Genomic DNA, 57,671 nt, shown 5'->3' on the forward strand with positions numbered 1-57,671 from the left:
GTAAATAAGTGAAATAAATGTTAATTATTTACATTTTACTCACTTTTCATCCCAGTAGACGGGCCTTACTGACGAATTAAGAGAGTGATTGATCTCGTATAATTAGCACATCGAAGTGAATTAAATATGAAATTTACTCACTTGGCAGAGCGATCGCGTCTTATGCCGTCTTTAGGTGATTTAATCCTCATAAATCAGGTTTCTATATGGCTTATTAACCTGATATTCAGTAGGTTATAGCCAACCTGAAAAATCCGTCAGTCATTCGGCGATACAAGCCGACAGGTTTTACATTTTATCTCTACATCGATGACTAACGTCATCAAATAAAAAGGGTGAAAGGAATAATTATGCGTATTGGTATACCAAGAGAACGGTTGACCAATGAAGCCCGTGTTGCAGCAACGCCAAAAACGGTGGAACAACTGCTGAAACTCGGCTTTACAGTCGCCATTGAGCAGGGCGCGGGCAAACTGGCCAGTTTTGACGATGCCGCGTATGAAGCCGTCGGAGCGACGGTAGAAGCGGGTGATGCCGTCTGGCAATCCGACATCGTCATGAAGGTGAATGCACCTTTAGACGCTGAAATCGACAAACTACGGGCAGGGTCAACCCTGGTAAGCTTTATCTGGCCAGCACAAAATCCTGAACTGATTCAAAAACTGGCCGACAGAAATGTTACCGCGCTGGCAATGGACTCTGTACCGCGTATTTCCCGCGCACAGTCGATGGATGCGCTGAGTTCGATGGCCAATATCGCCGGTTATCGTGCCATTGTTGAAGCCGCGCACGAATTTGGCCGCTTCTTCACCGGTCAAATCACCGCCGCAGGCAAAGTCCCCCCAGCTAAAGTGATGATCATCGGTGCCGGTGTCGCCGGTCTGGCAGCCATTGGCGCTGCGGGCAGCTTGGGGGCAATAGTTCGCGCCTTTGATACCCGTCCGGAAGTTAAAGAACAAGTGCAAAGTATGGGCGCTGAATTCCTTGAGCTGGACTTTGAGGAAGAGGCCGGCAGCGGCGATGGCTACGCTAAAGTGATGTCTGAAGCCTTTATCAAGGCCGAAATGGCGCTGTTTGCGGCTCAGGCAGAAGAAGTTGATATTATTGTCACTACGGCACTTATTCCGGGTCGACCTGCGCCGAAGCTTATCACCCGCGAAATGGTCGCTTCCATGAAACCGGGCAGCGTCATTGTCGATCTCGCGGCGCAAACCGGCGGGAACTGCGAGCTGACGGTGGCCGACACCATTACCGTTACGCCAAACGGCGTGAAAATTATCGGCTATACCGATTTGCCGAGCCGTTTACCGACCCAGTCTTCTCAGCTTTACGGCACCAACCTGCTTAACTTGTTGAAGCTGCTGTGCAAAGAGAAAAACGGTGAAATCGAGATCGACTTCGAAGATACCGTCGTGCGCGGTGTTACGGTAGTTAAAGCCGGTGAAATAACCTGGCCAGCGCCGCCGATTCAGGTCTCTGCCCAGCCTCAGGCGGCAAAAGTTGCAGCACCGGCACCTAAGGCCGAGGCTAAACCCACCTCAAAATGGACCAAATACATCATTATGGCCATCGCCATCGTGCTGTTTGGTTGGCTGGCAAACGTTGCGCCGAAAGAGTTTCTGTCTCACTTTACCGTTTTCGCACTGTCCTGCGTGGTGGGTTATTACGTAGTCTGGAACGTCAGTCACGCATTGCACACGCCGCTGATGGCGGTAACCAACGCGATTTCAGGGATTATCGTGGTCGGGGCATTACTGCAAATTGGTCACGGCGGATGGGTGAGTTTCCTCTCTTTTGTCGCGGTGCTGATTGCCAGTATCAATATTTTTGGCGGATTTACCGTCACTCAGCGCATGCTGAAAATGTTTCGCAAGAATTAAGGGATAGCCTATGTCTGGGGGTCTAGTTACAGCTGCATACATTGTTGCCGCTATTTTGTTTATTTGCAGCCTTGCGGGATTGTCGAAGCATGAGACATCCAAGCAGGGGAATATTTTTGGTATCACCGGAATGGCGATCGCATTAATCGTCACCATTCTCGGTCCCGACTCCGGCCACGTCGGCTGGATTATTGTGGCAATGGTTATCGGCGGTGCAATAGGTATCTACCTGGCGCGTAAAGTTGAAATGACCCAAATGCCTGAGCTGGTGGCTATTTTGCACAGCTTCGTGGGTCTGGCGGCGGTATTGGTCGGCTTTAACAGCTACCTTGACCACGGCAGTGTCGCGATGGAAGGGGTGATGGAGAATATCCATCTGACCGAAGTGTTCCTCGGCATCTTTATTGGTGCGGTTACCTTCACCGGTTCTATCGTTGCATTCGGCAAGCTGCGCGGTACTTTCTCTTCTAAACCGCTGGCTTTGCCGCATCGCCATAAGCTGAACCTGGCCGCGTTGGTGGTGTCTTTCGCACTGCTGATTATTTTTGTTCGCTCAGAAAGCGTCGGCACGCAGGTGTTTGCGCTGCTGATTATGACCCTGATTGCGCTGGCTTTTGGCTGGCATCTGGTGTCGTCTATCGGCGGTGCGGATATGCCGGTAGTGGTCTCAATGCTTAACTCGTACTCAGGTTGGGCGGCGGCGGCGGCGGGCTTTATGCTCAGCAACGACCTGTTGATCGTGACCGGTGCGCTGGTCGGTTCTTCAGGTGCCATCCTCTCCTACATCATGTGTAAGGCGATGAACCGCTCGTTTATTAGCGTGATTGCCGGTGGCTTTGGCACCGACAGCTCTTCAACGGGTGACGCCGAAGAAATGGGTGAATACCGCGAAGCCAGTGCGGAAGACGTGGCTGAGATGTTGAAAAACGCCAGTTCGGTCATCATCACTCCGGGCTACGGCATGGCGGTGGCACAGGCGCAGTATCCGGTCCAGGACATCACCGCCAGACTGCGAGCCAAGGGCATCAAAGTTCGCTTTGGTATTCATCCGGTCGCGGGACGTTTGCCTGGCCACATGAACGTGCTGTTGGCCGAGGCGAAGGTACCTTACGACATCGTGCTGGAAATGGACGAAATCAATGACGATTTCAGCGACACCGACGTGGTGTTAGTGATCGGCGCCAACGATACGGTGAACCCTGCAGCTCAGGAAGATCCACGCAGTCCTATTGCAGGAATGCCGGTATTGGAAGTGTGGAAAGCGCACAACGTCATTGTTTTTAAACGCTCGATGAGCACCGGCTATGCTGGCGTGCAAAACCCGCTGTTCTTCAAAGAAAATACGCAGATGCTGTTTGGCGACGCCAAAGAAAGCGTTGAGGCGATTCTGCGCGCGCTCTAGGATTCGCATTGGTGCTGTTAATAAAAGGCAGGCCTCTGAATTCCGAGTGATCCCAAGGTGTCTCTTAAATATAAAAAACCCCGGTTAATCGGGGTTTTTTACTTGATTATCAAAGCGGCGTTCGAACGTGGGGAATATCCAGTCGACGGGAGCTGTCACTTCTGAGAAATTCCAGGTAGACGTCATGCATGGCAAGAAAATCATTGAGCAGGCTACGCTAATACTGCCTAAAAATAAGCTGGGTCATTATGGCTGGCCTAAATTCTTGGCCGATGCTGTCAATCAGCAGATGTTTAACGTGCGGGTGAAAACCAAAAATGCGGCAACGGGAGAAATGACCGGAGAGCCGACCAATAGCCAATATGCCAACCGTTTCATGGTGGCAAATTCGCAATACACCGTGACCTATAAAAATATAAAATAATCTCAAAATCAAGAAGCAGTAAACGCGAAAACAGCGTGTTATCCGCGCTGCTCTGACAAAGATTCATCTGCGGTGCACCAAAAAGCAAAAGGACTCACGATCTCTCATGAGTCCTTTTTTTATGCCAGAGTGTCAGCTGAACGCTACTCGTCGTCGTGCTCTTCACTGTCTTCTGCCGTTAATGGGCAAACGAAATCATCAGGTTTGATGGCTAGCAGGTCGCATTTCAGATGGTCGATCACCTGTTCGGTAGTATTACCGAGAAACGCGGCAGAGAGACCGGTACGGCCAATAGCCCCCAGTACCACAACGCCGGCCTGAAGGTGCTCAGCAAGGTCTGGAATAACTTCTTCCGGCAGTCCTTTTTCCACGTGAGTGTATTTTTCGTCTAGATGAAATTTCTGTCGTAGCGCCTTCATGGCAATCAGATGCTGACCGCGAATGGCGTCGTTATAAACGCTCGGATCAAAGTCAGGCAGCTCAATGGCGATATTAATTGGCGTAACGGGGTAGGCACCGACCAGATGAACTTCCGTTTGGTTAACGTGTGAGGCCAGTTCTATGCTCTCTTTGACCAGTTTGATGTTGAGCGGATCGTGATACGGTTCTTCACTTGAAAGATTAACCGCCACCACCGCCTTGCCGCCCTCTGGCCAAGGTTGGTCTTTAACCATCCACACTGGGCAAGGGCATTTACGCAGCAAATTCCAGTCGGTAGGGGTGAAAATAACCGATTCGAGCCGGTCATGCTGGTGAGCCATCTTTAACAGTAAATCATGTCCACCATTGAGAACTTCATTAATGATCGCTTCAAACGGTTTGTTGTGCCAAACCACTTTGATATCAATTTCAATCCCTGCTTCAACGTAGTAATGACATTGTTCTGCAATCCATGCGGTACGCTCGCTTATCACGCCCTGACGCATCGCTGTGCGCTCTTCAGGAGAAAGCATGGTGGTCATTTCATAGGAAAAGTCATAGATAGACAGAAAGGCTTTAATCTTCCCGCCGTTGCGTTGAACCAGATACACCGCGCGGCGAAGCGCCGGCTGATCGTCCTGGTTAGGGTCTATAGCGACCAGAAGGTTCTGATACTTGGCCAAGGAAGCCTCCTTAATTCTGTGATTGAAAGCGCGTAGGGCGCCATTTTCTCAAGGAAAGTCAAAACCCTAACAATTCATTCAGTAAACACAAACTTAAGCCAAAACCTACTAAAAGAAAACTAAAAAGTGGTGTCGTGGAATAACGCACACGCTATAGATAGAGAATAAACCAGGATGGGGAAACAAGACAGGGCACATATTGAACCGGATCAATAAACTTAATCATTTATCGATCCAGTACAGCAGGCCGGAGAAAACCGGCAAAAAAGGGGCCGTCAGGAGGCTAAAGAAACAGGGTGACCGGCAAGCACCGACAGCGCGTTATGGTCTTCAATGGTAATGTATTTACCTTTAACGCTAAGCATGCCTGATTTTTGGAAGCGCCCAAGCAGGCGGCTAATCGTCTCAACCGTCAGTCCGAGATAGTTGCCGATATCACCACGGGTCATGGTCAGGCGAAACTCACGCTGTGAGAAACCCCGCTGGGCAAAACGACGGGCGAGATTATAAATGAAGGCCGACAAACGCTCTTCCGCATTCTTTTTCGACAGCAGCAGGATCATATCCTGATCGCCTTTGATCTCACCGCTCATCAAACGCATCATTTGTTGACGCAGTTTAGGCATTTTACCGGAAAGGTCGTCAACGGTTTCAAAAGGGATTTCACAAACCATTGACGTTTCGAGCGCCTGAGCAAAGCTTGGATGCTGCACTGTAGCAATGGCATCAAAGCCCACTAAATCACCCGCTAGGTGGAAACCAGTAATTTGCTCATCACCTTGTTCAGTGATGGTATAGCTTTTAATGGTACCTGAACGAATAGCATAAAGAGACTTAAGCTCGTCACCGGCTTTGAAAAGCGTTTGGCCTTTCTGAATCGGTTTCTTACGCTCAATAATGTTATCGAGTTGATCGAGTTCGTGTTCGTTTAAGGTGAAGGGAATACACAGTTGACTAATGCTGCAGTCTTGGCAGTGGATTGCACAACCACCAGATTGGATACGACGAATAATACGCTTTTCCGTGATCATAGGTTTCGCTCTCGCAATATTGATATGCGTCAATTTTAACATCTTTTACTGAAACTGATAAGCGGAAGATTTGTTTTGGCGCGGGTATTTACTTAAAAACCCCGATTTTCAAAGGGTTTTTTTTAATTATTTATTAATTTGACCGTTAATAAAACGCTGAAATGCGAATGAGAAGGGGTGAGATATATAAAACCAGTTTAATAACCTCCTTTTTTTTATCTCTGCTGAGCGAGGATTTAACCCGGCCAGATGCAAATTTATCGTTAAAAGAAGAATAATTTCAAAACGGATGCTTTATGTTTTAAGTTGATTAAAATCAATTGGTTAGCTTGTTATGTTTATTGGTTCAATATCTGTGCCAAAAGATGAGGGTTAGCTATATTTTTTGTGATAACAATCTTAATTGTTATCACAATGTTATTAATTACCGGCTAAAAATCAAGCTAAGAATTGACGTTAGGTAAATAAAGACAATGACATTCATCGGGTTGTGAGTGACTTTTTTATTCGAAAACGGTGTTTGTGACGTGTGCTTAAATTTATTTCATGAGTAAAAAACTGGACTAGAAAATAATGCCGACAAAAATGGGGGAATCGATGTGTACGAATAATCTGGAGCAATTAGCAGCTCACTGCCTCCCTGTGGTGAGCTGCCAGGTTATTAAACGTTGCCTTTATTATCTTCTTCGACTGCATCGTGCAGGCGTTCAAGCATATCAGGGAATGCAGACTGAACGCGGCTCCAGCTTGGAATAAACGGTTTTTCGCTCGGGGTATCAACAAAGGCCAGACCGGCCTCCATAATCGCGCCTGAGAACAGCTCTACCGCCGACTCTTCACTGTGGCGGTCAAATTTAAGTCCATTCATTTTGGCATCGTGCTCAAAACCATCGATCATATCCAACGCATTGCGGTAATAGGTCGCTTTCAGGACGCGGAAGGACTCGGCAGTGATCGGCACGCCCAAAATCGCCATTTTCCGATACAGCGCCTTGGTGATATCAATACTCATGCGCTGGAGGCCGTTGCTGGCATCTTCTTCCGACATCGGCTGATGTTTGTGGTCATAGTTATCGGCAATATCCACCTGACAAATACGCTTGGTGGCCGTATTACGGTGCAGCTCGGAGAGTACGCCGATTTCCAAACCCCAGTCGCTCGGGATGCGCAGATCGTTAAGCACGTGAGTACGCATGGCGAATTCGCCGGAAAGTGGATAGCGGAAGCTGCGTAAATACTCCAAAAATTCTGACTTTCCGTAAACAATTTGCAGCGATTTCAGCAGCGGGAACACCAGTAAGCGACCTACGCGGCCGTTAAATTTGCCGTCGGCCACGCGCGCGTAATACCCTTTGCAGAAGTCATAATGGAAGTTGGGGTTGGCTACCGGATACATCAGGCGTGCCAGCATTTCACGGGTATAAGTGACAATGTCACAGTCGTGCAAACCGACGACTGTCGTGCGCCGCGATGCGAGCGTGTAGCCCACACAGAACCACACATTGCGCCCCTTGCCGGGTTCCATTGGCGACAAATTCTCTTTTTTAAGCTCTTCGTCAAGCGCCTTGAGGCGCGGTCCGTCATTCCACAAAATACGATGACGCTGGGGAAGTCGAGAGAAGAATTCACGGGCAAACAAGAACTGATCGCGGTCGGCGCGATCCAGACCAATGACAATTTCCTCCAGATAAGGCACCTTGGTCAGCTCGTCGACAATCTTGCTCAGGGCCGGACCCTCAAGCTCAGAGAACAGCGACGGCAGTATAAGGCCCATCGAGCGGCGACCCGAGAACACTTGCAGGTCATATTCCAGTTCTTCTAATTTTCTTTTGGTCAAATTGTGAAAATTAGTGATGACGCCATCCTGATAAAAGTCGCTCATAGGAACCTCAATCTTGGTAATAATCAAAAAAGTTAAAAGAAAACTCAAAGACGAATCAAATGGTCTAAACCCTGCTTCCAACCTTCAGGACCGCGTTGCGTGGTGCGAAAAGCGCCGTTTTCCTTTTCAAGCGGCATGGCGTGAGTGTGGTGTCCAAGAATAACCACCGCATAATCTGTAGCATTAAGCATGCCAATATCATTAGGCCCATCGCCTAGGCCGATACTGACCACCGGTTTTCCTGACGGTTGCTGGTACTGTTGGCTTAGCCACTCAACCGCCGGACCTTTACCTGCCTCTTTACCCATCACATGCCAAAAGCGGCCGCCGCGGGTGAGTGCCAGGTTTTCCTCATGCAGATATTTTTCGAATCGTGCAAAATCGAGCTCATTACCAAACCAGATGAGCGGTTCGGATGCTTCACGCTGCATGGCCAGTTTGGCGTCTGCTAACTCGAGTCCGGTCCAGTCTACGACTTGCTGTGGGCTAACGTCACCAAAGCCTCTAAATTCAAAATCATACCTTTGACGGAGGGTAATCAGCGTGTGGCGAATCTCCTCATAAGAGGCGCCAATAATATGTCCGGTAGGAGACTCCTTTTTGCCGGGCCAGTCGGTCGGCAGGCTAATCATCGCGCCATTTTCTGCAATAAAAGGGTGTTGAGTGAGCATGAGTTGTTGCTGCAATTGAGCAACCTCAGCCGCCGTTTTACTGGTGGTCAAGATCACCGGAACGTGCGCCGCACTCAGACGATTGAGCCATTCCTGAGCGGGTTGCCAACTGTAGCTGTGGTGATCGAGCAGCGACCCGTCAAGGTCTGTGAATACAAGCAGATTGTCATCAAGGTACGGCATCGTTTCTCCTCAATTTGGATGGAAACAAAGAGGATTCTGAGTCTTAATCTCTCTGCTCCAACGGTTAAGTATATACCTAATTTAATAACCCACTTTTTTGAACATATAATAACAGGCCGAGTTACAGGGAGTTATGGTTAGCGGTTTGCCTGTGAGCACTGGAGTTGTGCCTGAAATATTGCAGCTGGCCGGTTTTTCTATACACTCAGTTTTATGACCACCGTTGCCGCGAACGCCCTTTAACGCGGGCTTAATGAATGTGGTGCTGTATTGTTTAAATAAAGCGATAAGTCGGGGAGGAAGCAATGAAAAATGATGACCAAAATGAGGATCTTCTTTTTTTTCAGGAAATGGCTGACGTACAGAAACTCTCAGATAATAATCAGGTTGTTTATTTAAAAAATCAGCATAAAACGGCCAAGGCGCAGGATCCTGAACTGACGCAGCCTGAAAATATTCTCACCACCGGCTTTTTAGATATTGTCGAATGCACCACTCCTCTTGAATACAAGCAGCCCGGCGTTCAGCAGGGCGTGCTCGACAAACTGCGGCAGGGTAAATATCCCCTTGAGGCCAGCCTTAATCTGTTACGCAAACCGGTAGAGACCTGTCGCCAAGAGTTGTTTAGCTTCTTTCTACAGGCACAGGCACACAGCCTGAGGACTTTGCTGGTGGTACACGGGCGTGGAAGACATGATCAAAGCCATGCCAATATCGTACGCAGCTACCTCGCTAAATGGCTGAAACAACTGGATCAGGTTCAGGCGTTTAGCGTGGCAATGGGCAAGGACGGCGGTGCGGGAGCCTGCTATATTGCTTTGAAAAAATCCGCCGAAGCCAAGCAGGAAAACTGGGAGCGGCATGCCAAACGCAGTCGTTAACTGTTTATTAAACGAAAGAAAAGTTAACGCAATACTGCGCTTGTTGTTAACGCCGGGTTTAGTTTGGGTTGTATAATGTGGGCCGATAAATTTTGGTATCACATTAACCCTGCGTTTTGCTAAGTGAGTTTTAATGTTGTTCACACGTCACCTTCTTTCTGCACCTGCCCTTCTAGGCTGCGCGATTTTACTCAGCGCCTGCGGTCCAGACAAAGACGCGGCAACGTCCGTGGTTATTTCAGGTAAAACCATGGGCACTTATTATCGAGTCAGCGTGGTGGGGTTGGATAAAAGTCGTGAGCCGGAGTTGCGCCAGCAGATTGAAGCCCAGCTTAAAGAAGACGACCACGAACTCTCGACCTATAAAGACGATTCCGTACTCTCACGCTTTAATCAATACACGGGTACGGAACCGCAGCCGATTAGCTCGGGAATGGCCGATGCGATTATTACTTCGCTGAGAGTCGGGCAGAAAACGGGAGGGGCGATGGATATTACCGTCGGTCCTCTGGTCAATCTCTGGGGATTTGGCCCGAATAAGGAGCCGATTAAGATGCCGACCCAGCAGCAAATTGATGCCGCTAAGGCCGAAATTGGCCTACAGCATCTTAAAGTGATTCAGCAGTACGACGGTGATTATCTGCAAAAAGATAAACCCGACATGTATGTCGATTTATCTACTGTAGGCGAAGGCTATGCCACGGACCACCTGGCGCGGCTGGTTGAGGCCAACGGGATTAGCAATTATCTGGTGTCAGTCGGCGGTGCAGTGGTTTCTCGCGGTAAAAACCCGGAAGGTAAAACGTGGCAGGTAGCGATTCAAAAGCCGACCGATAAAGAAGATGCGGTGCAGGCGATTGTCGATTTGCAGGGCATGGGCATCAGCACCTCGGGCAGCTATCGCAACTATTACGAACTCGACGGAAAACGCCTTTCGCACATCATCGATCCCGCCACTGGACGTCCTATCACGCATAAACTGGTGTCGGCCACCGTCATTGCCTCTACCGCGCTGGAAGCCGACGGTTGGGACACTGGCCTGATGGTGTTAGGGACTAAAAAGGCGTTGGCGCTGGCAGAGAAAGAGCATTTGGCGGTCTATTTAATCACCAAGGAAGGCGATGGATTTAAAACCACCATGACCCCTCAATTCAAGGCCTACCTGCGCAAGGCCGACTGATCGGCAGCATGATGTTCTAAGAACACTCTTAAAAAATAATCCGCAGTGCCTTTATCTGCGGGTTATTAGCGTAACAAACCGATTTTTTTACAATTTACCTTTTGGTGGGGTCAGACAAGTTGGGCAGTATCTGTTGTCAGGGGAGCATTTTTTTCTTGGCATATTCGTCCGTCACTGTTGTAAATTTGCTGTGAAAAAAGAGTTATCCCTACATTGTCTTCATCGATGCGGCCGTTTCTTTGCGTTGTTGAAGTCATAAACTCATCTTTAAACGTTTTATGGTCGTCATGTCATTTTTTTCCCGCGCTTTTCATTCAGGGTTTACCCGTCTCGCAGTTTCACTGTCTTTACTGTTGATCTGTTTCATTTCACTTAATGCCTCGGCTAAAACATTGCCGCGTATGCTTTCGCGTTCGGTGCTGGTTCTCAATGCATCCAACGGGCGGGTGCTTTACCAGAAAAATACCGCCCGAGCTTACCCTATGGCGTCACTGACTAAGCTGATGACCGCCATGGTGGTTCTCGACAGTAAACAATCGTTGAGTCAACTAATCACGGTGACTTCCGCCGATCGAGACCTGCTTAAGCACACCCACTCACGGCTGACTATAGGTTCCACTCTGTCGCGCAGAGACATGCTGCATATTGCGCTGATGTCGTCAGAGAATCGCGCCGCCGCCGCGCTGAGTCGTTATTACCCAGGCGGTCGCCGCGCGTTTGTGCGCCAGATGAACCGTAAGGCTAAAGCCTACGGCATGCGCAATACCCATTTTTACGATCCCACAGGCTTAACGCCGCGCAACACCTCGTCGGCGCATGACTTGGCGATTATGGCTAAACACGCTTATCGCTATGCGCTTATTCGTCAACTTTCAACCGACAAGCGCTATGTGGTGCATCCAGGGCGGGGTCAGCTGGTTTACCGCAGTTCGGACGGTCTGATAAACAATAAAACCTGGAATATTGTTTTGCAGAAGACCGGTTTCACCGATCAGGCTGGGCATTGTCTTATCGTTTATACGCGAATAAAAGGCCAGGACGTGCTGATGATTATTGCCGGTGGGCCGCGCCGCTATTCTCATTACCACGATGCGCTTGGGCTAAAGGCGTGGTTGATGCACGGCAATCTTTAAACGCCCGTTTAACAAACCGGGCGTTATCTGATGGGGGACGAGGGGTTACTTGGACAGACCGATCAGTTCAAATAGCACCACTGTGCGCGAGGGGCAGATGTATTCACGGCCAAAGTCAAAGTTGTGCTCGTTGATGTCGTCTGGCTGGAAGGTGTCAAGAATGTGCCGCCAACTTTCCCCATGTGCGACGCAGGGCAACGAAAAGACCACCTCCTCGTGCGCGGCATTAAACAGCAGCAAAATAGTGCTCAGCGAACCATAGCGAATCAATCCGGTAGGCTGAGCACGACCGTCAAGCAGCATACCAATGCTTTTTGCATGTGGATCGCCCCACGCCTTGCCGGTCATTTCGTCGCCGTTGGGCTGAAACCAGCTCACATCCCTTACCTCCAGCTTTTCATGCAGTTCGCCGGTGAGAAAGCGACCACGGTGCAGAATAGGAAATCGCCTGCGCAAAGCGATGAGTCGATAGGTGAATAAAATCAGTGATTTACCTTTGTCCTGAATGTTCCAGTTAACCCAGGCAATCGGCGTGTCCTGACAGTAGACATTATTGTTACCGTTTTGCGAACGGGCGAATTCATCGCCGGCGAGCAGCATCGGCGTTCCCTGCGAGAAGAACAGCGTGGCCAGCATGTTGCGCATTTGTCGCACCCGCAGTTCGTTAATCGTCGGATCGTCAGTTGGGCCTTCAACGCCGTAGTTGGCTGAAATATTGTTATCGGTGCCGTCCTTGCTGTCCTCGCCGTTTTGCTCATTGTGCTTGTCCTGATAAGAAACCAGGTCATTGAGGGTGAAGCCGTCGTGCGCAGTGATAAAGTTTACCGAGGCGTAAGGCTTGCGGCCACGATGGTTGAAGAGATCAGCCGACCCGGAGAGGCGGGTGGTAAAGTCTGCGAGCTGGCCTTCGTCACCGCGCCAGAATTTGCGCACCGAATCGCGAAAACGATCGTTCCATTCAACCCAACCGGGTGGGAATCCACCGACCTGATAGCCGCCGGGGCCACAGTCCCAGGGCTCTGCAATCAGTTTGCACTGGCTCAACACGGGGTCTTGACGGCAGGTGTCAAGAAAACCGCAGCCCTCGTCGAAACCATAGCTTTCGCGTCCCAGAATGGTGGCCAGGTCGAAGCGGAAGCCGTCAACCTGCATTTCTGTGGCCCAGTAGCGCAGAGAATCGGTCACCATTTGCAGCACGCGCGGATGGCTCAGGTTAAGCGTGTTGCCCGTGCCGGTGTCGTTAATGTAGTAACGCTTGTTTTCCGGCATCAGGCGATAATAACTCGCGTTATCAATGCCTTTAAATGAGAGTGTTGGACCCAGCTCATTACCTTCCGCAGTGTGGTTATACACCACATCGAGAATCACTTCGATTTCAGCCGCGTGCAGCGTGGCAATCATCTGCTTGAACTCATTCACCGTGTGAGTCGCCATATACTGCGGATGCGGCGCAAAAAAACTCAGGGTGTTGTAGCCCCAAAAGTTATGCAAACCCTTGTCTTGCAAATGACGGTCATCGGTAAAGGCGTGTATCGGCATCAGCTCTATCGACGTCACCCCCAACGACTTAATGTAATCCACTATTTGCGGCGTAGTCATTGCTGAAAAAGTGCCGCGAAGGTGTTCGGGAACCGCAGGGTGGCGCATGGTGTAGCCGCGCACATGGGTCTCATAAATAATGGTGTGTTCCCACGGAACCGGATTTTTTCGTGAGCGGGACCATGAAAAGGCAGGGTCGATAACGCGGCATTTCGGTAAAAACGCCGCGCTGTCGCGGTCATCAATATGCAGGTCTTTCTTGTCGCTTTCCATATCGTAGGCGAAGAGGGCATCGTCCCATTTTAAATCGCCGATGATTTGTTTCGCATATGGGTCCAACAGGAGCTTGGCGGGGTTAAAACGGTGGCCGTCGTGTGGCGCATACGGGCCGTGAACGCGGTAGCCGTAAAGCAAACCGGGTCGGGCATCGGGCAGATACCCGTGCCACACTTCATCAGTATATTCAGGAAGCTCAATACGGTCGTACTCTTCGCCCTGGTCGTTGAAAAGGCACAGCTCAACTTTAGTCGCATTGGCTGAAAACAGTGCAAAATTCACCCCCAGACCGTCCCAAGTGGCACCCAGCGGTACCGGTAATCCTTCGCGAACGCGGGTTTTATGGTCGCTGTCGAAATCCTTGACCCTTTCTCCATCACTGTAGGGATAAATTAGACGTACGCCCTGGTCTGAAACTTCAACGTCTACGGCTCTTTGGGGTTTACTTGCAGTCTCGACTGTTGCGGTTGGTTTAACCGATTTCTTAGGTGGGGCTTTGGCCATCGTCAGGTGATCTCCGAGAGAGGTTACGAACAATAATGTGCAAAGCGCATCTCTGGAGTGTAGACGATGTGGATTAAACGCACCTTGAAACAGATGTTCTCGCTGAAAAGCTGTACAAGTTGAAGTTGTTACATGATAGTAAATAGCCTGCTAGTTATCATTTTACAGGGCTGAAATCAGCCTTGTTTTGGCGCGGTTGCGTCTGTTTTTCACCTGAGGGGAGTCGTGATGAAAATAGCTTTGTTGTGCCATATTGAACCCGATACTGGCTATCCAGCACAGTTTGAGGCCGCAGGATTTACCCTTTATTACGCCACGACCGCCGACCAGCGTGCCAGTCTCGATCCTAAAATTGCGGCTGAAATTCGCGCGGTGCTCACCGTGGGCTCAATTGGATTATCGGCGGCAGAGATGGACAGCCTGCCGAATCTGGAGATTATCTGCGCGCAGGGGGTAGGTTTCGAGCTTATTGACACGGAGGCGGCTAAGGCGCGAAATATTCAGGTAACACATGGTCCAGGAACCAATAATTCGGCGGTGGCTGACCATACTTTGGCGCTAATGCTGGCCATCACCCGCAGCGTTTCCTATCTCGACCACCGCGTTCGCACCGGTAAATGGACGCAGTCCCGCATCACTCTGCCCGGCATGTTTGGCAAAAAACTGGGCATTATCGGCATGGGCAATATTGGTCATCAAATTGCGCAGCGCTGCGCCGGGGGTTTTAATATGCCGGTTGGCTATTTTAATCGCCGTCAGATGACTGACAGCCCGTGGCAATATTTCGAGAGCCGACAGGCACTGGCAAAATGGGCCGATTATCTGGTGGTCGCCACGCCCGGCGGTAAAGATACCTTAAAATTGGTTGATGCCGACGTGCTGCGCGAGCTGGGTCCTGACGGATATCTCATTAATATTGCGCGCGGGACGGTGGTAGACACGACGGCACTAATAGAAAGCCTAAGGACCGACAGCATTGCCGGTGCGGCACTCGACGTCATTGACGGCGAACCTGAAGTCCCCGTCGAAATGATTTCGATGATTAAAAACTTGGTCCTCACGCCGCATACGGCAGGGCGTTCACCGGAGGCGATGGACAATATGATGAAGCTGGTTTTAGCTAACCTTGCAGCACACTTTGGCGGTAAAGCTGTTTTAACACCGGTTAAGGCGTAGTCCAAAATAGGCGTTTTCGCATAACAAAAGTGCCCTTATTAGGAAAAAGCATAAGTAACGGTTTTTTCGTATTTGTCCTAAAGGTTACGAGAACGTAACAATAGGCATCATGGAAAACTAATAGGGGTGCACGGTGAATTTCCAACAGCTAAAAATTATACGGGAATCAGCGCGCTGCAATTACAACCTGACTGAAGTCTCAAACATGCTTTTTACTTCACAGTCAGGGGTCAGCCGCCATATTCGCGAGCTTGAAGACGAGCTCGGGGTTGAAATATTTATTCGTCGCGGTAAGCGGTTATTGGGACTTACCGAGCCGGGTAAAGAGCTGCTGTCCGTAGCCGAGCGAATCCTCAACGAAGCGCAAAATATCCGTCGTTTGGCCGACATTTTCTCGAAAGAGGATGCCGGTGTATTAACGATTGCTACCACTCATACCCAGGCTCGCTACAGTTTGCCTCGGGTTATTAAAGCGTTTCGCGCGGTTTATCCGGCCGTGCGACTTGAGCTGCATCAGGGTTCGCCACAGGAAGTGCTGGCGATGCTGCTTAGCGGGCAGGCTGACGTCGCGATAGCCAGTGAGAAGCTGATTAATGACCCTTCAGTGGCGTCATTCCCTTATTACCGTTGGCATCACGCCGTTTTGGTTCCAGACGGTCATCCGCTGCTTGAGCAGCAGCCGGTAACTTTGCAGCAGCTCAGCGAATACTCGCTGGTCACTTATCGTCAGGGCATTACCGGCCGTTCGCGTGTTGACAGCGCCTTTGAGCAAAACGGGCTTAATCCTGACATCGTACTCAGTGCGCAGGACTCGGACGTGATTAAAACTTACGTTGAGTTAGGGTTAGGGGTGGGGATTCTGGCGGATAAAGCCTTTGATGCCGACCGGGATCGTGGCCTACAGCTTATTAATGCAGAACATCTGTTTGAGTCAAATACCGTTTGGCTTGGCCTCAAACGCTCGCAGTTACAACGTAACTATGTTTGGCGTTTCATCGAGTTGTGTAATCAAAGCCTGTCGATTAATGAAATCAAAGAGAAGGTTTTCAAACAGCCGCAGAGTGATAGCGATGTGGTGATTGATTACCAAATCTAGATTTTTGATTGGGTTTTACTGGCAAATTTGAGTTTAAGGGCATGCGCTGCGCCTACTGGGCCACCACCCAGTGCGCAAAGCGTATACCTTTGATGTTAAAATTTTCCCCGTTTGCCTCAAACCCCACTTCGCATCACCACTCCGGTGAGGTATAGTCCGCTTTTTCTGGAGAAAACATGCTGACCAACTCATCTATTCGCCTTAACAAATATATCAGTGAGAGCGGCATCTGTTCTCGCCGTGACGCCGATCGTTACGTCGAACAGGGCAACGTTTTCATTAACGGTAAGCGTGCCGCAGTCGGTGATCAGGTTTTCCCAGGTGACGTTGTCAAAGTTAATGGGCAGCTTATCGAACCGCGTGATGAAGAAGATCTGGTGCTTATCGCCTTGAATAAGCCGGTGGGTATTATCACCACCATGGAAGAGGGCGAACGTGATAACATCAGTGATTATGTCAACCACAGCAAGCGCGTTTTCCCGATTGGACGTCTGGATAAAGACTCTCAAGGGCTGATTTTTCTCACCAATCACGGTGACTTGGTCAACAAAATTCTGCGCGCCGGTAACAATCACGAAAAAGAGTACTTGGTTACGGTAAATAAGCCGATTACTGACGAGTTCATTCAGGGCTTGAGCGCCGGTGTGCCCATGCTGGGAACCGTCACCAAAAAATGTAAAGTGAAGAAAGAAGCGCCAATGGTGTTTCGCATCACGCTGGTGCAGGGGCTTAACCGTCAGATTCGCCGTATGTGTAAACATTTTGGTTTTGAAGTGACCAAGCTTGAACGCACGCGCATCATGAACGTTAATCTCAAAGGGTTGCCGCTGGGAGAATGGCGCGACCTGACCGACGACGAACTGATAGAGTTGTTTAAGCTGATTGAAAACTCATCGTCCGAAGATAAACCGGCTAAAAAAGCGCCGGCCAAAACCGCTGCCGTTAAAAAAACCAGCATCAGCAAGCCAAAAACGGCTGAAAAGCCCGATGGCAACGCCTCATCCCGCAAACGTTTTGCCCAAGCTGGTCGTAAGAAAAAAGGGCGTTAATCCCCTTATCACAGGCTGTCACCTACCCTAAAAGGACAGAGGCCCCGAGCCGCTGTCCTCAGTCAGTGCAAAACAGTTATTAACGGTCCTCTTAACATCAATCGCCTACGGCGGCAGTTTTTGCTGCGCCCGTAAGACAGCTTGGCTGATTCTGGTGGAAATCCGATAACTTTCCCTTACCATTGTGCGTGCGATGTAGGGAGTCGATTTTTAAGCGCCACCTGCTCGCGTGCGGAAATTTTTTGACGCGTTAACGGGATCAGTTCACGTCCATATTCCGTGGCGTCGTTCAGTGGATCAAATCCGCGGATCAGGAATGTTTCGATCCCCAAATCGTAGTATTTCAGCAGTGCATCAGAGACTTGATCCGGCGTGCCGACTAACGCCGTCGAGTTGTAGCCTCCGCCCACCAGCGCGGCAATGCCGGTCCACAAATTGTCGTCGAGGCGGTCACCCTGTGCCACGGCCAGCTGTAACCGCTGAGCCCCTACACTTTGTGGCTTGGGTTTACCTAAACTGAAGGTACTTTGCGCCAGCTGGGCTTTGGTTTGCGCGCGAATAGCTTCGGCCTTTTCCCAGGCCTCGGCCTCAGTGCGGCCAAGAATAGGGCGAAAGGAGATGCTAAAACCTACCTCTCGCTGATAGCGTGCCGCCTCGGCCTTAACGGCTTTCACCGTTTCAGCCGCGCTTGCCAGCGGTTCGCCCCACAGAGCAAATACGTCAGCGTGCTTGCCTGCGACACGCATGGCGTCGTCTGACGAACCGCCAAAATAGACTGGCAAATATGCCTGATAAGGTTTGATGGCGGTAAAAGCGTTTTCAGCCTGATAAAATTCGCCGCGATGGTCGTATCCTTCGCTGGAGTACCAACTTTTTTTCACCACCTGTAAAAACTCTTCCGTGCGCGCATAGCGGCGAGACTTTTCGAGAAAATCACCGTCGCGACGTTGTTCTGCGTCGCTGCCACCGCTGATAATATGCACCGCCAGGCGACCGTCGAGCAGGTTATCCAGCGTTGCCAACTTGCGCGCGGCCAAGGTTGGTTCAACAAAGCCGGGGCGATGCGCCAACAAAAATTTAAGGGTAGAGGTGTGGGCACCCGCATGGGCGGCGACTAAAAAACCGTCTGGCTGATCGGACCAATATCCCACCAGAATCCGGTCAAATCCGGCCTTTTCATGAGCCTTGGCGAAATCTGCAATGTACTGTTTGTCGAATACCGGTCCGGTGGCAGGAATAATTTCCGAGGATAAACGATGGCCGATCATACCAATGAACTGGACGCTCATAGTTTGCACTCCTGCGGGGTAGAAGCCATCTGAACAACAGACGGCAGGCGTGATTTACCCTAATCAGCCCATCGGACGAAGAGAAATCAATAATTAACATTTGATTAGCGATAATATGAATTTTGCATCGTTTTCACCGATGCTAGCCTGCGTGTCACTGTGTCAATCCGAGCCTTAGACTTGTGGAGCCTCTTTCATGCCTGATTCTTTTAATTCTCTCCCTCTGCGCCACACGGCCGACCTTATAAAGGCGCTGCGTAATGGCCAAGAAGTCGCCCTGGTGGACCTGCGTGAAGAGGCTGATTTCGCCAGCGGGCATCCGCTATTTGCCGTGAATCTGCCGCTTTCTAAGCTTGAAATCGAGGTGTTGGACCGCATTCCGAGTCGCACAACGCCGATTACGCTGTATGACAACGGGCAGCGGTACAATCTGCGTACCGATGCGCGCCTGACCGACGTGGCCTATCAACGTCTTAAAGCGCTGGGCTACGTAGATGTCGCGCTGTTGGCGGGAGATCTTGACGGCTGGCAGGAAGCAGGCGGAGAAGTCTTTATTGGCATTAATGTGCCGAACAAGGCTTTCAAGGCTTGGAGCCAATACCGCGGGCAATACCCGTCGGCAGGCGAGCTGTTTGATTCGAAAAGCCTCAATCATGCCACGACTTTGGCCCAGCGCGCCGGCGTGCAAAATATCGATTTGCCACAGCTTATTCAGTGGCAGGCTGACAGTCAGCGCACGCTGTATCTGTTTGACGTTCGCACGCTTGAGGAATATCAGGCCGGTCATCTGCCGGGTGCGCGTCATGTCACTGGCGAACAACTGCTGCAACAAACTGAACACTATGCCAGCGTGCGCGGAGCAAGAATTGTGTTGCTTGACGACAACGGGCAGCGTGCAAATATCGTCGCCGCGTGGTTGGCGCAGCAGAACTGGCGCGTATTTGTGCTGGGCTTTGATGCTAAAAATGCTAATGCGGTGAGTGAGCTATTTACCGCAACCGGCAACGGCAGCGTCACATCAGCCCCCGTACCGGCCATTGAAAGCATTGATGGCGAACGGCTGGAGCAGTGGCTGGCGGAGGGCAACACCGGGATTATCGATTTAACACTCAGCGCCAATTTTCGCAACCGGCGTATTCCCAGCGCGGTGTTTACCGCCCGCAGTCAGTTGCCGCAGGCGTTAGCGCAGCAGCCTGCGCACAAACGCTGGGTTGTCACCTGCGGCAGCGGGTTTTTAGCCCGTTACGCTGTCACTGAAGTGGCGGAGTTAACCGGTGCGCCTGCCTATTTATTAGACGGCGGTACGCTGAAGTGGATTGCCGAAGACCGGCCTTTGGAGCACGGCGATTCGCCTTATCTTAATAATCCGCGCGATAAATATCTGCAACCTGAAGAAAACGCCGATGCCGGACATGAGGCGAAGCGAGGCATTACCGCGTGGGAAGACGGGCTGGTGGCACAGCTTGAGCGTGATAACACCCACGGATTTCACCAGCTAGCCGTGGATGAGGTGTAGAATACGCCATAAAAATGGGCAGCCGAGGCTGCCCATAAACACCTAAAGATAAATTTTAGCGACGACCGCGGGGATGCGTTCTGGCGGTCCAGTCATATGTTGCCGACGTGCTTGGCGTTGCGTTGGCTTTGGCTCGGCGCTTTTCAGCACGGGCTTTGCTAGCGACTTTTTCTTTCTCGGCCATCAGCGTATCAATATAATCGTCTTTGATACGGTTGTTCTCGGAGTTGGTCAGTTCACGTCCCTGAGCTTTTCTTGCCCGGTCTAACTGAGTCTTTAACTCGCGTTGTTCGCTTTCCGTCATGTCTTGCTGCGTCAATCTTTTCATTACTTTTGCGTCCCTCTGAGGAAAGTGTCCTCCAGTGTAGTCGTTAACGTCTAAAAAACTCAGAGATAACGCATTATTTAATTAAGTTGTCGGCGGTTTTTTCTTGGCTTTGACCGTCACGCCTGGAAATTGAATCAGCGGCAGGCGAGTTGACTGCCAGAAAGCCAGCAGGGCCAGAACCGCGCAAACGACAAGACCTACGTCAATCGCGTTCACCATGGCACTGCGAGCCAGCGGATAATATTGGGCGTACTGCGGATTGAGCGGCTGTAGCAGCACCTGCGGGTCCGAAAAATAGCGTTGCACCTCATCAGGCACGGTGACGTCATTGACCAGCAGCTTACTGCCCACGTGAACATGATAAAATTTAGTCACCCCAGCGCCGGTAAGCGCGGTGCCGAGCAGGCCGCCGACCAAACGCAGGGACTGGGTAAGTGCGGTTGCTATGCCGAGATACTCACGTGGGGCGAGCGTTTGGATAAAAATAGTGACGTTCAGCAAGATAAAACCAATGCCGATACCGGCCATCATCATTAATCCCATCAGCACGCCAAAGTGGCCGTGACTGCCCACCAGCGCTAAAATCGCGCAGGCAGTTGCCGCGACCAAAAATCCCATCTGCGGTAAACGCATCGGATTTTGCATACGGGTCACGATGCGGCCATTTATAATGGCGCTGATGGTGATACTCACACCCATAGGCGTCACCAGCCACGCGGCCTGCTTCGGTGAGTAGCCATAGCCTCCCTGGAACAGCAGTGGCATAAAATACAGCAGGGTGAACAACACCGCGCCAATCAGGACGGAAATAATAAACAACTGCTTAATCGGGCCGATGGCAAACAGCGGCGGCGGCAGAATGGGCGAATGCGCACGCCGTTGTTGAAAAATCAGCAGTGCCGCACTGAGACCGCAGGCCAGCATCAGGCCCAGTAGCGTAAAGGCTGAGCCGTTGCTCGGCAGAAACTCCGCCAAAAGCTGCATGCTGCCCAGCACGCACATAATCAGCAGCGCACCCAGCCAGTCGAGGCGAATCGCGGCCTTTTTCTCCGGTTTGAAGTAGGGCAGGTAAATCCACGACACTACCAGCGCTAACACACCCAGCGGTAAATTAAGATAGAACACTGAACGCCAGCCGTACTGCTCGGTTAAAATCCCGCCAAGCGTGGGTCCCAGGGCGTTAACAATACTGAAGGCGGTGCTGAATAAAATCTGCCAGCGCAGGCGCTGACGCGTATCGGGAAACAGTTCAGGAATACAGGCAAAGGCGGTGCCTACCAGCATACCGCCGCCAATACCCTGCACGGCGCGCCACAGAATTAGCATTTGCATGCTGCTGGCGAACGAGCACAGCGCCGAAGAGAGCGTGAACAGCACCGTGGCGGCGATAACAAAATATTTACGACCGTAGTAGTCGCCGAGGCGGCCAAAAATCGGCACGGTAATAATGGAGGTCAGCAGATAGCTGGTCGCTACCCAGGCATAGAGATTAAAGTCTCCCAAATCGGCAACGATATAGGGCATTGCGTTACCTATAACCGTTTGATCTAAAGCCGATAGCATCAACACTAGCGCCAGCCCAAGAACGGCCAGCAGCGAGCGACGGAAAGTCAACGGTGAGGAAACTACTGAATCAGTCATAAAGCATGCTCTGCGGCAAAAATAGGGAGGAAACAACATTCTGGGGCAGCATAAACCTGGTGATCCCTGGCACTAGCCTAGGGCAATATTACGTGAGGCGGCACGGCGAAATCCAAGAGGAGTTTCAAATAACATAATCACTTTTACTTATAGTTGTGCAAGCCTCGCACTGTCTCAAGGGCTTCTATCACTTTTTGCAGGCCTTTGTTTAGCGGCTTGTCTTGGCGTAATACCAACCCCAGCTGGCGCTGAAGCCTCGGCTCAAGAGGGCGAGACGTCAAGGTATTGGACGTCTCACCCGCCATCGCCAATTGCGGAACAATGCTGAACCCCAGACCCGCACTAACCATCTGTTTAATGGCCTCTATGCTGCCTAACTCCATGACAGGGTGCGGCTTTAAACCTTGCTGATGAAACCAGTTGTCGATTAGAAGTCGTGTGCTGCTGCCGCGCTCAAAGAGTATTAAAGGCAGCTTGGTCCAGGCCTCGTGCGTCATGTGTTGCACCGTTTGACACTGGTTTTTCGCGCCGATAAGCAGAAATTGTTCTTGATAAAGCGGCGTTACCGACAAATTTTTACCGCCCGCAGGCAGGGTGACCAATGCCAAATCAAGGCGATTTTCCTCTACTGCTTTCACCATTTCATCGGTATTTCCAATGCGTACAGTAACCCCCAAGCTCGGCCATTCAAGCTTGAGATGGCCAAGCAACGGCGGCAGTAGATGAATACAGGCGGTGGCACCGGTGCCTAATGTTACATTGCCGCTCACGCCCTGCGAGTGGATCGCCATAGCCTGGAGGGCGAGGTCGATGCTGTTATCAATATTCGGGATCTGTTCCAGCAGTGTGAGACCGGCAGCAGTAGGTTTCATTCTTTTGGCGATGCGCTCGAGCAGTTTTAGATTAAAAAAACGCTCCAGCTGGCGAATTTGCAGACTCACCGCCGGTTGTGTCAGTCCCAATACTTCGGCGGCGTCGGAAAAGCTGCCGTGACGTACCACCAGTTTGAAAGTGGCGAGCTGGTCCAGATTAATCGTTGGTGCAGTATTTCGAGTCATACCAAAGTTTTTCTTATGCTGATGATAAGTTCACAAAGCTACATTAAGTTAACTGTTTACTTTACTCTTTAAAACAACACAACCACCGATGTGAGAAATAGCCATGTTATTGGAGAGTTACGCTGAAAACGCCGTTGAGCTGGCGGACGCCAGTGAGTCCGATATGTCGGCAGTACAGCAAATTTATGCGCACCACGTTATTCATGGTCTGTCCAGCTTTGAAACAGAAGCGCCTACGCTTGCAGAGATGCAGCTACGTCGTAAAAACGTGCTGAGCAAAGGACTGCCGTATTTAGTGGCGCGGGTGCACGGTCAGGTGGTCGGTTATTGTTACCTGTCACCCTACAGGCCGCGCTATGCCTACCGTTTCACTGTGGAAGGTTCGGTCTATATCGCCGAAGGTCAGCAGGGTAAGGGCGTGGGTAAAAAGTTGATGGCAGAAGCGATTATGCGAGCCGAACGCGGCGGATGGCGACAAATGATGGCGGTGATTGGCAATAGTGAGAATATTGCCTCGCTGCGGTTGCATCAGGCGCTGGGTTTTCGGGTGATTGGTCAGTTGACTGGCGTAGGCTATAAACACGGCCGCTGGTTAAACACCATTATGATGCAAAGAACGCTGGGTGAGGGCGACACTGCGTCACCGCATGATTGCGAAATATAACGATAATCATTATCATCCAAGGCTTTGAAAATGACTTTTGAGGCCTTATGCGTTTTTCCAGTTGGGCAATGGCCGTCGCAATAGCGATTGGCGGCGGGACAGGGGGTTGCCAGGTACAGGCCAAAACGGTCACCGATATCTTTCAACGCCGCGTTGAGGTGCCTGATAATCCCCAGCGCATCGTGCTGGGCGAAAGCCGTATGCTTTACAGTTTGGCCTTGATTGAAAATGGCGACCCCTCAGCAAACGTGGTCGGCTGGCCGGGCGACATGGCCCATTATGACCCGCAAAGTTGGCAAATCTATCTTAAAGCCTTTCCGCATATTGCCACCATCCCACAGCTAGGAAACACCAGCTATGACCAGATGAGCGCGGAAAAAATTCTCGCGCTGCGTCCAGACCTGGTTATTCTGCCTCGCTATGCTAAAAAGCCGTCAGGCGAAGGATCGATTGAACAGCAGCTGCAAAAAGCGAATGTCCCTTTCATCTACGTCGATTTCCGCGTCGATCAGCTCAATAACACGATTCCCAGCCTCAAGTTACTGGGAGAGGTGTTAAATACCCAGCAAAAGGCGCAGCGATTTATCACCTTTTATCAGCAACATATGAACCACATTACGCAAACACTGGCGGCCTATCACGGGCCTAAGCCGACGGTGATGTTGCAGTTGCATTTAGGCAGAAGAGAGAGTTGTTGTACCACGGTGTCAAAAGGCAATCTGGCCGACCTGCTACAGTTTGCCGGTGGCGATAATATTGCCCGAAAAGCCTTTAAAGGGGTTTACGGGGAGATGAACCCCGAGTCGGTTATTGCCGCGAATCCGGATATTTACATGACTACCGGCATGTCCGGGCCGGAAAAGCCGGACGATTTACAGCTGGGTCCGTTAGTCAGCCAGCGGCAGGCGCAGGACAGCTTCAAAAAGCTGATGTCCCAGCAGCCTATTTTGTCGAGCCTACAGGCAGTACGCGAGGGCAAAGCCTATAGTCTGTGGCACAACTTTTACTTAAGTCCTTACCATCTGATTGACGTCGAAATATTTGCGAAAGTGTTTTATCCGCAACTGTTCGCTTCACTCAATCCTGACCAAACGCTAAACGATATCTATCAGCAATTTTTACCGATTCAACTGACCGGTACGTACTGGACTCACCTTTCGACCCAGCCTTAAAAAATGCCCTGCCGGCACACAGTGGCAGGGCATGGCGGTTAGAAGTCTACGCTGGCTGAAAGTACCAGATTACGCGTCTCGCCTTCTTCTACACGCAAATTACCGGCGCTCGAGGTGTAATACTCCTTATTGAAAATATTATTAATGTTAAGCCGCAGTTGAGTGTGTTTGCCCAGCAGCGCGTTATCCCAGGTGATGAAAGCATCTGCAACGGTATAGGCTGGCATAGTGAAGCTGTTTTCCGGATCACCCGCGCGCGACCCCACATAGCGTGCGCCACCGCCGAGGCGGAAATCGCCCTGAACTGGCACCCAACGTAGAGTGTGGCTGATATACAGGCTGCCCATATTGGTGGGCGCATTCACCAAACGGTTACCCACGTTGCTTTGCGACACGTTATCTTCAACGATCTCGGTTTTATCGTAGGCATAGTTGGCGCTGAGATCCCAATCTTTGGCAATCTCACCGTTCATCTCCAGCTCAATACCGCTTGAGCGTGCCTTTGGAATATTACGCGTGACGCCGTTAATGAATACCGACATGTCTTTTTCATCAATACGATACAGCGCCAAGGTGGCATCAAGGCGCGGCGTTATCTGCCATTTGCTGCCCACTTCATAGGTGGTGCCTAGCTCCGGCTGGGCGGTGTTGCCATCGTCATCGACGCTGGTTGACGGGGTAAACGACTTGCTGAAATTACCGTAAAACGACAGCGCTTCGTTGAGCTTATAAACCAGCCCAATCTGCGGCAGGAATTTGTTCGCGGTGTCGTTCTGCGTTTCGGTCGGTGTCACAAAGCCGTACGCGCTTTTTTGATTGTAATGCTGATAGCGCCCGCCAATCACCCCAATCCACTGGTCGGTAAAGTGGATGCTGTCCTTGGCATAAATCGAATGATTATAGAGCGTTGAACGCAGATTGCTGCTGCTGTCGAGATAGGTCGAGCTGTTGGTGATGGGGGAGACGCCATACACCGGATCGTACATATTAAAGTTTGAGTTGACCTTACCGCGATAGGAGTACTGTTTGTAGGTCTCAACTTTTTCATAATCGGCGCCAATCAGTAGGTCATGTTTCATGCCCAAAATCTGTGGGTCGCCTATCCAGTCCCACGACGTCAGGCTGGTTTGATGGTTAAATCCGCGGTTGGCGTCTGCACGGCGCGACACTGCACCGGTGGTGGTATTAATGGCGGTCGCGCGAACTTCGTTACTGTCGTAGCGGCGCTGCATCCAAGCATAGGTGAAACGCGTTTTCCACTCTGGCGTCAGCTCATATTCCCAGGTGGTGTTGAGGCGTTTGTTCTTGCCCCACGCATGATTGGCCAGTTCGTCCAGTCGGCGCTCGTAAGGAATGTTAAGTGGTTTGCCATTGATGAAAGCCGTGCCGCGATCGTAGGGAATATCGTATTTATATTCCTGATAGCTAATATTGAAACTGGCTTTTTCACCGAACCAGCTTAAGGAAGGGGCGATGAGGGTATGCTGGTCTTTGCCAAAGTTGCGCCAGTAGTCTTCAGACTGCCGTTCTGCTATCAGTCTGAAGGCGAAACCTTTGCCCAGCGGGCCGGTGATATCAATCGCACCTGAACCGCCGCCGGAGCCGCCAGTACGGCCGCTGACGCGTGTATTCCATTGATACTGCGGTTTTTTACTGATGATATTAATGACGCCGCCAGGGTTCTGGATGCCGTACAGCAGAGAGGCTGAACCTTTAAGCACTTCAACATGGTCGGTGGTGGCACCGAAACCCAGCCCCTGATTACTGCGCACGCCATCAAGCAGAATTGATCCGTCGCTGTTGGCACCAAATCCGCGTTTAACAAAGCCGTCCTCCGTGCCGCCGAGGGTGTTGCCCTGCGTAACGCCGCTGACAAACTTCATCGCCTCATCGAGCGAGGTGACTTGATAATCTTCAATCATCGACTGGGTTACGACGCTGACTGACTGCGGCGTTTCGTTAAGCGGGGTTGCGGTTTTGGTGGCCGTAGTGGCTTGGCCGGCACTGTATTCAATCGGATAAGCATCGGCTGCATCGGCGGTAATCGTCATTACCGATGCGTTATTGTCAGTCTCAGTAGAGGTAGCAGCCAGCGAAGGCGCGGCGTGCAGAATGGCCAGTGCCAGTACGCTTGGCTTGAAATAGCCCATTGATGGCAGGGCATTTTTACGCCCATAGGTTTTTTTACTTATGGTTTTTATAGAAATCGACAAAATAATAATCCCTGAAATGCAAATGATAACGCGTTGCATTCTAATTATCATTTTTGTCGATTTACACTATTTTTTACAAATGATTTAAATCAGTATTTCGCGTTAACGTTTAACGACTGAGTTGATAGATATCCTTTGACTCCAGCACCCTGTCTCCCTCACCGCGCCTTGCTGCATTGAGCATGGCCAAGCCGACGTTAACGGTAGTCAAAATCACACCCGGCATTAACGGTCTGGCGATAACGATAAAGGGCCAAAGGATCGGGTAGAGCAGGCGATAGGCTTTCGTTTTAGACTTCACGCCGTGTAGGGGTTGTATTATTCCAGGTCGGAAAAGATAAACGGCCTTAAAGGGCAGAGCCAGCAGGGCATTTTCAGTTTTTCCTTTGACACGTGCCCACATACTTTTGCCACGTTCAGTGCTGTCGGTGCCTGCACCACTGACATAGACAAATGTCATCATCGGATTAAGGCGCAGCAGCGTTTTCGCCACTGACAGCGTTAAGTCATAGCTAATGCGCGCATAATCAGCCTCACTCATGCCGTAAGAAGACACGCCGAGGCAGAAGAAGCACGCATCGAGGTTTTCAAGCTGCGATTCAATATCGGTGAGGTCAAAAAGATTGCCGTGAATAATTTCTTTCAGCTTATCATCGCTTTTCTCAATCGGCGTACGGCCCAGTACCACAGCTTCGCTAACGTCTTTCGCCAGCAAGGTCTCACGCAGCACACCTTGACCGACCATACCCGTTGCACCCAGAATTAAAATTCGCATGATGACACCTCAAAAGCCTGAAAAAGTGAAATGACACGCCACCGTATGATGGCGTGCAGACGCGCTAATTATTCAACGGGGTTATACTTTATATATTTATTCGTGCAGTTAAACAGGGCCATATATTTCAGCGTGCCGCCAGGGCCTTTAGCCTCAAACGGGACGTGATAAGTGCCTTTATCTTCTTTCACATTGTCGGAGATAAATGACAGGCTTGGGACCTGAGTACCGAGGTTATCTTTGTCATTCCCCCAGTTTGGCAGTTTATTTTCCATAAAATCACGGGTGACCAAATCCATAGCATTTTGCGGCGTTACGGTCGCGCAGGCCTCTGGAGAAGTGCGCTGCATCCACATTGGATAGACATACGTCATACCAATAGTCAGCACCACCATGGCGAACACGACACAAATCATGGCACCTAAAACCATTTTACCCGTCTTTCCAATCACAATAACTCCTGAGTCTTACTGACTGATATTAAAAATTTCACCCGCCAAGAGTACGATATAAGAGAGGTTTCTTAAATGGCAATGGGTGTTTTTATATTTATCCTTTCACCCATTTAGCGGACAGAGCGTGAGGCGGACAAACATCTTGCCTGTTGACGCAATGAAATTAAAAAGTTGGGGCAGAGGATTAGGATCATATCCCCTTACAGATGGCAGCTAAAATCCCCGCTCGTAAGTGCTAGCCTTTTTGGTAGATTAATAACATCTGAATTCAAAGCATAATTTCCGTAAACAAGGAGTAGGACATGAGTCAGCAACCCACCGTTGCAGTATTGGGATTAGGTGCCATGGGGCATGCATTTGCCGCTAATCTGGTCAAGAAAGGGTTTACTACTCGCGTATGGAACCGCACGACAGCGCGTGCTGAAGACCTGGTCAAGGCGGGCGCTGTGGCCGGTAAAACCCCTCGTGAAACTGTTGAAGGCGTAGATGTCGTGATCGCCATGCTTTCTGACGGTGAAACCACACTCTCCGTGTTCAACGGTGTAGATGGCCTGCTTGCCGGGCTTAAAGAAGGCGGAATTGTGGTGCAGATGGGTACCATCGGCGTGGATGCTACCGAAACGCTGATTGCGCTGCTGAAAAATCAGCGTCCCGACGCAGTATACATCGATGCACCCGTGTCAGGGACTAAGGGGCCGGCCGAGCAGGCGCAGATTGTGGTATTGGCCAGTGGTGACCGAGAAGCTGGTGCAGCAGTCGAACCGGTGTTTGCTGCTATTTCCAAAGGCGTTAAATGGTTGGGGGAGGCCGGACGTGCGTCAAAAATGAAGCTGGTTGTCAACGCCTGGCTTATCTCGATGGTTGAAGGGATTGCCGAAAGCTCACAGCTGGCCGAAGAACTTGGTTTTACCACCGACGAACTTTGGGGCGTGCTGGACGGCGGTCCACTGGCGGTGCCTTACATTAAAGGCAAAATGGATATGTTCAAGAACGATGACTACACCCCACAAATGCAGCTAACTTGGGCGTTGAAAGACATTAATCTAGCGATCAAAGCGGGCGGTTCACGCACGCTACCGTTGATGAACAATATCAGCCAGACCTGGCAAAAAGCCGTTGAGGCAGGATACGGCGACAGTGATCTATCAGTCGTTTATCGCTACCTTGGCGCTCAAAAAAAGAAGTAATAAGCATCCCGCTGCCATGACCTAGCGCATGGCAGCGCTCGTTCTCACATCTTCATCACACATTCCTCCTTTCATACTCAGTAATTACTCTGATTTTACTCATGCCGCCCCCCTTTACAGCACAGCAGAATCGTCATCCAGATTTAATAAAAACGTCATTTAACATCGTTAGCTTAAACCCTGCTTGATTTAGAAATTGTGAATTTTCATTCTCAACTGCGGGATGCAATGTGGATGTCTGCTATTGAAATTTCCCAACTCAATAAATCTTTTGGATCTCAAACTGTTCTTAATGACGTGTCGCTGCATATTCGGCACGGCGAGTTTGTGGCGGTATTAGGGCCATCCGGCTGCGGTAAAACCACACTGCTGCGCACTATCGCCGGATTTGAGCAGATCGATCGCGGAACCATCAGCATTGGCGGGCGCAAAGTTTCCTCCGATGAGGGGCATATTCCGCCTGAACAGCGCCAGTTAGCTATCGTGTTTCAAAACTACGCTCTCTGGCCGCATATGTCGGTTGAAGAAAACGTGGCCTATAGCCTTAAGGTTAACGGCGTGGGAACGGCAGAGCGTCGTCAGCGCACGGCTAATGCGTTGCAGATGGTCGGACTTGAGGCATTTGGGACGCGGCGTCCTGCCGATCTCTCCGGTGGCCAACGCCAACGAGTCGCCCTTGCGCGTTGCCTGGTTGCTCAGCCCTCCGTGGTGTTACTTGACGAACCGCTGGCCAATCTCGACGTGCATCTGCGTGCGGCAATGGAAGAGGAGTTTACTCAGTTTCATCGCCACACAGGTGCAACGCTTCTTTATATCACTCACGACCAGCAGGAGGCGATGGCGATTGCCGACCGCGTGGTGGTGATGGATGCCGGTAGAGTGATGCAGTTTGCCACCCCGGAAACCCTGTATCTCGAACCGGCCAATGAAATGGTCGCCCGGTTTATTGATGACGGCAGGGTGATAGACGTTGAAAATATTTGCCCGTGCGGACCAGGTTTGGCAGACGTCAGCCTGCTGGGCGTGGCGTATCGTTTGCGTGCCAGCCAGCAGCAGCGTCCTCAATCTAAAGGGAAAATTTGCCTGCACGCGGCCTCACTGCGCGAATCCGAAAACGATGAACCCGGTTTTGTCGTCACCCTCAAACGTATCACCTACCGCGGCGGCTACAGCCAACTGGACGTAGAACCAGACGGCGCTGAATCACAGCATCTGACTTATCACCTGAGCTATATTGGTGAGAGGCGCATTGGCGATAGAATTCGCCTCACGCTGGTCGATGGCTGGGTTATTCCTGAATGCAATGAATGAGTTAACAATATCTCTTTTACTTAAAGGACCAGGTTATGCACATCACATTTGCTACTACAGCCAAAAAAATGATCGCAAAAAGTTCAACTATCGCACTGTTGGTGACCAGCGCATTGGCGTTACCGCAGTGGGCGCACGCTGAAGACGCGCCAACCGGAAAGCTGGTTATCTATACTTCACAGGCGCCGGAAATAGCCCAACAGACGATCGACGCGTTTAAAGCGGCTTATCCTTCTTTGCAAGTAGAGTGGACGCGCAACGGCACCACTCAATTGATGAACGTGCTGCATACCGAGATGATGGCCGGAGAGGTTAAAGCCGATGTGCTGCTGGTGGCTGATTCAATCAACCTCGGTACCCTGAAGAAAGAGGGCAAGCTGATGTCTTATCCGCAGGCTCCGGTCGGAAATATTAGCCCAGGATTTTATGATAAAGATAAAACGTGGTTCGGGACCAAAATTATCGCCACGGTGATTGGCTACAATACTAAAAATGCCAAACCGGTTGACTCATGGATGGCGCTGACCACGGCCGATAACAAAGGTCAGGTGGCAGTGCCTAGCCCGCTGTATTCAGGTGCAGCGCTTTACAATCTGCATACTGCGATTAATACCCCGACAATTGGCTGGACGTTTTATCAAAAATTGGCGGAGAACGGCGTAACGCCTGAAGGAGGCAATGGACCGGCGCTTAAAGCTGTCGCCAGCGGGTTGGATAAATACGGCGTAATTACCGATGCCGATATCATTTTAGCCAAGCAAAAAGGGTCACCTATTGACCTGATTTATCCGAAAGAGGGGGTTTCGTTTGTGACTGAACCGGTGGCGATTTTGTCCTCTGCGCACAACGTGCCTGCCGCGAAAGCGTTTGTAGACTTCCTGCTCTCTAAAAAGGGTCAGGAGCTGGTGGTAAAACAGGGCAATCGCCCGATTGATGAGAGCGTCCCTGCACCTGCCGGTTTTACACCGATCGATAAAATTAAGCTGCTCACCCTCGACTCTGATAAAGCCGTTGAAGATGACAAGCAGGTGCGCGCTAAATTTACCCAGATTTTTGGCGGATAAGGCCATGAGTGTAATCGGTGAGATGACGCGAGCGGGGGCTTTTAGAAAACTTTCGGCGTGGCGCAGTGAGAGGGCCGCGCTGTGGTTTTTGGCCCTGATGATTGGCACCCTGTCTGTTGCTCCGTTGACTCGTCTCGTCTGGGCCGCCATTGCGCCGGAAGGAGTACCCGATGTGGCTCGCCTATTACACCTTATTGGCACGCAAAAAGTATTGCAGGCCACCTTCAACACGGTAGGCATTGCGCTGTCCGCCACGCTGCTGGCCATGCTGACCGGCACGCTGGCAGCGCTGCTGGTTGCGTTGACTAATCTACGCGGCAAGCAGCTTTGGGTGTTCACGTTTATTCTGCCGCTGATGATACCGCCGCAGGTAATCGCGCTGGCGTGGATCCAGGCATTGTCACCTTCCAGCCCGTTGTTGACAGGGATAGCCGGTATGTTTAATGGGTTGGGATTAACGCTACATTTGGGTAATCAGCAGCCTCTCTATTCGGCCACCGGCATTATCATACTGCTGGGTTTACACAATGCGCCGCTGGTTTTTCTGACCGTGCGTGCGGGGCTAAGACGTTTACCGGCTGATTTAGTTGAGGCCGCACGCATTACCGGCGCGTCGCCGCTGCGCGTGTTATTTACCGTGATTCTCCCTCTGGCGCGCCCGGCAATTTTTGCCGGTGCCGCGCTTTCGTTTGTCGCTGCCGCCGGTAATTTTGGTATTCAAGCGATGCTGGGCATTCCTGGGCGCGTTCCCACGCTGATCACTTTGGTGTATCAGCGTCTTAATAGCTATGGACCGTCTGCATTGCCCGATATGGCCGTGCTGTCTCTGTTAATTGCGCTCATAACCTTCGCTGGGTTAGCGTTAAGCCGCTATTTGGGCGGACGTCGCGACGTCCGCGTCTCTGGCGCTGCGCGTAATATCAGGCAGTCACTCGGCGGCTGGCGGCTGCCGGTCGAGGGTATGGCTTGGCTATGGATCCTGATAACGCTGCTGCTGCCCCTTTCTGCGCTGGTCACCACATCGTTAACTCGGGGCTTTGGGCAAGCGTTAAATTGGCAAACGCTGACCTTTGAAAATTATCTCAATGCCCTATGGCAATATCCGGCAATTCATCAGGCGTTCTTTACCAGTCTCGGATTAACGTTGCTGGCGGTGATTATCCTCACCGTTGCCTCACTGTTTTTGGCCTATTTTCTCAGTTGGCAGCGTAATCGTTTAGTCAGCGTGTTGCAGATGTCAACCGAGTTGGCCTATGCGCTACCCGGCATTGTGACCGGCATAGCCGCTATTCTGTTTTTCCTCAAGCCTTTACCGCTGATAAACGTCAGTATTTACGGCACGGTGTGGATTATCCTTGCGGCCTATCTGTCTAACTTTTTGGCGCTGGTACTGCGCCCGACGTTGGCCGGTTTTGCACAGATTGAACGTTCACTCGACGAAGCGGCGCAGATATCCGGTGCGAGTTTCATGCGCCGCATGCGGGACATTTTGATGCCGTTAGCGGCACCTTCGGCGATGGCGGGAGCCATTTTGGTGTTCCTCACCGCGTTGAATGAAATTCAGGTTTCAATTCTGTTGGTCACGTCCAGCACACAAACGCTGGGGCCGATGGTTATCTTCCTTGATGAAGGGGGATCTTCAACCTTGGCGGCAGCCGTGGGGTGTCTGATGATCCTGATTATCCTGCTGTTTATGCTGTTGGCATCACTGTTTGCCAAACGTCTGCCGGAAGGCGTATTGCCCTGGCGTGCCTAAGATCTTTCTGTCTTTTTCGACCCCAATTGCCGCTGTGCTACAGTTGTTATTAGCGGTGAGTCAGCAAGGATTACCCCATAACCGTTATAAAGGTGAAAGGAGAAAATATGACTAAGGTCGCAATCGTGGGTGCACACGGGCAAATTGGACAGTTTATTATCAAGCACTTACGTGCGCAGGGGCATGAAGCTCTTGGCATTGTGCGTAAAGAAGAGCAGGTGTCTACGTTGAGAAAACTGGGTGCCGAATGCCTGTTGCTTGACATCGAATCTGCCACCGTCGATCAGTTGGCCGCTGGACTCAAGGGCGTTGATGCCGTGATATTTGCCGCCGGAGCCGGCCCAGGTTCCTCGGCGGAGAGAAAACGCACTGTCGACTATGCCGGCTCTGTACTGCTGGCCGACGCCGCCAAGAAGGCAGGCATTGCGCGTTATGTGCAAATTTCTGCCATCGGCGTCGACAATCCGGTCAAACCTGAAACCGACCCTACCTGGAAAGCCTATGTCGAAGCCAAGCGCGATGCCGACATTTCTCTGCGTAAAAGCGGACTAGATTGGACGATTATACGTCCGGGTCCTCTGACCGATGACAAAGCCACTGGGCTTGTCACGCTGGAAGAACATGCGGGTAGAGGTGAAGTTTCCCGCGAAGACGTAGCACTGGTGGCCGTTGCCACGGTGGTAGAAGACGCCTCGATTGGCAAACAGTGGGAATTACGCAACGGCAACACGCCCATTCGTGATGCAGTCAGCCAGTAGGCGTTGATAAGGACGTTCAATAGAGGACGTCCTGTCCGAAAATTTGCCAGTTTTGTTATATTAGTTAATGTATAAACCCAGTAAGCCCCGAAGGCTTTGTGATTGAAAGTGATATTGTTATCAGCGTGGTTGACGTGCGTCGCTATTTTGAATCTACCCAACCCCGATAAAGAATAGTGCGATGGAGTCGGGTAGATATTTGACCTGCTCTACAATTACGCGAGTGCCAATTTACTGCAACTCATGCGCACGGCGGCCAGAAGGCAAAGCGAATAGCCAAACAGCTCGATGCCTTCTTCGACCAGATTTTTGACCAGACGAACGTTATCACCCGCGACTGCTGCCTGCCAGATGAAGTGAATACCCATCACGCGTGATAAAACCAGAATGATCACCAAGCCAAACATTAGGATGGGGAATGACTCGTTCGCAACCAGCGCATTAAGCCCGTTAAGGGTGGTTTTAGGTGTAAATGCTGCCCAGCAAAGGCTATAAATCGCCAACATGCTGGCAAAATAGACCCATGCACCCTGGTGAATCATATCAAACAGCGCATCCAGTTCGCGGAACAACATGCAGCAGAAAAATCCTGCCGCCAGAATAAAGCCACCGCGCTGGGATTTTTGCCGTCGTGATTGAATGAAAAAAAGTACCGCGGTAATGACTAGGAACGCCTCCTGAACAATCTCGGTGGTAGAGATTTCATTAACTTGATCTTTCAGTATTACAACGTCGAAAAACAGTATTCCGGCAGAAAAAGCAGCACAGGCCGCTAAAAGTACAAACAAGATGACTTGCTTTAGGAGTGAATTTTTCACAGTCGCTACCCGTAAACATACATTTGTGGGCATACTACGGGGCTGGAAAATTTAATACTGCGCAAAGTGTGCGACCCGCCACAGCGGCAATTGAAAGCAACATAGCCTCTTGCATCTGGCGCTCTGCTGCACATAGAATCGGTGACTGTAGGTGGTTTCGACATTGAGGAAACAATGAGCAATAACACTACTACGGCCAAACAACTGGAAGTAAAGCGCATTGTCGATGTACTCTCCAAGGCAATTGCTCAACATCGGCTGCGTCCGGGTTCACGCCTGATTGAGGCACAAATAGTTGAGGCGTTAAACGCCAACCGTAATCATGTACAGGTTGCTTTGCAGCGCTTGGCGATGCAGCGAATTGTGGATATAGAACCCAATCGCGGCGCGATGGTGTCGCAACCAACGGCGAAAGAGGCGAGGGAGGTGTTCGTGGCCCGCCGCGCCATTGAACGTGCGATTGTAGAAACGATAACGCCCGAGCTGATTCGCCGTCATCGTCACCGTATCGCAACCCATCTTCGCAATGAGCGTGAAGCCACTAATGACACCGATCGTCGTGCAATAGTGCGTGAGCTGAGCGAGTTTCACCTGATGCTGGGTGAAATCTGCGGCAATGAAGTTCTGAGCGAAGTGCTGGCAAACCTGATGGTGCGCAGCTCGCTCATCGTCGCGCTTTATCAGCGTAACGATGTGCCGTCATGCCAGTCTGACGAACACCAGGCTATTATTACCGCGCTTGAAGCCGGTGATAATGAGCAGGCTGTGGCGGTAATGATTGAGCATCTCGAAGAGCTGGAGTCACAGCTTGAGCTTGAAGAGCAGTCAACCAGCGAGGTGAACCTGCGTCAGGCGCTGGCCGATCTCTAAGCCTCTGTCCGCTGTGGTTAGGCGGCATCATGACCCGATTCTGGGGTGAATATTGTCGCCTCGGGTCGTTCAAAGGTTTTCTTCCCGGCTTTAAATCCCATCAGCGGCGGCGCTATTTCAGCCACTACAGCCGCGGCATTCACTGCGTTAAATACCACAAAATCTGCACGGCATCCCGGCGTCAGGCCGTAGTTTTTCAAACGCAACAGGAGAGCCGACTCGGTTGAAATCCACGCCAGACAACGCAGTAACTCAGCCTCGGTCGCCAACTGACTCACGTTGGCAAAAAGATTGGCCTGCCGCACCAGCGAAGCATCGCCGTAGGGAGTGAAAGGATTGGCAATATTGTTGCTCGACAGTGAACAGATCACGCCGCAATTATCGAGACAGGCCAAGGGAGCCAGTCCTCGCGGGCGATGATGAAAATGATCTCTCCCGGTGAGAAACAGATCCGTTGCAGGCAGTGAAGTGATGCTGACACCCGCCAACGCCATTTGTTTACCGAGCGCCACTACTTGCTCGCGCGGCAACGCCGAAAGTTTGGTCACGTGACCGACGGTAACGCGCCCCTGACGCCCAAATTTTTCTGTATATTCAATAACCTTGGGTAGCATCATGTTATCGGGGGAGAGGTCAAAATCGAGATGGAAATCAAGATTGCAGTCGTATTCCACCGCCATGTCGAACAGCCGCTCTATTTGCCCCAGCGGCGAGCTGTCAGTGTAAGGGCAGCCGCCTAACACCTCGGCGCCTTGATCAAGCGCCTGGCGTAACAACGCCTCGGTACCCGGATTATTCAACATACCCTCCTGGGGGAATACGCAAATCTCCAGCGTTATTGCCCACGCATAGTCTTTCTGCAGTCGCCGCACTGCGTTAAATCCTTGCAGGCCTATTTGCGGGTCCAGCTCGACGTGCGTGCGCATATGCGTGGTGCCCTGAACAATCGCTTTATCCAACACGCTGGCGCCGCGCTGATAAATATCCTGCTCGGTAAACGCCAACTTTGCCCGGCGGGTTTGCTCCACCGCCTCATGCACCGTACCTGCGTGCAACTCACAGCGCGACAGAATGCAGGCTTTATCGAGATGGATGTGCGTTTCAACCAGTCCGGGCAGCAGCAGTTTGCCCTGTAAATCGAGCGTAGCGGCATTTTTTTCTGCCTCAGCAGACAGTTCATCCACAAAGAAACCATTTTCAACCCGCAGGCTGAGTGGCTTAAGCGGCGAAGTCGGCAGACGGGCATTCACAATTTTCAGTGCTTGGGTGAAATTACGCATTTATTTCTCCATATTGCTAGCATTAGCATGTATTTTGCTAGCAATATGGATGCCATCTTGATCAGCGCCGTCGCGACAGGCCCGATGCTGAAAAAGGGCAATTTAATTGCACACTAAGCGTGCGCCCTTGCACCGCATGGAATCATTGACACGATAGTGGAAACCTCACTGGGAGAAAAAAGATGAAACAGGAAAATAGTGCCGTAGAAATTGTTAGCAATTTTTTGGCGGCGTCGATGGCGCCGGACCCAGTCAAGGCAGCGACCTACATGGCGGCAGACGTTGTCATTACTTTTACCGGAAAACGCGTGATGCCCGACGCACATCACATCACCGCGTTTAACAAGGCACGTTATGCCTGGGTGAAGAAGTCTATTGGCCAGTATGACTGGATGGACAAAGGTGATCACACGGTCGTGTATTCGAACGGCACGCTTTACGGGGAATGGCCGGACGGTCGGAAATTTGCCGGTAATCGTTATCTAGACCGCTATGAAATTCGCGACGGTAAAATCACGCATATGGACGTATGGAACGACAGCGCCGAGTGGATATTAGTGCCTGAGATTTCGCAGCGCTAACAGGTATTTTGCCGCCTTCACAGAGTAAAAGTCGAAGGCGGCGGGGGATGAGTTAAGTGCGTGGATTCAGTGGAAACGACGGCGTGAAAAGGCGGCTGCACGGCGGGTGCTGGAAGCTTCTTTCAGGATAAGTGCGCATCAGCTTTTCAAACTGCCGCTGGGCCTGATAATGAAGCTGGTCAAGGTCAACCCGATGCTTGACTAATTGCCGGTCCCATACCACTTTTTCACCGGCAATAATCACTCCGCGCACGTCACGACCATTACCGTTGATCACCACCGCCGTAATGGGGTCAAAAATCTGCCCCATCGCCGGTTCGTCTAGCGAAATAATCGTGATATCAGCCTGCGCGCCCGGGCATAGTCGGCCAATATCCTCACGGCCTAGGGCTTTTGCTCCGCCTAGCGTGGCCATGCGGTAATAGTCGGCGGCGCTGGCAGCCTGCACATTTTGCGTCACCACCCGGCTTAACACGGTGCCAAGATGCATGTTGGTCAGCATATCCGGTGGGAAAGTGTCGGTGCCTAATCCCATATTCACACCGGCTTCACGCAGGGGGAGGTACTGCTCAAGATACTTGGCGTGACGACCTGATACCAGCGGACAGAGCACCAGATTGGCGGCTGAGTCGGCCAGCAGCCTGATATCACGCGTAATACTTGCCTGCGTCGGCGACTTTCCGCCGAGGAATTGACCGTGCGGAAGCAGCATTTTCTTATGCAACAGCCCTGCGTCAGCCAGCACCTGAAGCGATGAGCGCCCTTGAAACCGGCGATCAACTTCATTGACTTCAAGCTCACTCTGACAGCAGTGCAGCCGAACGCTGCATTCCTGACGCTGCACCGCTTCGCTCAGCGCGGCAAGCAGAGCGGGCGTACAGCCTTCGATGCGATCGGGTGCCAAAAAGCCGCGCAGGATTGGAGAATCACGCATCCTGATTTCTTCGATAAAACGCTCAGCGTCCTCCAGACCCGCCAGTCCGCGCGCCTCATCAAAACGCATGCCAATTTGGCCGTCGGCTTCAACCACGTTGTGACCCGCCATGAACGCCGGACCCAGCCACGCGCGCAGTCCGAGAGACTCCGCCACGTCAGCCGCGTGGCGATATTCGTCGATATCCTCAGCCCATTGTCGATACAAAATGGAGGTGATAGGGACTGCACTGGTTACCCCATTGAGCAACAGATGGGTATAGGCATACAGCTTGTTAAAATTGAGTTCCTCGCGGGAATAAAGGTCGCGCCGTTGCCAGTCTGCCGCCACCACGCGGCCCTTTTGCCAGCCGGGCTGATTGTCAAAACCGAGCACGGTGGTATCGAGGTCACCCAGTGCGTCCAAGTCAATAAATCCGGGGCCAACCAGCGCATTCCCGGCGTTTATCTCCTCATCTACCGCGCCGGTATAACGCTCACCGACAAACAACACTCGCTCGCCCTGATAAACCACTTCTCCCGGCGAATAGAGCCGATGGTCGTTGTCTTTATATCCCACTACCCAGGTGGCACTGAGGCGGATAATTTTTTGCGCCGCCATCAAAACAGGCACTCACCGTTGGCCGCTACCACTTTACCGTGCTTGATAACCGTGCGCGGCATCGGTTGGGCGACGATAGCTTCGGCCACCACGCGGGCGGGTAAAAGCACTAAATCGGCGCGACATCCTACTTCAATGCCATAGTTTTCACGCTTCATCACTCGTGCGCCGCCATAGGTAATAGCGTCTAACGCATTTAGCATTTCGCTGTCTTTACGCCAGCGGTAACGCAGCCCTACCATCATGGCGCGATGCAGCATGTCACCGTTGCCATAAGGACTCCAGGTGTCGCGTATTCCGTCGTTACCGGCACAAACGTCAACGCCATGTTCTCGCAGCAACAGGTAAGGCGGCACTGCCACGTCAACCGGCGCGGTGGTGGCGATGGAAATACCCAGCTCTGCAAGCTGTTCGGCAAACCATTTTTGCCGGTCTGCTTCGACCATCCCCAAGCAAAATGCGTGACTGATGGTGACCTTACCGCTCAGACCGAATTCGCGGGTTTTATCCAAAATGCGTTCCACGCTAAACGCACCGACTTCACCACGTTCATGCAAATGAATATCCACGCCTTTATCGTATTTCGCCGCCAGGCGGAAAATAATATTTAAATGTGCGATCGGATCTTTCTCATAGGTGCAAGGGTCCAGCCCGCCAATGTAATCAGCTCCTAGGATCAGCGCCTGTTCAAGGTGTTTCTCCGCACCTGGATTTTCCAAAATCCCGCTTTGCGGAAATGCCACCGTTTCAATATCAATGGCGTGCGCCAGCTTCTCTTTGGTGGCCAGCACGCCTTCTATATGACTGACGCCGATTTCATTATCCACATCAATATGTGTGCGGATAAACGAGGTACCTCGGCTGATGCAGTGTCGCGCAATGCGTTCAGACTGGAGCTGAGAGTCGGGATGATGTTCCCGACGATAGGCGCGTTCATTGGCAATAATGGCAGGCAGGTTGCGCGGCACGTCGTTTTCATACCACTCTCGGCCCCACAGGCTTTTATCGATGTGTGCATGGCCGTCAATAAAACCGGGCAACAGCAGCTGATTATTGCCCTCAATAACCTCGGATTGAGCCACCGCCGCAGAGAGATCGGGTGCAATCTCGACAATTACGCCGTCGTGAATTAATACGTCCAACGTATTTACGCCAGTAAAAGGACGGACCTGTTTTAAAAGTAATGACGAGCTCATCGTATTTCTCCTGTGATCGCTTGCAAAGAAGGGCGCGCCGCGGCGACCGGATGGTGGCATTCGATTTGGTGAAGCGCAGACATGGCGTGGACCGGCGGTGCCGTTAGACGGCAAATGTCAGTCGCCAGCGGGCAGCGCGGATGAAACGCACAACCGGCGGGCGGCGACAGCGCGCTGGGCATCTCGCCGGAAATTGCGGCCCGCGCCTGATTAGGTTGGTCAATTTTGGGAATGGCGTCGAGCAGCATCCGGGTATAAGGATGGCCAGGCTGACGGAAAATTTCATCCACCGGACCCAGCTCGACAATACGGCCGAGATACATCACGCCGACGCGGTCAGAAATATGCGCAATGACCGACATATTATGACTGATAAAGAAGTAAGTCAGGCCCAGCGTTTCCTGCAAATCGCTCATCAGATTCAGAACCTGCGCCTGCACCGATACGTCCAGCGCTGAGGTCGGTTCGTCGCAAATCAAAAAGTCTGGCTGGGTCGCGAGTGCGCGTGCAATCGAAATACGTTGGCGCTGGCCGCCGGAGAACTCGTGCGGGAATTTAAACATGTCACCCTCCGCCAGTCCGACCTGACGCAGCAGCGTCGCCACCTGACTCCGTGCTTGACGCGTCGTGCCGACCCGATTTTGCAGGCGCAGCGGTTCAGCAATAATGCGCTCTACGCGCCAGCGTGGATTAAGGCTGGCGTAAGGGTCTTGAAAAATCATCTGAATCCCACGGCCGGGTGAGGTATCGCCCGGCGTCAGTGTTCGGCCCGCGTGAGAAATTTTTCCCTTGGTGGGTGTGTAAAGTCCTGCCAGCGCACGGGCAACGGTGGATTTTCCGCAGCCAGATTCGCCGACCAAGCTAAAGGTTTCACCCTGTTGCACACTAAAGCTTATTCCTCTCACCGCTTGGAGTTGTTGTTTCGGCTGGCGTTTAAACAGGCTGCCCATGCCGCCGCTGCCGACTTCAAAGCTGATATGCAAGTCCTCAACCTGCATAATAGTATGCGCCTGCGGGTTCCGTGCGCCGGCCTCTTCATTGTCTACAGGGGTCAGTGGAACTGTCTGTTTCATCGTATTCATGGTGTCTCCTTAAAGATTCAGACAGGCGACGCGCGTCTCGCCCCGTGTTTGCAGCGTGGGCGAATGCAGACTGCACTGTTCAAGACGCTGCGTGCAGCGCGGATGAAAAGAACAGCCGCTGGGAAGTTGATTAAGCCGCGGCATTGAGCCGTCGATTTGCGCCAGACGTGGGCGGCGCTCGGTCAGGCTGGGGATCGAGGCCATCAGCCCGCGCGTGTAGGGATGCCGTGGCTGCTGCAGTACCTGTTGTACTGGCCCGGTTTCAATCAGCTGTCCGGCATACATTACCGCCACACGGTCGCAAATTTCGGCGATCACTCCCATATCGTGAGTGATAATCATCACCGCCGTGCCGTGCTGTTTGCACAGGCGTTTTATCAATCCGAGCACCTGCGCCTGCACCGAAACGTCCAGGGCAGTAGTCGGTTCGTCGGCGATCACCAGTTCCGGTTCCACGCACAGCGCCAGTGCGATAATAATGCGTTGGCGCATGCCGCCGGAAAATTGATGAGGATACTGTTCAAGCCGCTGTTCGGCACTGCTGATACCGACTTCTCCCATTAGTTCAATGGCGCGACTGCGGCTCTGTTCGGCATTCAGCGGCAGGTGAGTGCGAATGGTTTCAATCAGCTGTTCGCCGATGGTCAGCACGGGGTTAAGGCTGGTCAACGGGTCTTGGAAAATACAGCTAATTTTTCTGCCCCGCAGCAGGCGTCTTTCCGCTTCGTTAAGATTGTCGATGCGCTGGCCGTTAAATAATATTTTGCCGCCACTGATGCGGCCGGGGGACTCAAGCAGGCCCGAGATAGCGGAACCGGTAAGTGATTTACCCGCCCCTGACTCGCCAACGACGCCAAGAATTTCACCGGCGTTGAGTGAAAAAGAGACATCGCGGATCGCCAGCAGAGCGCCTTTACGGTGCATAAACTCAACGCTGAGTCCTTCGACCTCCAGTAACGGAGCCTGAGGAGGGCAAGAAAGCGGGCTGCTGTTCATGGTCTTCTCCTAACGTAATTTAGGGTTGAGAATATCCCGCAGCCAGTCGCCGAGGATGTTAAATGCCAGTGACAATGTCACTAATACCAAGGCGGGAAACAGCACCACCCACCACTGGCCGGAAAACAGATACTGATTGCCTTCATTGATAAGCGTGCCCAGCGACGGCTGGTCTGGCGGCATGCCTACGCCAAGAAACGACAGGGTCGCTTCGGTGAGGATAGCCAGGCCAAGATGCAGCGTCGCCAACACGGAAACCGGACTCAGCACGTTAGGCAGAATATGGGCAAACATAATGTGCAGGCTACGGCCCCCGCTAACTTTGGAGGCCAGCACATACTCTTTATGCTTTTCGAGGATCGTTAGGCTGCGGATTGTGCGGGCGTACTGCATCCAGCCGGTCAAGGCAATAGAGGCGACGATAATCGGCATCGCCATTTCCCCCTGTAGCGCCTTGGGCAAAATACCGCGCGCCACGCCGCTTATCAGCAGCGAAAACATAATCGTTGGAATGCTCAGCATGGCGTCAGCGAAGCGCATAATCACCGTATCGACCAGCCCGCCGAGATAGCCACTCAACACCCCAAGCAGCACGCCGATCAGCAGAGAAAGCCCCACGCTGATTAAGCCGACAATCAGTGAAATATGCAGTCCATAAAGCATCAGCGACAGCAGGTCACGCCCCTGAACGTCGGTGCCGAGCCAGAAGTGCGCATCACCCCCGGTTAACCAAGAAGGCGGAAGCTCCGAGTTCATCAGGTCAAAGCTTGAGGCGTCGAAAATTGAATAGGGCGCTAGCCAGCCGCTGAAAATACCGGAAATTAACAGCGCTACGGTCCAAAAGAAGGCCATAACGGTGATTTTTGATTTCCAAAAGTAGTAGAGGAAATCGCTGTCTATAAAAGCGGTCAGGTTTTGTTTAATTAACTGCAACCGGGTGGGCGCAGCGACTGCGTTAAATTCAGCGGGTTGCCGGGAGTCTTGATTCATCATAGTTGTCTCACTCAGGACTTTTTCATACGCGGGTCAATCAGGTAATAAAGCAGATCGACCAAGGTATTAATGACAATGAAAATTAATGCGATAAATATCAGGTAAGCCGAAATAACCGGAATATCGACATTATTAATCGCCTGAATAAAAAGCAGTCCCATGCCCGGCCATTGGAATACAGTCTCAGTGACAATCGCAAAAGCAATTAGACCACCAATTTGTAATCCCACAATCGTTACCACCGGTAATAACGCGTTACGCAGAGCATGGCGATAATAGATGCTCGCCTTATGCAGGCCGCGCGCTTTGGCGAACTTAATATAGTCTGTGCGCATAACCTCCAGCATTTCCGAGCGCACCAAACGCATAATCAGCGTTATCATAAACAGCGAAAGAGAGAGCGCAGGCAGCACAATGGATTTCCATCCGCTCACGCTGAGCAGTCCGGTGCTCCACAGGCCAAAATGGGTCGTTACGCCACGTCCGCTAGAGGGGAAAATTCCTAGATAAACCGAGAAGACAATAATCAGCAAAATACCAATCAGGAAGCTGGGCAGCGAGACGCCTATCAATGATAAAAATTGCACTAATCCCAGCAGCAATCGGTTTTTACTTATCGCCGACCACACTCCGAGCGGGAATCCCACCAGCAATGAGATAACCACAGCCACCAACACCAGCTCCAGCGTGGCGGGAAGACGCTCCATAATTAAATGAAAAACGTCTACCTGGTTGTAATAGGAAATACCAAAGTCGCCGTGGCAAATGCGCACCACAAAGCGCGCAAACTGGGTCAGCATAGGGTCGCTGAGGCCTAATTTGATGCGCAAATCGGTGCGCTCCTGCTGCGTTGCGCTTTCCGGTAGCATGTTATTGACTGGGTCACCCAAATACTGAAACATGCTGAATGAAATAAACGCCACCGCCAGCATCAGGCCAATCATTTGCAACAGCCGTTTAATGATATAACTCACCATTGTGCGCTCTCTCTGTTGTTAATTAGCATTGACCCGGGCATACCACAGGCGCACGACGTTATCGGGACTCTGCTTGAGGGTCAGGTTTTTATTTTCAACCCAGACAACCGGTTCATAGTGCATCGGCATATAAGGCAAGTCGGCTTGGGCGAGGTTTATTTCCTGGCGCAGCATGTCGGTGCGTTTTTTGTCGTCAAGTTCTGGAATAGAGGCCTCAATGAGCTGGTCAACCTGCTGGTTGGAATAACGCGGAATATTAAACATCCCAAAGCCGCTATTATCATTTGTGTGCAGCAACTGCACAGAGATACTGTAGGCATCCATAATAGGCAGGTTAGCCCAGCCTAAAACCGCAATATCCGTTTTTCCATTGTCGGTTATCTGGTTATAAACACTGTTGGTGTGCATCGTCAGAGTGGCCGTTACGCCTATTTTGGCCCAATAACTTTGGACTGCCTGACACCACTGAGGGGCGTTCATATAGGAGCCTTCCACGCAGTCAAAAGCCAGCTTGAAGCCTTTTTCATAACCCGCCTCCGCCAGCAGCGCTTTGGCTTTTACGGGGTCGTATCCCAACTTTATTGCATTGGCCGTGTCATAACCCGGGATTTGCGGGGCGAGGTAGGTGTTGGCCACCTGCGTCATGCCGCGCATGATTTTTTGCGTGATAGCTTCACGGTTCACCGCCATCATCAACGCTTGCCGCACGCGTAAATCTTTGAGGGGATTCTTACCCTCTACGTTGCCGGCGTTGAGGGTGTCGCGTAGGTTAAAGGTAAGGAAATCAACGCGAAGCGAGGGGCTTACTAACGTTTGAATCGTAGTGTCTTTGCGCAATCTGTCGATATCTTGCAGCGGCACACTGGTCACCAAGTCGTATTCTTTCGCCAAAATACCCGACAGGCGCGTTGCATCAGAGGTGATAGGTTTGAAGATTATTTGGTCCACGTTGCCAACCGAGTTGTCTTTATTCCACCAGGTCGGATTCTTCTTTAATACCATTTGCGATTCCCGCTGGCGGCTCACCAACATAAACGGCCCGGTGCCGTTGGTATTATTGGTGGCATAGCCTTCGGTGCCCTGGCTCATGCTGGTCGGTTTGAGGGCGTTATGCTGCTCCATCCACTCTTTGTCCATCATCATCACGCCGCTGAGTTCGTTAAGCGCAATGCCGCTTTTTTGCTTGAGATGAATATCCACAGTGTATTGATCCACCGCCACCGCATCTTTAATCGTGGATGCGTTAGCGCGTATTCCTGAGTCCGGGTCGGTGACGCGCGCAATGGAAGCCACCACGTCGGCGGAGTCAAAAACGTCGCCGTTTTGGAATTTCACTCCCTGACGCAGATAAAAACGCAGCGTGGTGTCATTGATAAATTCCCAACGCGTAGCCAGCGTGGGCTGAAGCTTCAAATCGTTATCGCGTTGAAGCAGGGCCTCATAAATGTGATTTTGAAAGGTCAGCGCGGTGGTGGAGGCAAAGGCATCAGGGTCAAGCGTAGGAATATCGGCGGCAACCGCCCAGCGAACTATATTCTCGGCTTCAGCGGCCTGAGTCGCCATGCAGGTCAGTAAAAGCGGCAGCACGTACTTTTTCATCCGATCTTCCTTCACACAATGGTAGGGGGTGATTTTACTAGCCACATTGCTAGCAATTATTAAAAGCAACCATCGTGCCAAGCAAGTTGTAAAATGAAAATAATCTTCTTTTCGAGTTATTTCAAAGAGTAATCAGAGGTGAGCCATTGCTAGATGACCAGCGGTGGTGGGGGGGAAGTGGTGTTTGCGCACGTAATGGGCAACTCTGCATTGCCGTGGTGCAGATTGCTAGCAATGAAAAGCCGCCCTAAATCTTAACTTGATTTAGCCTGGCGGCTTAGTTTCATTATGTTTCAACGTTATGAAGGGGAAGGGTTAATGTCCCGCGGTTTTCGACAGCAGATTAATCATTAATACGCCGGCGATAATCAGCACCATACCGCCGATGGCATAGGCATCGAGCTTTTGCCCGAAGAATATAAAACCGGCGCAGGCAACCAACACAATGCCCATTCCAGCCCAAATGGCGTAGGCGATACCTACCGGCATTGATTTCAAAACCAACGATAACAGAATGAAAGAGATGATGTAGCCCACAACCACCGCCACGGAAGGATAGAAACGGGTAAAGCCTTCAGAAGCTTTTAAAGAGCTGGTGGCAATAACTTCAGAGATAATGGCAATAAAAAGATAAATGTAGGTCATAGGGTCAGGCCGTAGCGGCGTTCAATCGCCTGCTCGGTGAGGTCTCCGGTTGAGTTTCAAGAAAAATCGTTATTAGAAAAGGCGAGTAGCATACCATTTCTACGCACGAAAATATTGACCCTGTACCGGTTTGTTATTTTAAAACCCACGGGGGGCATTATCAATTAATGTCTTATTAAGCCATTATCCCTAAGTGAATCGTTATATATTTAAAAATAAAATCACTTCAAGTGTCCTTATAAAAGAGGGACGGCAGCCTATTTTTAAAAACGTTAACAAAATGATGATTTTCACTGTGGCGTAGTGGATGCGTTTCCATAAGCTTTCCATTGTTTCTATTTTAATGCGTAGACGGGCATAACTGATTGATGCAAAGAGAGAGGAAACGGCACGAGTGTGACATCTGCGTGCCGTAGAGAAGGGGAGTTAGCGAACCGTATAACCCCCATCAACAGGCAAAGCGTGGCCAATAACAAAGCTCGATGCAGGGCTGCATAGCCACATAACGGCATCGGCAACTTCTTCTGCGCGGCCCAGACGACGCATGGGCACTTCTTTCATCAATTCGGCCATCGCTTCAGGTTGGCTTTCAAGCATGCCAGAAACCATTGGAGTCTCAATAATTCCAGGGCAGACGGCGTTAATACGGATACCTTTGTGTGCATACTCCAGACCCGCGCTTTTGGTCAGACCTACAACGCCGTGTTTAGATGCGTGATAAATACCGCGCTCGGCGATACCCACCAGCCCTCCAAGCGATGAGTTGTTGACGATGGCACCACTGCCCTGTTTGCGCATCTGGATAAGCTCAAACTTCATGCAGTTCCAGATACCGCGCAGATTAACGTCCATCACAAAGTCGTAATCCTTGGGATCGGCGTCGGCAGTTTCAGCAACCGGGCTTTGTACACCGGCATTGTTAAAGGCGAAATCTAGCCGGCCAAAGGTGGAAACGGTTTGTTCGATCATTGATTCAACCTGACCGATATCCGCCACGTTACACTCAATGCCGATGGCTTCATAACCTGCGGCCACCAGCTTTTCAGCCGCTTTCTTAACGGCCTCGCCATTAACGTCTGCCAACGATACACTGGCGCCCGCCTCGGCAAAGGCTTTTGCTGCGGCAAAGCCCATTCCGGAAGCAGCACCGGTTACCAAAGCAACCTGATTTTCAAAATTTAAAGTCATACTTTATTCCTGGAAATAGTTTTCACATCTTTTAAGTTTAATAAAAAATGCGTTTTAGTTTGTGATGTCATTAAGCATGTCAAAAATAACCGGCGTGAATAAAAATATTACCTTCACACCGCCAGCTTAAAGGGTCGGTATTCATGAGTGGAATTATAAGCCCACCTCGTGAATGCCTATGGGCATATTTTTACCGCGATTTTAATAAACATATTTAACGTTGATAACGCAACGCATCAATGACAATTTTCATTGCTTTAGAGGATTGGCGACGGCTTGAATAAAAAATGTGTAAACCTTCACAATAAGGTGTCCATTCATCAAGAACCTGTGACAACTGGCCTTTTTGAATATAATCACTCACCAGATCTTCAGGTACCTGCGCTATACCAAAGCCGTCTATTGCCGCCTCTATCACCTGCATAACCGTGTTAAAGACTACCTGACCATCGACACGGGCTTTGACCTCTTTCCCGTCGTATTGGAATTCCCAGACGTAAAATCCTCCATGGCTCGGCAGGCGAAGATTTATGCAGCGATGTTTAGCCAGTTGATAAGGCGTTTCAGGGATACCCTTCGCCTTCAAATACTCAGGGGAGGCGACCGCGACAAATCTAATATCGGGACCAATACGCATGGATATCATGCCGTTAGTCACTTGTTCTCCCAATCTGACACCTGCGTCATATCGATGAGCAACAATGTCGGTTAACCCATAGTCGTTGATCATCTCGACATTGATTTCGGGATACTCTTTGAGGATTTTAGACAGTTTTGGCCACAGAACAGTCTGAATTGAGTAGTCCGTTGCTGAAATCCTAATCGTTCCGGCGGGCTTATCCAATGCATCGCCTATAGACGCAATTTCACTGCTTATTTCTTCAAAACGGGGTGCCAGGTTATCCAGCAGTCGCTGACCCACTTCTGTCGGTGAAACGCTGCGGGTGGTTCGGGTAAGAAGTCGTACGCCCAGACTCGCTTCAAGACCACGGATAGTATGACTCAACGCAGATTGAGAGACGCCAAGCTGCGCGGCGGCGCGAGTGAAGCTTTTTTCCCGAGCGACCGTGACGAAAGCGACATAATCATTCAGGTTATCGCGTGATTTCATCTGTATCCTCAATCTTTCGTATAGCGTGGTAGTAAACTCTTATTATTGAAGCATAGATTAGCTTCCTAAAGGTTTAGGCGTTTCGCGACTCAAAGACCTGCTTGAATATTGGCAACGCTGAAAACACATTTGGCCAGCCAGCATAGAAGGCTAACTGGGTCAGCGCTTCCCCCGCCTGAGATTGAGTCAGGCCATTGTCCATGGCTTTGTTCAAATGAAACGTCACCTGGGCGACCTGTCCGTTGGAGACCAGTGCGCTAACCGTGACCAGGCTGCGGTCGCGAGGTGCCAGGTCAGGACGCAGCCACAGGTCGTTAAATACCGCGTCGGTTGTGAACTGCACAACGCCCGGTGAGACATCGGCGAAATGGCTGCTCACGTGCTGGGCGCGCTGGTCTTCGGCTTGCTGATTAATCGGCAGGGGAACGATATTACTTCCCGGTAACTCACTGATATTAATGCTTCTGGCATTAAATACCTGCTGAGCAGCGCGCGCAGCAGAGGTCGCATTACCCCAGCCAGAATAAAAAGCCAGATGAGTAATGATTTCTGCAATCTCGTCCGGTTTTACCCCGTTATCTAACGCCTGATTTAAGGTGTTAAGCTGTTCTTCGACCTGATGACGGGAAACTATCGTCGCCAGTGTGATGATGCTTCTGTCGCGTGGTGACAGCGCTGTTCTGTTCCACAGATCGTTTAATAAAGTATTTTCGGTGTACATTACCAAAGAAGGCAACGTTAGCGGAGTAACCGCTGAATCGTTGTTTGCCACTGTATTATCCACGATATGCGCCTCATTGATTAAGTCAGAGCTTAATTCTACCTGTCCGATTTAATAACTTTAATGCATGAATATTGAATACACTTATGTGTAAATTTCATCAATCACTAAATTTGGATTTATTGGTCTATAAATCAGCTTGTTAGCTGTAATTGATGAATATTTCTCATCTCTTTAATCGCGATGCGCTATTAATCAATTAATCCCTGAATGCCACTATTTAAGCGTTAAATATATTAGCCAGCGAGGTTTTGATACTGATCTTTCGTGTAATCAGTTGGCTGATTTTTTCATTGAAACGTGAGAGGAATGACGATGAATTATAAAAATCTAGGCCGCAGCGGGCTTAAGGTTTCACCTTTGTGCTTGGGTGCAATGATGTTTGGTGGTGAAACCGACCTTGAAACGTCTAGGCGTATCATAATTAAAGCGGGTGAGCAGGGAATTAACTTTATTGATACCGCTGACGTTTACCATGGCGGTAAATCTGAACATGCAGGCTGGCATAGCCGCTAGAGGTAACATTTTGATTGCCGTACTGCGGGTGAATCAGTCTGAGATTGGATGCCACGCCGTATTGATATGCCGAAGCGTTGGTTTTGGCGCACTGTCCAGACGTCGTTAAATAAGGCCGTAGCGTTTTCCATTTCCATCGGGATAATATTTTAAAAAATAGCAGTATTTAGCAGTGCGGCCTTTACTCGCGCTGGTCAAATGTCGTTCTTGCCTGTTCCACCGCCTGCAAATTTTCACTGGCCCACACCCACACGCCGCAAAAAGCAGCTCCCAAGGTCATCCCTAAGCTCGTTAATTGGTATTCAACTTTCGGTGGCACGACCGGATACACCGTTCGACTCACCAGTCCGCTGCGCTCCATCGCCCGCAGGGTCTGGGTCAGCATCTTCTGACTGATGCCGCCAACGGCTTCGGCCAAGCGACTAAATCGCAGTGTGCCGTGTTCGGCCAACGCCTCGAGGATAAGCATTGTCCACTTGTCAGCGACTCGGCCTATTAACTCGGTGACCAAATCTTTTATTCGCGGATCGATTTCGATAGGTGGCGTTGTGTTCGCGTAGCGCTTTGCATCGGCTATCTGTTGATCGGTGAAATTAGCAATGCCCATAATCGACACTCTCTTTTAGGTGTGTATGGCACATTTAGGTGCCTTATTTCTATTAGAGAGAATAGGCGTTACGCTGTATTTCCACAACATCCTTTGAAGGCAGCGCGATGAAATTATGCACACGAACGATTTTGATTACCGGCGGCAGCAGCGGGATCGGTTTGGAATTAGCCGGGCAGTTGATTGCAGCTGGCAATACTGTACTTATCACAGGGCGAAGTGAACAGGCACTGCAACGCGCAAAAGGGCGCTTTCCTGAACTGCACATATTCCAAAGCGATGTCAGCAAAGCCGAGGATATTCGCAGCCTCCACGAGCAGGTAGCCGCGCATTATCCCAAGCTCGATACGTTGATTAACAATGCGGGGGTGATGAAAATTGTGCCGCTACAGGATCCGAGAACTCTAGAAGCGCTAACCCAAGAGGTCGATATCAATTTGAAGGGGGCGATGCGTATGGTGCAGCAGTTCTTGCCTCTGCTTAAATCGCAGTCCGATGCTCTAATAGTTAACGTTTCATCCGGATTAGCGTTCGTGCCGTTTGCAGTATCGCCTGTTTACTCTGCCGCCAAAGCGGGTATGCATGCCTACACGCGCTGCCTTCGTGCTCAGCTGCTGGGTACGAAAATCAGGGTGGCAGAATTGGCCCCTCCGTTGACGGAAACGCCGCTTTTTTCTGCAGAATTTAAAGGCAAGATGAAAGGCGAGAAAGGCATGCCGGTAGACGTGCTGGTTCGCAAAGCGCTGGCCGCCATTGAGGCCGGAAAGTGCGAAATTTGTCCTGGGCAGAGTAACATTCTTAGAATCGCGAGCCGGCTTGCTCCGGGATTTATTTTCCGCCAGTTGAGCAAAGTAGTATAAACCCCGGCCGCGAAAAATTAGCGTTGAACTGCGGGTTTCTTCATCAGCGGAACCAAAATAACCGTCAGTAGAAAACAGACCATCAGCAGATAAAAGGTGTCGGAGAATGCCATTGTCGTTGCTTCATTCATTACCATCGAAGATAAGGAGTGCAGCGAAATAGACTGCGCATGCTCAGAAGAGTAACCCAGCCCAATATTGTGCTGTGCGCTGCTATTGACAAGCGCGTTTACCGCGGGGTCTGTCGGTGAAAGATGGTCGGCAAGGCGGCTATAGTGCATGTTGGTGCGGTTATTGATCATTGTGCCACAGAGCGCAATGCCGATAGCGCCGCCCAAGTTTCGCATCAGATTAAAAAGGCCTGAGGCCAATTTCATACGCTGAGGGAGAATGCTGCCCAGCGTTAACGTTACCGCCGGTGCTACCGCAAACTGTTGCGCAATGCCCCGCAGCGCCTGAGGCAACAGCAGCTGATCTACGCCCCAGTCGTGGGTGATCGGGGTGAAAAAATACATTGAAAAAGCAAATCCAGCCAGGCCAACCATGAGCAACCAGCGTAAATCTACCCGATTAGCCAACCAAGAATAGAAAGGAATCGAGAGGATTTGGAAAATGCCGGTCGAGAAGATAGCCAGACCGATATCCAGGGCGCTGAAACCACGGACCGTGCCGAGGAACAGTGGGGTCATATAGATAGTTGAAAAGATCCCCAATCCGGCCATAAAAGAGAAGAAGCAGCCTAGCGCAAAAGTGCGATCTTTTAGGGCATACAGGTCCATCACTGGCTGTGGGTGATAAAGGGTGCGCAGAATAAAAAACAGGCCGCAGAAAAACGCAGTACAGCCGGTCAGCATAATGGTGGCATCGTCAAACCAGCCCCAGCGCGGTCCTTCTTCGAGCGTATATTCCAGGCACCCCAACGAGAGAGCCAGCAGTGCAATGCTGAGATAGTCGGCACCTTTTAACAGACTAAGATCGGGTTTATCAATTCTGACCAATGCGGGGACGGCAATGGTGATGTAAAGCCCCGGCAGCAGGTTGATAAAAAACAGCCAGTGCCAGCTAAAGTTGTCTGTTATCCAACCGCCCACCGTCGGGCCAAGCGTCGGGGCCAGTGACGCAATACCGCCGATGGTAGCGGCTGCAATTACCCGCTGTTTGCCCTGATAAAAGGCAAACGCGGTGGTGAATACCAGGGGGATCATCGAACCGCCGAAAAAACCCTGCAACGCGCGAAACGCGATCATGCTCTGAATGTCCCACGCCCATCCGCACAGCAAACTCATCACGGTGAAGCCTGCCGCCGACACGCAAAATAGCCAGTGCGTGGACAACACCCGCGCCAGCCAGCCGGAGAGGGGAATGATAATAATTTCGGCAATCAGATAGCTGGTCTGCACCCAGACCGTTTCATCCTGACCGGCTGAAAGTCCGCCGCCGATGTCCTTTAGCGAAGCGGAAACTATCTGAATATCAATCAGGGCGATAAACATACCCAGACACAGGGTGGCAAAGGCGATGATCTTTTGGCGCGATGGCATGGTGTCCGGAGAACGTGAAATCGTCGTCATCGTGGCACTCATGGTTTGCCGCTCTCATCGACGGTGGCTTCAACCGACAGGCCGGGGCGCAACAGTCCTAATTCGGCATCTTGATTGTCAAGTTCAATGCGAACGGGCACGCGCTGAACGATTTTAGTGAAGTTTCCGGTGGCATTTTCCGCAGGAAGAATACTGAACTGTGAGCCGGTAGCAGGAGAAAGACTGCTCACTCGGCCGTGGAAAGTGCGACCAGAAAGGACGTCGGCGATGATTTTCACCGGCTGACCTGGTTGCATGCGCGCCAATTGATTCTCTTTAAAATTGGCGTCAACCCACAGACCTGAGGAAGAGACCAGCGATAGAAGCTGTGTGCCGCTTCCCACATAAGAACCCATCCAGATATGGCGATTGCCGACCACACCGTCAAAGGGCGCTTTGATCTGGGTATAAGAAAGATTGAGTTTATCCTGATTGGCGCTGGCGTGTGCCTGGGCCAAAGACGCCTGAGTTTGTTTCTCTTGTGCATCGAGCACCGCCAATTGCCGCTGTGCCGCCATATAATCTGCACGAGCCTGGGCTTCATCGGCCTGAGCCTTGTGATAATCAGCGCGCGCATTGTCTTTAATCTGCTGAGAGATTGCCGCCGAGTTGGCAAGAGAATCATAGCGGCGGCTGTCGCCAGCTGCCTTTGAGGTCACGGCCAGTGCGGCATCAACTGCCGCTTTTGCTCCACTAATAGTGGCAAGTTGCAGTTGTCGAGAGGCCGCGATGTTCTCCAACGCGGCTTCCTGAGCGGCTATTTCTGCCTGCGATTTATCAAGTGCGGCGCGATAATCACGGTCATCGATGCGAATAAGCAAATCGCCTTTCTTGACTCTGGCGTTGTCGTTTACCGCAATTTCACTGATGTAGCCTGCTACCTTGGTTGAAACAACACTCATATTTCCGCCGACGTAGGCATCGTCGGTGGTTTGCATAAACCGGCCGCTTTGCCACCAGTAAAAGCCATATCCGCCGATCGCCAGTACTGAGGCGCAGAGCGCCAGCACAATAACCGGGCGCTGCAAAAATTTACCCGAGCTTCGGACGTGAGGGGCAACATTCGTCACACTCATTGCGCTTGAACCTGTTTTTCTGGCGGGGTGAATTTCAGGGCGTCAACGCCGGCCTTTTTTTGTTTCAGGTAGTCGTGACGGTAGCGAATAATCGGGTCAGCGGCCGGGCCGGGCATCATCGAGTAAGCCTCGGAGGTTATGAGATTGCCGGTTTCACTGTCAACCAACACAGCCTGCACCGCACGACGGGTGTCCGTTTCGACCAGTTGCAGCTGTGTTCCTTCCGGAGAGAAATGCTGGGTTCCCCATGCCGCCAGCGCGAGCAGTACCGGACGGAAATCGCGGCCTTTTTGCGTAAGCTGATACTCATAGCGAGGTGGGGAGGTGGTGTACTTAACTTTTTCAACCAACCCGTCGTCAATCAAGTCTTTTAGCCTGCGCGACAGGATATTTGGCGCAATGCCACAACTTTTTTGAAATTCATCAAAGCGGGTAAAACCGGCAGTAATATCACGCAGGATCATCACCGACCAACTGTCCCCAATGCGCCCGAGACTGCGGGCTATGGGGCAGGAAGTTTCATAAAGCGGAGTGTTTTTCATCTTGATGTCTCACCAAAGGAGTTCATTGATCCATCTTTCCACTGTAACTTGCATTTTGCAAGTAATAAGACTTTCAAAATGAAAGTTACAGCACGAAGGGTACAGTTACCGCAATTGCACAGCGAAACTAATACTGAGCTTATGAATGATGACTACAATGCCCTGTAAATTAACTTATGTTCGTTGTGGACTAACACCGGGAGTCAGTCAGTGCAGATTCGGCAATGAGAAAAAGAGATCGGTACCGCTCTTTTCATCCGTTCAAAAAGAAGTGTGGAATTAAGTGAAGCTGGGAAGTTTTTCTTGGTCGAAGCTCAAGCAACAATCGATCAGGCGCAGCGGGCAATTGAGGTGGCAAAACGCGCTGGGCGGGGTGAGTTAGGTGAAATACGTATTGGCTATGTCAGTTCCGCGCTGTATTCAGGTGTGCTTAGCGAGGGCGTCTCAATTGTGCCTAATATATTGACCCGTAAAGTATTTTTACATGAGGTAACCTATCCCTCTATTTCTGCGCCTGAAATAACATCAGAGATAAATTTAATCTATCGTAAGTGGGAGAAGTCCCCTTTAATAAAGAAATTTATTGGGGACGTGAAAGAGCGGTGATCTGTTTAAAAATAATGGTCAGGGTAACGTCGGCGTTTATTTCAGCTCACTGGCCAGCGCTTTTATAAATGCAGAGACCAAAGGTAACCCTTTAGCTAACACCTCTTTGTTGTTGGCAAAACCGATACGCAAATAGCCCTCCATTCTCATCACTTCGCCGGGGGTAAACATTACGCCGTAACGTTTGATTAATTGAATACAAAAATCGCGTGAACCTATCGGCAAGTCGTATTTGAGCAGGGCGGTTGTTCCCGCCAGCGGTTTGGTGTAACTAATGAGTGGCTCATTGTCGACCCACTGATCCAACGTTTGCAGGTTGTCTCGCAGCATTGCCTGATTGCGTTGCAAAATTTTATCGCGGTTTTCCAACGCTAAACAGGCGAAGTAGTCGTCCAGCACGCCGACGCTGATGGTGTTGTAATCGCGATGTACTTCAATGGCTTTGAGTAAATCATGGGGTGCCGCAATCCATCCCAGACGCAGTCCGGCCAGAGAATATGCCTTGGACATGCTGGCGGTACTGATGCCTTTTTCATACAGATCAGCCATCGCGACACTATAACCGTCCCCCTGCTGATTGGTTCCACGGTAGACCTCGTCACAAAGAACCCAAGCGTCAACGCTGCGGGCAATCTCGATGATTTGATGCAATAATTTTTCATCCATCAGCGCGCCGGTGGGATTATTTGGGTTATTCAGGGCAATGACTTTGGTCTTGTTATCCACCAACGTTTTCAGCTCTTCCGGGTCAGGCAGGAAGGCATTTTCTTCGCGCAGCGGCAGAATTTTCACCTCTGCACCGTAGCTGGCCGGAATGGAATAGTGCTGCTGATAGGTCGGTAAAACAGAAATTACCCTGTCACCGGCCTCAACCAGTGTCTGATAAATCAGAGCGTTAGCCCCAATGGCACCGTGGGCAATCATAATATTGTCTGCCGTTTGGCTGGCATACTGCGTAGCGATCAGCTGGCGCAGTCGCCGTGAGCCGGTTATCTCCCCGTAGGTCATCTTGATATTGAGCATATCGTCAAGAACTGACTCGGTTTGACCCGTCATTTCGAGCAGCTGGCGCATGGTCAGTGACTCAACGCAGGTTTCAGCAAGGTTGTACTCGCAGCGGTTTTCCCACTCATTCATCCACTGCTCAACGCCGAAGGGTTCAATTTTCATTTCACATATCTCGATTAGGGGAGGAGAAGCAGGTCTTCGCAAACACAAGGACGGCGGAATGACAGAGGGCTGCTTATGGGTGAACTAAAAAGTACATCATGCACTTTTTGTTTGCAATGGGCCTTTAGCACATGGTTAACTTCCACCCTGCAAAGGCTGGAGCTGACAACAACTCGGGCTGACGGACGATTCAACAAAATAGTGGAGAGACAGGTGCTTAAGATTGCCGATAATCATGATTCGCAGTTTGCGTTGCTCAAATCAATCGCCGACGGGTTGGCAGCGCTTTTTTTTCCCAGTGTGGAAGTGGTTATCCATAATGTCACCACCGGTAAAGTTGCCTATATCGCCAATAATCTGTCTAAAAGAAATCTCGGTGATGACGCCGGTTTAGATGAAATGGAATTCAATGAATTTGAGCGGCTCAGCGGCCCCTATGAAAAACTTAACTGGGATGGCAAAAAGA

General features: G+C 51.0%; 52 protein-coding genes and 1 pseudogene (1 of these 53 running past the window's edge). 23 read left to right on the forward strand and 30 right to left on the reverse strand.

The genetic code is table 11. The features are described from left to right. Positions 1-350 precede the first annotated feature (350 nt). The 3 genes from pntA (at position 351) to BS639_RS13585 (ending at position 3,706) form a co-directional block, all read left to right on the forward strand. Positions 351-1,880, forward strand: a complete 1,530-nt coding sequence (gene pntA, locus BS639_RS13575; RefSeq protein WP_084983340.1) for a Re/Si-specific NAD(P)(+) transhydrogenase subunit alpha — start codon at positions 351-353, stop codon at positions 1,878-1,880. Positions 1,881-1,890: 10 nt separating this feature from the next. Then, positions 1,891-3,282: a Re/Si-specific NAD(P)(+) transhydrogenase subunit beta gene (gene pntB / locus BS639_RS13580; protein ID WP_084983341.1), complete on the forward strand. Its 1,392-nt coding sequence runs from the start codon at positions 1,891-1,893 to the stop codon at positions 3,280-3,282. A 184-nt stretch (positions 3,283-3,466) separates the two neighbouring features. Continuing rightward, on the forward strand, positions 3,467-3,706 hold the full coding sequence (locus BS639_RS13585; protein ID WP_084983342.1) for a hypothetical protein: 240 nt from the start codon (positions 3,467-3,469) through the stop codon (positions 3,704-3,706). A 143-nt stretch (positions 3,707-3,849) separates the two neighbouring features. Here the strand turns inward: BS639_RS13585 and uspE are convergent, their stop codons facing one another. The 4 genes from uspE to BS639_RS13605 form a co-directional block, all read right to left on the reverse strand. Then, a complete protein-coding gene (gene uspE, locus BS639_RS13590; RefSeq protein WP_055771569.1) occupies positions 3,850-4,809 on the reverse strand; it encodes a universal stress protein UspE in 960 nt (319 codons plus the stop codon). A 275-nt stretch (positions 4,810-5,084) separates the two neighbouring features. Beyond that, positions 5,085-5,840: an FNR family transcription factor gene (locus BS639_RS13595; protein WP_055771572.1), complete on the reverse strand. Its 756-nt coding sequence runs from the start codon at positions 5,838-5,840 to the stop codon at positions 5,085-5,087. A gap of 661 nt (positions 5,841-6,501) precedes the next feature. After that, positions 6,502-7,722: a glycosyltransferase family protein gene (locus BS639_RS13600; RefSeq protein WP_055771575.1), complete on the reverse strand. Its 1,221-nt coding sequence runs from the start codon at positions 7,720-7,722 to the stop codon at positions 6,502-6,504. A 44-nt stretch (positions 7,723-7,766) separates the two neighbouring features. Further along, positions 7,767-8,576: a mannosyl-3-phosphoglycerate phosphatase-related protein gene (locus tag BS639_RS13605; protein WP_084983343.1), complete on the reverse strand. Its 810-nt coding sequence runs from the start codon at positions 8,574-8,576 to the stop codon at positions 7,767-7,769. 305 nt (positions 8,577-8,881) lie between these two features. Between BS639_RS13605 and smrA the strand changes: the two genes are divergently transcribed. From smrA to BS639_RS13620, 3 genes are all read left to right on the forward strand, one after another. Continuing rightward, positions 8,882-9,457: a DNA endonuclease SmrA gene (gene smrA, locus BS639_RS13610; protein WP_084983344.1), complete on the forward strand. Its 576-nt coding sequence runs from the start codon at positions 8,882-8,884 to the stop codon at positions 9,455-9,457. A gap of 133 nt (positions 9,458-9,590) precedes the next feature. Further along, positions 9,591-10,637: an FAD:protein FMN transferase ApbE gene (apbE, locus tag BS639_RS13615; RefSeq protein WP_055771584.1), complete on the forward strand. Its 1,047-nt coding sequence runs from the start codon at positions 9,591-9,593 to the stop codon at positions 10,635-10,637. 287 nt (positions 10,638-10,924) lie between these two features. Then, positions 10,925-11,770 carry a serine hydrolase gene (locus tag BS639_RS13620; RefSeq protein ID WP_084983370.1) on the forward strand — a complete coding sequence of 282 codons (846 nt, stop codon included), beginning with the start codon at positions 10,925-10,927 and terminating at the stop codon, positions 11,768-11,770. Between the two features lie 45 nt (positions 11,771-11,815). On the opposite strand, the gene glgX is transcribed toward BS639_RS13620, so the two are convergent. Further along, positions 11,816-14,089, reverse strand: coding sequence for a glycogen debranching protein GlgX (gene glgX / locus BS639_RS13625; RefSeq protein WP_084983345.1), 2,274 nt, complete (start codon positions 14,087-14,089; stop codon positions 11,816-11,818). A gap of 228 nt (positions 14,090-14,317) precedes the next feature. Here glgX and BS639_RS13630 point away from each other — a divergent pair, with 228 nt between their 5' ends. The 3 genes from BS639_RS13630 to rluF all read left to right on the forward strand — a co-directional run bounded on the left by BS639_RS13630 (position 14,318) and on the right by rluF (position 17,410). Further along, the gene (locus BS639_RS13630; protein ID WP_084983346.1) at positions 14,318-15,265 is read left to right on the forward strand and encodes a 2-hydroxyacid dehydrogenase; all 948 of its coding nucleotides are present in this window, start codon (positions 14,318-14,320) and stop codon (positions 15,263-15,265) included. Positions 15,266-15,398: 133 nt separating this feature from the next. Next, entirely contained in the window at positions 15,399-16,361 is a 963-nt protein-coding gene (cbl, locus tag BS639_RS13635) for an HTH-type transcriptional regulator Cbl (protein ID WP_084983347.1), read from the forward strand. A gap of 176 nt (positions 16,362-16,537) precedes the next feature. Further along, positions 16,538-17,410, forward strand: coding sequence for a 23S rRNA pseudouridine(2604) synthase RluF (rluF, locus tag BS639_RS13640; protein WP_084983348.1), 873 nt, complete (start codon positions 16,538-16,540; stop codon positions 17,408-17,410). 176 nt (positions 17,411-17,586) lie between these two features. On the opposite strand, the gene BS639_RS13645 is transcribed toward rluF, so the two are convergent. Then, complete coding sequence (locus BS639_RS13645; RefSeq protein ID WP_055771599.1) at positions 17,587-18,699, reverse strand: LLM class flavin-dependent oxidoreductase; 1,113 nt, start codon at positions 18,697-18,699, stop codon at positions 17,587-17,589. Positions 18,700-18,895: 196 nt separating this feature from the next. On the opposite strand from BS639_RS13645, the gene BS639_RS13650 reads away from it, so the two are divergent. Further along, positions 18,896-20,215: a rhodanese-like domain-containing protein gene (locus BS639_RS13650; RefSeq protein WP_084983349.1), complete on the forward strand. Its 1,320-nt coding sequence runs from the start codon at positions 18,896-18,898 to the stop codon at positions 20,213-20,215. Positions 20,216-20,270: 55 nt separating this feature from the next. On the opposite strand, the gene BS639_RS13655 is transcribed toward BS639_RS13650, so the two are convergent. From BS639_RS13655 to BS639_RS13665, 3 genes are all read right to left on the reverse strand, one after another. Beyond that, positions 20,271-20,543: a DUF3811 domain-containing protein gene (locus BS639_RS13655; protein ID WP_055771605.1), complete on the reverse strand. Its 273-nt coding sequence runs from the start codon at positions 20,541-20,543 to the stop codon at positions 20,271-20,273. An 81-nt stretch (positions 20,544-20,624) separates the two neighbouring features. Beyond that, positions 20,625-22,184, reverse strand: a complete 1,560-nt coding sequence (locus BS639_RS13660; protein WP_084983350.1) for an MFS transporter — start codon at positions 22,182-22,184, stop codon at positions 20,625-20,627. A gap of 143 nt (positions 22,185-22,327) precedes the next feature. Beyond that, the gene (locus BS639_RS13665) at positions 22,328-23,242 is read right to left on the reverse strand and encodes a LysR family transcriptional regulator (protein WP_084983351.1); all 915 of its coding nucleotides are present in this window, start codon (positions 23,240-23,242) and stop codon (positions 22,328-22,330) included. A gap of 103 nt (positions 23,243-23,345) precedes the next feature. On the opposite strand from BS639_RS13665, the gene BS639_RS13670 reads away from it, so the two are divergent. Beyond that, positions 23,346-23,906: a GNAT family N-acetyltransferase gene (locus BS639_RS13670; protein WP_055771617.1), complete on the forward strand. Its 561-nt coding sequence runs from the start codon at positions 23,346-23,348 to the stop codon at positions 23,904-23,906. Positions 23,907-23,974: 68 nt separating this feature from the next. Continuing rightward, positions 23,975-25,078 (forward strand): ABC transporter substrate-binding protein, encoded by a 1,104-nt coding sequence (locus tag BS639_RS13675; RefSeq protein WP_055772496.1) that lies wholly within the window; start codon positions 23,975-23,977, stop codon positions 25,076-25,078. 38 nt (positions 25,079-25,116) lie between these two features. Here the strand turns inward: BS639_RS13675 and BS639_RS13680 are convergent, their stop codons facing one another. The 3 genes from BS639_RS13680 to BS639_RS13690 all read right to left on the reverse strand — a co-directional run bounded on the left by BS639_RS13680 (position 25,117) and on the right by BS639_RS13690 (position 28,518). Next, positions 25,117-27,228: a TonB-dependent siderophore receptor gene (locus BS639_RS13680; RefSeq protein WP_084983371.1), complete on the reverse strand. Its 2,112-nt coding sequence runs from the start codon at positions 27,226-27,228 to the stop codon at positions 25,117-25,119. 172 nt (positions 27,229-27,400) lie between these two features. After that, complete coding sequence (locus BS639_RS13685) at positions 27,401-28,066, reverse strand: NAD-dependent epimerase/dehydratase family protein (RefSeq protein WP_055771621.1); 666 nt, start codon at positions 28,064-28,066, stop codon at positions 27,401-27,403. A gap of 68 nt (positions 28,067-28,134) precedes the next feature. Beyond that, a complete protein-coding gene (locus BS639_RS13690; protein WP_226950954.1) occupies positions 28,135-28,518 on the reverse strand; it encodes a protein YebF in 384 nt (127 codons plus the stop codon). A 305-nt stretch (positions 28,519-28,823) separates the two neighbouring features. Here BS639_RS13690 and BS639_RS13695 point away from each other — a divergent pair, with 305 nt between their 5' ends. From BS639_RS13695 to BS639_RS13715, 5 genes are all read left to right on the forward strand, one after another. Next, the gene (locus BS639_RS13695) at positions 28,824-29,708 is read left to right on the forward strand and encodes an NAD(P)-dependent oxidoreductase (RefSeq protein WP_084983352.1); all 885 of its coding nucleotides are present in this window, start codon (positions 28,824-28,826) and stop codon (positions 29,706-29,708) included. Between the two features lie 234 nt (positions 29,709-29,942). Further along, positions 29,943-31,019 carry an ABC transporter ATP-binding protein gene (locus BS639_RS13700; protein ID WP_084983353.1) on the forward strand — a complete coding sequence of 359 codons (1,077 nt, stop codon included), beginning with the start codon at positions 29,943-29,945 and terminating at the stop codon, positions 31,017-31,019. Positions 31,020-31,054: 35 nt separating this feature from the next. Next, complete coding sequence (locus tag BS639_RS13705; protein WP_233427674.1) at positions 31,055-32,083, forward strand: ABC transporter substrate-binding protein; 1,029 nt, start codon at positions 31,055-31,057, stop codon at positions 32,081-32,083. A 4-nt stretch (positions 32,084-32,087) separates the two neighbouring features. Then, complete coding sequence (locus tag BS639_RS13710) at positions 32,088-33,839, forward strand: ABC transporter permease (protein ID WP_084983354.1); 1,752 nt, start codon at positions 32,088-32,090, stop codon at positions 33,837-33,839. Between the two features lie 107 nt (positions 33,840-33,946). Then, positions 33,947-34,597, forward strand: a complete 651-nt coding sequence (locus BS639_RS13715) for an SDR family oxidoreductase (protein ID WP_084983355.1) — start codon at positions 33,947-33,949, stop codon at positions 34,595-34,597. 215 nt (positions 34,598-34,812) lie between these two features. On the opposite strand, the gene BS639_RS13720 is transcribed toward BS639_RS13715, so the two are convergent. Further along, a complete protein-coding gene (locus BS639_RS13720; RefSeq protein ID WP_084983356.1) occupies positions 34,813-35,415 on the reverse strand; it encodes a hypothetical protein in 603 nt (200 codons plus the stop codon). A gap of 174 nt (positions 35,416-35,589) precedes the next feature. Here BS639_RS13720 and BS639_RS13725 point away from each other — a divergent pair, with 174 nt between their 5' ends. Further along, a complete protein-coding gene (locus BS639_RS13725; protein WP_055772510.1) occupies positions 35,590-36,285 on the forward strand; it encodes a GntR family transcriptional regulator in 696 nt (231 codons plus the stop codon). 17 nt (positions 36,286-36,302) lie between these two features. On the opposite strand, the gene BS639_RS13730 is transcribed toward BS639_RS13725, so the two are convergent. Beyond that, positions 36,303-37,565: an amidohydrolase family protein gene (locus BS639_RS13730; RefSeq protein ID WP_084983357.1), complete on the reverse strand. Its 1,263-nt coding sequence runs from the start codon at positions 37,563-37,565 to the stop codon at positions 36,303-36,305. Positions 37,566-37,747: 182 nt separating this feature from the next. Between BS639_RS13730 and BS639_RS13735 the strand changes: the two genes are divergently transcribed. Continuing rightward, positions 37,748-38,146, forward strand: a complete 399-nt coding sequence (locus BS639_RS13735; protein ID WP_055771644.1) for a nuclear transport factor 2 family protein — start codon at positions 37,748-37,750, stop codon at positions 38,144-38,146. A gap of 52 nt (positions 38,147-38,198) precedes the next feature. On the opposite strand, the gene BS639_RS13740 is transcribed toward BS639_RS13735, so the two are convergent. The 11 genes from BS639_RS13740 to BS639_RS13790 form a co-directional block, all read right to left on the reverse strand. Further along, a complete protein-coding gene (locus tag BS639_RS13740; protein ID WP_084983358.1) occupies positions 38,199-39,680 on the reverse strand; it encodes an amidohydrolase family protein in 1,482 nt (493 codons plus the stop codon). Then, positions 39,680-40,876 carry an amidohydrolase family protein gene (locus BS639_RS13745; protein WP_055771649.1) on the reverse strand — a complete coding sequence of 399 codons (1,197 nt, stop codon included), beginning with the start codon at positions 40,874-40,876 and terminating at the stop codon, positions 39,680-39,682. Before BS639_RS13745 ends, BS639_RS13740 begins: the two co-directional genes overlap by 1 nt. Beyond that, a complete protein-coding gene (locus tag BS639_RS13750; protein ID WP_084983359.1) occupies positions 40,873-41,958 on the reverse strand; it encodes an ABC transporter ATP-binding protein in 1,086 nt (361 codons plus the stop codon). The genes BS639_RS13745 and BS639_RS13750 overlap by 4 nt, the downstream gene beginning before the upstream one ends. A gap of 9 nt (positions 41,959-41,967) precedes the next feature. Beyond that, positions 41,968-42,954 carry an ABC transporter ATP-binding protein gene (locus BS639_RS13755; RefSeq protein WP_233427675.1) on the reverse strand — a complete coding sequence of 329 codons (987 nt, stop codon included), beginning with the start codon at positions 42,952-42,954 and terminating at the stop codon, positions 41,968-41,970. 9 nt (positions 42,955-42,963) lie between these two features. Then, on the reverse strand, positions 42,964-43,947 hold the full coding sequence (locus BS639_RS13760; protein ID WP_082457328.1) for an ABC transporter permease: 984 nt from the start codon (positions 43,945-43,947) through the stop codon (positions 42,964-42,966). A gap of 11 nt (positions 43,948-43,958) precedes the next feature. Next, complete coding sequence (locus tag BS639_RS13765; protein ID WP_139804104.1) at positions 43,959-44,924, reverse strand: ABC transporter permease; 966 nt, start codon at positions 44,922-44,924, stop codon at positions 43,959-43,961. 18 nt (positions 44,925-44,942) lie between these two features. Continuing rightward, positions 44,943-46,523 carry an ABC transporter substrate-binding protein gene (locus tag BS639_RS13770; RefSeq protein ID WP_084983360.1) on the reverse strand — a complete coding sequence of 527 codons (1,581 nt, stop codon included), beginning with the start codon at positions 46,521-46,523 and terminating at the stop codon, positions 44,943-44,945. 315 nt (positions 46,524-46,838) lie between these two features. Next, on the reverse strand, positions 46,839-47,168 hold the full coding sequence (locus BS639_RS13775) for a DMT family transporter (RefSeq protein ID WP_055771662.1): 330 nt from the start codon (positions 47,166-47,168) through the stop codon (positions 46,839-46,841). A 426-nt stretch (positions 47,169-47,594) separates the two neighbouring features. Then, positions 47,595-48,356 carry an SDR family oxidoreductase gene (locus BS639_RS13780; RefSeq protein ID WP_084983361.1) on the reverse strand — a complete coding sequence of 254 codons (762 nt, stop codon included), beginning with the start codon at positions 48,354-48,356 and terminating at the stop codon, positions 47,595-47,597. A 214-nt stretch (positions 48,357-48,570) separates the two neighbouring features. Then, positions 48,571-49,467, reverse strand: coding sequence for a LysR family transcriptional regulator (locus BS639_RS13785; RefSeq protein WP_055771669.1), 897 nt, complete (start codon positions 49,465-49,467; stop codon positions 48,571-48,573). Between the two features lie 73 nt (positions 49,468-49,540). Beyond that, on the reverse strand, positions 49,541-50,251 hold the full coding sequence (locus BS639_RS13790; RefSeq protein ID WP_055771671.1) for a carboxymuconolactone decarboxylase family protein: 711 nt from the start codon (positions 50,249-50,251) through the stop codon (positions 49,541-49,543). Between the two features lie 312 nt (positions 50,252-50,563). Here BS639_RS13790 and BS639_RS13795 point away from each other — a divergent pair. Further along, positions 50,564-50,737, forward strand: a pseudogene (locus tag BS639_RS13795) (aldo/keto reductase); the annotation flags it as partial. 208 nt (positions 50,738-50,945) lie between these two features. Here BS639_RS13795 and BS639_RS13800 read toward each other — a convergent pair. Beyond that, complete coding sequence (locus BS639_RS13800) at positions 50,946-51,371, reverse strand: winged helix-turn-helix transcriptional regulator (protein ID WP_055771708.1); 426 nt, start codon at positions 51,369-51,371, stop codon at positions 50,946-50,948. A gap of 107 nt (positions 51,372-51,478) precedes the next feature. Here BS639_RS13800 and BS639_RS13805 point away from each other — a divergent pair, with 107 nt between their 5' ends. Continuing rightward, entirely contained in the window at positions 51,479-52,231 is a 753-nt protein-coding gene (locus tag BS639_RS13805; protein WP_084983362.1) for an SDR family oxidoreductase, read from the forward strand. Positions 52,232-52,248: 17 nt separating this feature from the next. Here BS639_RS13805 and BS639_RS13810 read toward each other — a convergent pair whose 3' ends face one another. Genes BS639_RS13810 through BS639_RS13820 form a run of 3 tightly spaced genes read right to left on the reverse strand, consistent with a single transcriptional unit; the run spans position 52,249 to position 55,429 of the window. Then, positions 52,249-53,802, reverse strand: a complete 1,554-nt coding sequence (locus tag BS639_RS13810; protein ID WP_233427677.1) for a DHA2 family efflux MFS transporter permease subunit — start codon at positions 53,800-53,802, stop codon at positions 52,249-52,251. An 8-nt stretch (positions 53,803-53,810) separates the two neighbouring features. Then, positions 53,811-54,887 (reverse strand): HlyD family secretion protein, encoded by a 1,077-nt coding sequence (locus BS639_RS13815; RefSeq protein ID WP_084983364.1) that lies wholly within the window; start codon positions 54,885-54,887, stop codon positions 53,811-53,813. After that, complete coding sequence (locus BS639_RS13820; RefSeq protein WP_084983365.1) at positions 54,884-55,429, reverse strand: winged helix-turn-helix transcriptional regulator; 546 nt, start codon at positions 55,427-55,429, stop codon at positions 54,884-54,886. The genes BS639_RS13815 and BS639_RS13820 overlap by 4 nt, the downstream gene beginning before the upstream one ends. A gap of 273 nt (positions 55,430-55,702) precedes the next feature. Between BS639_RS13820 and BS639_RS13825 the strand changes: the two genes are divergently transcribed. Then, complete coding sequence (locus BS639_RS13825) at positions 55,703-56,035, forward strand: hypothetical protein (RefSeq protein WP_084983366.1); 333 nt, start codon at positions 55,703-55,705, stop codon at positions 56,033-56,035. 36 nt (positions 56,036-56,071) lie between these two features. Here the strand turns inward: BS639_RS13825 and BS639_RS13830 are convergent, their stop codons facing one another. Beyond that, positions 56,072-57,205, reverse strand: a complete 1,134-nt coding sequence (locus tag BS639_RS13830) for an aminotransferase (protein WP_084983367.1) — start codon at positions 57,203-57,205, stop codon at positions 56,072-56,074. Between the two features lie 213 nt (positions 57,206-57,418). Here BS639_RS13830 and BS639_RS13835 point away from each other — a divergent pair, with 213 nt between their 5' ends. Then, a protein-coding gene (locus tag BS639_RS13835; RefSeq protein WP_324187985.1) for a helix-turn-helix transcriptional regulator crosses the window boundary here: on the forward strand, positions 57,419-57,671 show its 5' end (the start). 383 nt of this gene lie beyond the right edge of the window; 253 of the gene's 636 nt are visible here — the first part of the coding sequence; the start codon lies at positions 57,419-57,421; the stop codon falls past the right edge of the window.

This window comes from Rouxiella silvae (assembly GCF_002093625.1).
In the GTDB taxonomy this organism is placed as follows: Bacteria; Pseudomonadota; Gammaproteobacteria; order Enterobacterales; family Enterobacteriaceae; genus Rouxiella; species Rouxiella silvae.

Coding starts and splice junctions, on each gene's coding strand:
- pntA (WP_084983340.1), top strand. CDS start 351: ATGCGTATTGGTATACCAAGAGAACGGTTGACCAATGAAGCCCGTGTT.
- pntB (WP_084983341.1), top strand. CDS start 1,891: ATGTCTGGGGGTCTAGTTACAGCTGCATACATTGTTGCCGCTATTTTG.
- BS639_RS13585 (WP_084983342.1), top strand. CDS start 3,467: ATGCATGGCAAGAAAATCATTGAGCAGGCTACGCTAATACTGCCTAAA.
- BS639_RS13595 (WP_055771572.1), bottom strand. CDS start 5,840: ATGATCACGGAAAAGCGTATTATTCGTCGTATCCAATCTGGTGGTTGT.
- BS639_RS13600 (WP_055771575.1), bottom strand. CDS start 7,722: ATGAGCGACTTTTATCAGGATGGCGTCATCACTAATTTTCACAATTTG.
- BS639_RS13605 (WP_084983343.1), bottom strand. CDS start 8,576: ATGCCGTACCTTGATGACAATCTGCTTGTATTCACAGACCTTGACGGG.
- smrA (WP_084983344.1), top strand. CDS start 8,882: ATGAAAAATGATGACCAAAATGAGGATCTTCTTTTTTTTCAGGAAATG.
- apbE (WP_055771584.1), top strand. CDS start 9,591: ATGTTGTTCACACGTCACCTTCTTTCTGCACCTGCCCTTCTAGGCTGC.
- BS639_RS13620 (WP_084983370.1), top strand. CDS start 10,925: ATGTCATTTTTTTCCCGCGCTTTTCATTCAGGGTTTACCCGTCTCGCA.
- glgX (WP_084983345.1), bottom strand. CDS start 14,089: ATGGCCAAAGCCCCACCTAAGAAATCGGTTAAACCAACCGCAACAGTC.
- BS639_RS13630 (WP_084983346.1), top strand. CDS start 14,318: ATGAAAATAGCTTTGTTGTGCCATATTGAACCCGATACTGGCTATCCA.
- rluF (WP_084983348.1), top strand. CDS start 16,538: ATGCTGACCAACTCATCTATTCGCCTTAACAAATATATCAGTGAGAGC.
- BS639_RS13645 (WP_055771599.1), bottom strand. CDS start 18,699: ATGAGCGTCCAGTTCATTGGTATGATCGGCCATCGTTTATCCTCGGAA.
- BS639_RS13650 (WP_084983349.1), top strand. CDS start 18,896: ATGCCTGATTCTTTTAATTCTCTCCCTCTGCGCCACACGGCCGACCTT.
- BS639_RS13655 (WP_055771605.1), bottom strand. CDS start 20,543: ATGAAAAGATTGACGCAGCAAGACATGACGGAAAGCGAACAACGCGAG.
- BS639_RS13660 (WP_084983350.1), bottom strand. CDS start 22,184: ATGACTGATTCAGTAGTTTCCTCACCGTTGACTTTCCGTCGCTCGCTG.
- BS639_RS13665 (WP_084983351.1), bottom strand. CDS start 23,242: ATGACTCGAAATACTGCACCAACGATTAATCTGGACCAGCTCGCCACT.
- BS639_RS13670 (WP_055771617.1), top strand. CDS start 23,346: ATGTTATTGGAGAGTTACGCTGAAAACGCCGTTGAGCTGGCGGACGCC.
- BS639_RS13675 (WP_055772496.1), top strand. CDS start 23,975: ATGGCCGTCGCAATAGCGATTGGCGGCGGGACAGGGGGTTGCCAGGTA.
- BS639_RS13680 (WP_084983371.1), bottom strand. CDS start 27,228: ATGGGCTATTTCAAGCCAAGCGTACTGGCACTGGCCATTCTGCACGCC.
- BS639_RS13685 (WP_055771621.1), bottom strand. CDS start 28,066: ATGCGAATTTTAATTCTGGGTGCAACGGGTATGGTCGGTCAAGGTGTG.
- BS639_RS13695 (WP_084983352.1), top strand. CDS start 28,824: ATGAGTCAGCAACCCACCGTTGCAGTATTGGGATTAGGTGCCATGGGG.
- BS639_RS13700 (WP_084983353.1), top strand. CDS start 29,943: ATGTCTGCTATTGAAATTTCCCAACTCAATAAATCTTTTGGATCTCAA.
- BS639_RS13705 (WP_233427674.1), top strand. CDS start 31,055: ATGCACATCACATTTGCTACTACAGCCAAAAAAATGATCGCAAAAAGT.
- BS639_RS13710 (WP_084983354.1), top strand. CDS start 32,088: ATGAGTGTAATCGGTGAGATGACGCGAGCGGGGGCTTTTAGAAAACTT.
- BS639_RS13715 (WP_084983355.1), top strand. CDS start 33,947: ATGACTAAGGTCGCAATCGTGGGTGCACACGGGCAAATTGGACAGTTT.
- BS639_RS13725 (WP_055772510.1), top strand. CDS start 35,590: ATGAGCAATAACACTACTACGGCCAAACAACTGGAAGTAAAGCGCATT.
- BS639_RS13730 (WP_084983357.1), bottom strand. CDS start 37,565: ATGCGTAATTTCACCCAAGCACTGAAAATTGTGAATGCCCGTCTGCCG.
- BS639_RS13735 (WP_055771644.1), top strand. CDS start 37,748: ATGAAACAGGAAAATAGTGCCGTAGAAATTGTTAGCAATTTTTTGGCG.
- BS639_RS13740 (WP_084983358.1), bottom strand. CDS start 39,680: ATGGCGGCGCAAAAAATTATCCGCCTCAGTGCCACCTGGGTAGTGGGA.
- BS639_RS13745 (WP_055771649.1), bottom strand. CDS start 40,876: ATGAGCTCGTCATTACTTTTAAAACAGGTCCGTCCTTTTACTGGCGTA.
- BS639_RS13750 (WP_084983359.1), bottom strand. CDS start 41,958: ATGAATACGATGAAACAGACAGTTCCACTGACCCCTGTAGACAATGAA.
- BS639_RS13755 (WP_233427675.1), bottom strand. CDS start 42,954: ATGAACAGCAGCCCGCTTTCTTGCCCTCCTCAGGCTCCGTTACTGGAG.
- BS639_RS13760 (WP_082457328.1), bottom strand. CDS start 43,947: ATGATGAATCAAGACTCCCGGCAACCCGCTGAATTTAACGCAGTCGCT.
- BS639_RS13765 (WP_139804104.1), bottom strand. CDS start 44,924: ATGGTGAGTTATATCATTAAACGGCTGTTGCAAATGATTGGCCTGATG.
- BS639_RS13770 (WP_084983360.1), bottom strand. CDS start 46,523: ATGAAAAAGTACGTGCTGCCGCTTTTACTGACCTGCATGGCGACTCAG.
- BS639_RS13775 (WP_055771662.1), bottom strand. CDS start 47,168: ATGACCTACATTTATCTTTTTATTGCCATTATCTCTGAAGTTATTGCC.
- BS639_RS13780 (WP_084983361.1), bottom strand. CDS start 48,356: ATGACTTTAAATTTTGAAAATCAGGTTGCTTTGGTAACCGGTGCTGCT.
- BS639_RS13785 (WP_055771669.1), bottom strand. CDS start 49,467: ATGAAATCACGCGATAACCTGAATGATTATGTCGCTTTCGTCACGGTC.
- BS639_RS13800 (WP_055771708.1), bottom strand. CDS start 51,371: ATGGGCATTGCTAATTTCACCGATCAACAGATAGCCGATGCAAAGCGC.
- BS639_RS13805 (WP_084983362.1), top strand. CDS start 51,479: ATGAAATTATGCACACGAACGATTTTGATTACCGGCGGCAGCAGCGGG.
- BS639_RS13810 (WP_233427677.1), bottom strand. CDS start 53,802: ATGACGACGATTTCACGTTCTCCGGACACCATGCCATCGCGCCAAAAG.
- BS639_RS13815 (WP_084983364.1), bottom strand. CDS start 54,887: ATGAGTGTGACGAATGTTGCCCCTCACGTCCGAAGCTCGGGTAAATTT.
- BS639_RS13820 (WP_084983365.1), bottom strand. CDS start 55,429: ATGAAAAACACTCCGCTTTATGAAACTTCCTGCCCCATAGCCCGCAGT.
- BS639_RS13830 (WP_084983367.1), bottom strand. CDS start 57,205: ATGAAAATTGAACCCTTCGGCGTTGAGCAGTGGATGAATGAGTGGGAA.